35 protein-coding genes and 1 pseudogene are annotated in these 42566 nt (G+C 41.9%); 18 read left to right on the forward strand and 18 right to left on the reverse strand.

What is annotated here, in order from left to right:
• Nucleotides 1-113: 113 nt before the first annotated feature.
• Nucleotides 114-1028 (reverse strand): FecR family protein, encoded by a 915-nt coding sequence (locus BACFIN_RS02460; protein ID WP_007757393.1) that lies wholly within the window; start codon nt 1026-1028, stop codon nt 114-116.
• Between the two features lie 208 nt (nt 1029-1236).
• Here BACFIN_RS02460 and BACFIN_RS02455 point away from each other — a divergent pair, with 208 nt between their 5' ends.
• The 11 genes from BACFIN_RS02455 to BACFIN_RS02410 all read left to right on the forward strand — a co-directional run bounded on the left by BACFIN_RS02455 (nt 1237) and on the right by BACFIN_RS02410 (nt 10479).
• The gene (locus tag BACFIN_RS02455) at nt 1237-1794 is read left to right on the forward strand and encodes an RNA polymerase sigma-70 factor (RefSeq protein WP_022275026.1); all 558 of its coding nucleotides are present in this window, start codon (nt 1237-1239) and stop codon (nt 1792-1794) included.
• Nucleotides 1795-2489: 695 nt separating this feature from the next.
• Entirely contained in the window at nt 2490-2771 is a 282-nt protein-coding gene (locus BACFIN_RS02450; RefSeq protein ID WP_007757398.1) for a tetratricopeptide repeat protein, read from the forward strand.
• Between the two features lie 34 nt (nt 2772-2805).
• Nucleotides 2806-3033 (forward strand): 4Fe-4S dicluster domain-containing protein, encoded by a 228-nt coding sequence (locus BACFIN_RS02445; protein ID WP_004297419.1) that lies wholly within the window; start codon nt 2806-2808, stop codon nt 3031-3033.
• Nucleotides 3034-3044: 11 nt separating this feature from the next.
• Complete coding sequence (locus BACFIN_RS02440) at nt 3045-4127, forward strand: 3-methyl-2-oxobutanoate dehydrogenase subunit VorB (protein WP_007757399.1); 1083 nt, start codon at nt 3045-3047, stop codon at nt 4125-4127.
• Nucleotides 4128-4134: 7 nt separating this feature from the next.
• The gene (locus BACFIN_RS22425; RefSeq protein WP_007757400.1) at nt 4135-4311 is read left to right on the forward strand and encodes a hypothetical protein; all 177 of its coding nucleotides are present in this window, start codon (nt 4135-4137) and stop codon (nt 4309-4311) included.
• A gap of 12 nt (nt 4312-4323) precedes the next feature.
• On the forward strand, nt 4324-5088 hold the full coding sequence (locus BACFIN_RS02435; protein WP_007757401.1) for a thiamine pyrophosphate-dependent enzyme: 765 nt from the start codon (nt 4324-4326) through the stop codon (nt 5086-5088).
• Nucleotides 5089-5108: 20 nt separating this feature from the next.
• The gene (locus BACFIN_RS02430; protein WP_007757403.1) at nt 5109-5651 is read left to right on the forward strand and encodes a 2-oxoacid:acceptor oxidoreductase family protein; all 543 of its coding nucleotides are present in this window, start codon (nt 5109-5111) and stop codon (nt 5649-5651) included.
• A gap of 121 nt (nt 5652-5772) precedes the next feature.
• Nucleotides 5773-7815 carry a putative porin gene (locus BACFIN_RS02425; RefSeq protein WP_007757404.1) on the forward strand — a complete coding sequence of 681 codons (2043 nt, stop codon included), beginning with the start codon at nt 5773-5775 and terminating at the stop codon, nt 7813-7815.
• Between the two features lie 17 nt (nt 7816-7832).
• Complete coding sequence (locus BACFIN_RS02420; protein WP_032839922.1) at nt 7833-8672, forward strand: transporter substrate-binding domain-containing protein; 840 nt, start codon at nt 7833-7835, stop codon at nt 8670-8672.
• Nucleotides 8673-8983: 311 nt separating this feature from the next.
• Nucleotides 8984-9970, forward strand: a complete 987-nt coding sequence (locus BACFIN_RS02415) for a Gfo/Idh/MocA family protein (RefSeq protein WP_007757406.1) — start codon at nt 8984-8986, stop codon at nt 9968-9970.
• Nucleotides 9971-10008: 38 nt separating this feature from the next.
• Nucleotides 10009-10479, forward strand: a complete 471-nt coding sequence (locus tag BACFIN_RS02410; RefSeq protein WP_007757408.1) for a nucleoside deaminase — start codon at nt 10009-10011, stop codon at nt 10477-10479.
• Nucleotides 10480-10597: 118 nt separating this feature from the next.
• On the opposite strand, the gene BACFIN_RS02405 is transcribed toward BACFIN_RS02410, so the two are convergent.
• Nucleotides 10598-12250 (reverse strand): OmpP1/FadL family transporter, encoded by a 1653-nt coding sequence (locus BACFIN_RS02405; RefSeq protein ID WP_022275029.1) that lies wholly within the window; start codon nt 12248-12250, stop codon nt 10598-10600.
• A gap of 33 nt (nt 12251-12283) precedes the next feature.
• Entirely contained in the window at nt 12284-13597 is a 1314-nt protein-coding gene (locus tag BACFIN_RS02400; protein WP_032839923.1) for a hypothetical protein, read from the reverse strand.
• Nucleotides 13598-13751: 154 nt separating this feature from the next.
• On the opposite strand from BACFIN_RS02400, the gene prmA reads away from it, so the two are divergent.
• The gene (gene prmA, locus BACFIN_RS02395) at nt 13752-14600 is read left to right on the forward strand and encodes a 50S ribosomal protein L11 methyltransferase (protein WP_007757415.1); all 849 of its coding nucleotides are present in this window, start codon (nt 13752-13754) and stop codon (nt 14598-14600) included.
• A gap of 112 nt (nt 14601-14712) precedes the next feature.
• Here prmA and BACFIN_RS02390 read toward each other — a convergent pair whose 3' ends face one another.
• The 7 genes and pseudogenes from BACFIN_RS02390 to BACFIN_RS02360 all read right to left on the reverse strand — a co-directional run bounded on the left by BACFIN_RS02390 (nt 14713) and on the right by BACFIN_RS02360 (nt 24494).
• Entirely contained in the window at nt 14713-15219 is a 507-nt protein-coding gene (locus tag BACFIN_RS02390; protein ID WP_007757417.1) for a flavodoxin, read from the reverse strand.
• 12 nt (nt 15220-15231) lie between these two features.
• A pseudogene (locus BACFIN_RS21030) lies at nt 15232-15958 on the reverse strand (alpha-ketoacid dehydrogenase subunit beta); the annotation flags it as partial.
• Between the two features lie 102 nt (nt 15959-16060).
• A complete protein-coding gene (locus tag BACFIN_RS02380; protein WP_050761315.1) occupies nt 16061-16951 on the reverse strand; it encodes a glycoside hydrolase family 25 protein in 891 nt (296 codons plus the stop codon).
• Between the two features lie 109 nt (nt 16952-17060).
• Nucleotides 17061-18707 carry a diphosphate--fructose-6-phosphate 1-phosphotransferase gene (locus tag BACFIN_RS02375; RefSeq protein WP_007757428.1) on the reverse strand — a complete coding sequence of 549 codons (1647 nt, stop codon included), beginning with the start codon at nt 18705-18707 and terminating at the stop codon, nt 17061-17063.
• 106 nt (nt 18708-18813) lie between these two features.
• The gene (locus BACFIN_RS02370) at nt 18814-20193 is read right to left on the reverse strand and encodes an efflux transporter outer membrane subunit (protein ID WP_032839935.1); all 1380 of its coding nucleotides are present in this window, start codon (nt 20191-20193) and stop codon (nt 18814-18816) included.
• Nucleotides 20193-23297, reverse strand: coding sequence for an efflux RND transporter permease subunit (locus BACFIN_RS02365; RefSeq protein WP_007757434.1), 3105 nt, complete (start codon nt 23295-23297; stop codon nt 20193-20195). The genes BACFIN_RS02370 and BACFIN_RS02365 overlap by 1 nt, the downstream gene beginning before the upstream one ends.
• 3 nt (nt 23298-23300) lie before the next feature.
• Entirely contained in the window at nt 23301-24494 is a 1194-nt protein-coding gene (locus BACFIN_RS02360; RefSeq protein ID WP_007757435.1) for an efflux RND transporter periplasmic adaptor subunit, read from the reverse strand.
• Between the two features lie 260 nt (nt 24495-24754).
• Here BACFIN_RS02360 and BACFIN_RS02355 point away from each other — a divergent pair, with 260 nt between their 5' ends.
• Nucleotides 24755-26974: a patatin-like phospholipase family protein gene (locus tag BACFIN_RS02355; RefSeq protein ID WP_032839924.1), complete on the forward strand. Its 2220-nt coding sequence runs from the start codon at nt 24755-24757 to the stop codon at nt 26972-26974.
• Here BACFIN_RS02355 and BACFIN_RS02350 read toward each other — a convergent pair.
• From BACFIN_RS02350 to BACFIN_RS02315, 8 genes are all read right to left on the reverse strand, one after another.
• The gene (locus BACFIN_RS02350) at nt 26971-28080 is read right to left on the reverse strand and encodes an AMP-binding protein (protein ID WP_032839937.1); all 1110 of its coding nucleotides are present in this window, start codon (nt 28078-28080) and stop codon (nt 26971-26973) included. The genes BACFIN_RS02355 and BACFIN_RS02350 overlap by 4 nt on opposite strands.
• A complete protein-coding gene (locus tag BACFIN_RS02345) occupies nt 28080-29105 on the reverse strand; it encodes an o-succinylbenzoate synthase (protein ID WP_007757438.1) in 1026 nt (341 codons plus the stop codon). Before BACFIN_RS02345 ends, BACFIN_RS02350 begins: the two co-directional genes overlap by 1 nt.
• A 31-nt stretch (nt 29106-29136) precedes the next feature.
• Nucleotides 29137-29961 (reverse strand): 1,4-dihydroxy-2-naphthoyl-CoA synthase, encoded by an 825-nt coding sequence (menB, locus tag BACFIN_RS02340; RefSeq protein WP_007757439.1) that lies wholly within the window; start codon nt 29959-29961, stop codon nt 29137-29139.
• 3 nt (nt 29962-29964) lie between these two features.
• Nucleotides 29965-31632: a 2-succinyl-5-enolpyruvyl-6-hydroxy-3-cyclohexene-1-carboxylic-acid synthase gene (gene menD, locus BACFIN_RS02335; protein ID WP_007757440.1), complete on the reverse strand. Its 1668-nt coding sequence runs from the start codon at nt 31630-31632 to the stop codon at nt 29965-29967.
• A gap of 27 nt (nt 31633-31659) precedes the next feature.
• Nucleotides 31660-32781: an isochorismate synthase gene (locus BACFIN_RS02330; RefSeq protein ID WP_007757441.1), complete on the reverse strand. Its 1122-nt coding sequence runs from the start codon at nt 32779-32781 to the stop codon at nt 31660-31662.
• A complete protein-coding gene (locus tag BACFIN_RS02325) occupies nt 32778-34010 on the reverse strand; it encodes a Cof-type HAD-IIB family hydrolase (protein ID WP_007757444.1) in 1233 nt (410 codons plus the stop codon). Before BACFIN_RS02325 ends, BACFIN_RS02330 begins: the two co-directional genes overlap by 4 nt.
• Before the next feature lie 84 nt (nt 34011-34094).
• Nucleotides 34095-34457: a DUF488 domain-containing protein gene (locus tag BACFIN_RS02320; protein WP_007757445.1), complete on the reverse strand. Its 363-nt coding sequence runs from the start codon at nt 34455-34457 to the stop codon at nt 34095-34097.
• Between the two features lie 85 nt (nt 34458-34542).
• Nucleotides 34543-36297, reverse strand: coding sequence for a helix-turn-helix domain-containing protein (locus tag BACFIN_RS02315; RefSeq protein ID WP_081449108.1), 1755 nt, complete (start codon nt 36295-36297; stop codon nt 34543-34545).
• A gap of 1566 nt (nt 36298-37863) precedes the next feature.
• Between BACFIN_RS02315 and BACFIN_RS02310 the strand changes: the two genes are divergently transcribed.
• The 5 genes from BACFIN_RS02310 to BACFIN_RS02290 all read left to right on the forward strand — a co-directional run bounded on the left by BACFIN_RS02310 (nt 37864) and on the right by BACFIN_RS02290 (nt 42334).
• Nucleotides 37864-38436 (forward strand): helix-turn-helix transcriptional regulator, encoded by a 573-nt coding sequence (locus tag BACFIN_RS02310; protein WP_007757451.1) that lies wholly within the window; start codon nt 37864-37866, stop codon nt 38434-38436.
• 81 nt (nt 38437-38517) lie between these two features.
• Nucleotides 38518-40734, forward strand: coding sequence for a heavy metal translocating P-type ATPase (locus tag BACFIN_RS02305; protein ID WP_007757459.1), 2217 nt, complete (start codon nt 38518-38520; stop codon nt 40732-40734).
• A gap of 17 nt (nt 40735-40751) precedes the next feature.
• The gene (locus BACFIN_RS02300) at nt 40752-40964 is read left to right on the forward strand and encodes a heavy-metal-associated domain-containing protein (protein WP_007757460.1); all 213 of its coding nucleotides are present in this window, start codon (nt 40752-40754) and stop codon (nt 40962-40964) included.
• On the forward strand, nt 40961-41782 hold the full coding sequence (locus tag BACFIN_RS02295) for an MBL fold metallo-hydrolase (RefSeq protein ID WP_007757461.1): 822 nt from the start codon (nt 40961-40963) through the stop codon (nt 41780-41782). Before BACFIN_RS02300 ends, BACFIN_RS02295 begins: the two co-directional genes overlap by 4 nt.
• Before the next feature lie 42 nt (nt 41783-41824).
• Nucleotides 41825-42334 carry a nitroreductase family protein gene (locus BACFIN_RS02290; RefSeq protein WP_007757462.1) on the forward strand — a complete coding sequence of 170 codons (510 nt, stop codon included), beginning with the start codon at nt 41825-41827 and terminating at the stop codon, nt 42332-42334.
• The last annotated feature ends 232 nt before the right edge of the window (nt 42335-42566 follow it).

A 42566-nucleotide genomic window follows, 5' to 3' on the forward strand; every position in this document is an offset into this window, starting at 1 on the left:
CCCCATACCGTGAATCTGTTTTCTGAGGAAGACAGTTGTTGGCAGCAACTTTCTTCCTTTTTTCATCTTTAATGCGTGTATCTCATAGGCTATTCTATTTTTAAAGGTTACTACTAATACAAATCCACTATAATTTTTTTCTTTGTAAACGTATTATCAGCTTGTTGCTGAGATTCTTCAATTTTCCATTTCATTTTTGCAGATTTAGCCAAATAATCCAATATCTGCGACAAAGTCTCATCCCGGAAAGTAGCCCGATATCTATATTCTTTTTCACACCTATTATTATATTGAATATCCACATTGAAATGTCGTTCCAATCTCTTGAAGATTTCCTCTAACGGCGTATTTCTAAAAACTAACTTTCCATCTTTCCAAGCTATCTTTCCATAAACATCTACTTTATTCTTTACCGATTTCTGACTCTGTTTATCGTAAAGCAATTGTTCTCCGGGAGTCAAAACTATTGTTTCCCGATTGGGGGTTATCACATTTACTTTACCTTTCTCCAACACTGTTTCTACATAATCGTCATTTTCATAAGCGTTTACATTGAATTTTGTACCATAAACATAGACACTCAATCCATTCCGGGTATTTACATAAAAAGGACGTTCTTGATCTGCCTGTATCTCAAAATAGGCCTCCCCTTTCAGTTCTACACTCCGATTATCTTTTTTGAAGACCGTAGGATAACGTAAAGTCGTACCAGCATTCAGCCACACCACAGAACCATCCGGAAGCTCATAACGTATCACCGAACCGGTAGCAGCCGTAATTTCGGCATACTTTACTTCTTCTTCCGCTCCAGCAAAATATAAATATCCCAGAACCAAAGATGTCATTAAAAGAGGAATAGCCAATAATGCCGCATATCGCATCAACTGACTATAAACAGTCTTTTTTCTTTCTACCTTATTTATATCAAATATCGCTTTATGATAGGCCGCCAATGTATCGATGGACTCCATTTCTCTAATATCATCTCCCAATGCCTGTGCTTTGCGAAACAATGATTCCGGATTCATATTTTCTTTCAAAATCTTTATCTGTTAATTGCAATTATATTTATAATACAATCAAAGCTTCCCAAAAGGGACAGGAAAAACGGATTTTTTTTATTTTATTTCCAAATTTTCCATCAAAAGAATAAAAAAAGAAATAGAAAAATTAAGGTTTAGCGATTATCTTATTATATATTTGCAGCGAAATGAAAAACAACAGAATCTCAAAATAATGAAAATATCTTTTCAAAAACAGCCTAAAGAACAGACCTTCAAGCAACTTTATGAAGAGTTTTATGCTCCATTCGTCCTATATGCAAAAAGATTTATTGATGATAAAGAGACACGGGAAGATATTGTTTCGGATGTATTTACTTCACTATGGGATAAAATAGATTCTTTTGATTTTCAATCGGACACGGCATTGGGATATATCAAAATGTGTGTAAAAAACAGCTGCCTGAATTATCTGAAACATCAAGAGTATGAATGGAACTATGCAGAAGTTGTTCAAAAGAAAGCTCCCATTTACGAAGTGGAACCGGACAGCGTATATACCCTTGACGAATTATACAGAATGCTGTACGAAACACTGAATAAACTCCCGGAAAGTTATCGCACGGTATTTATAAAAAGTTTCTTTGAAGGAAAGACCCATACGGAAATTGCGGAAGAAATGAATCTTAGCGTGAAGTCCATCAATCGGTACAAACAAAAAACAATGGAGCTTATGCGAAATGAATTGAAAGATTATCTGCCCTTATTTCTGCTATTATTTGCAAAAATCTAATTCTTCATTGTTGTCCACCCTACAACTTACACACTTTTTCCTGTCTCAAATGCCCTTCACCTTTTCGCTGAAACGCTTTGTTTATCAATATTTGCGGGTGAAGAGCAGCTCTTTCACCTTCTCCTCACCCATACAATCCGATAATATACTAACTCTCTATGTTTCTATTATAGTAGAACTTACTTTTCAATCCAACTAAACTTACTTTTGTTACAACCTAACTTGCTTTCTACTACAAACAATCTATAAACGAAGGTTCCGTTTTTATAAATGAAGGCTTCGTTTATATAAACCAAACCTTTGTTTTCACAAACGAAGCCTTTGTTTATAGAACACGTCTAATGAAATACAACTTTGTCTATACTAACAAGGAGTTTCTCTAATAAGGCACACGAAGTTATCCATTAGTCTCCCAGCAGTCTATTGCCAATACAATAGACTAAAGCGACCGCATATTTGATTCGGATTCAAGGAAGGTGAAACAGCAGGTGAAAAGATTGCCCTTCACCCGCTAATTCCGATAAACAGGTCGATACAGAGAAAAGGTGAAGGTCTTTTTTTATTTCATTCATCCTTGTGAGCATAACAATATCCACAGGAAAGTCTTTTCCCAAATACAAATTTCCGGCTTCATTTGTCTCATTTACACAAATAAAAACTATCTTTGCGTTTCAGAATCCCGAAAGACAAAAGAAATGGAGCAAATAGAAAACCTAAAAGAGCTTATCAATCAGGGGGATGTGGACACAGCGATTGAGCAATTGAACCAACTTCTCCTAGACACTTCTGTCGAAAACGAGAAAGATATTCTTTACTATTTACGGGGAAATGCCTACCGGAAAAAAGGAGACTGGAAGCAAGCGCTGGACAATTACCAATACGCTATCGACCTTAATCCTGACAGCCCCGCCGTTCAGGCCCGGAAAATGGCGATAGATATTCTAAACTTCTATCACAAAGATATGTATAATCAATAACCGTACTCAAAGATAACGTAATAAAATAAAGATTATGGCAAAAATCAAAGGAGCAATCGTAGTCGACACAGAGCGTTGCAAAGGATGTAACCTATGCGTAGTGGCGTGTCCGCTTGATGTAATCGCCCTCAACAAAGAGGTAAACATGAAAGGCTATAACTATGCCTGGCAAGTGAAAGAAGATACCTGTAACGGATGCAGCTCGTGCGCAACAGTTTGTCCGGACGGATGTATCTCAGTGTATAAAGTAAAAGTAGAATAAAAGAAAAGAATATGGCAGAAGAAGTTGTATTAATGAAAGGAAACGAAGCCATCGCCCACGCAGCTATCCGTTGCGGTGCGGACGGATACTTCGGTTATCCTATTACTCCCCAATCGGAAGTGTTGGAAACACTTGCTGAACTGAAACCGTGGGAAACAACCGGCATGGTAGTACTCCAGGCAGAAAGTGAAGTGGCAGCTATCAATATGGTATATGGAGGCGCAGGCAGCGGAAAGATGGTAATGACATCGTCTTCAAGTCCGGGCGTCAGTCTGAAACAGGAAGGTATATCTTACATTGCAGGTGCCGAACTTCCTTGTCTGATTGTAAACGTGATGCGTGGCGGTCCCGGATTAGGAACCATCCAACCGAGTCAGGCCGACTATTTCCAGACTGTGAAGGGCGGTGGTCATGGCGACTACAAGCTAATCGCTCTTGCTCCGGCATCTGTACAGGAAATGGCAGATTTCGTGGCATTGGGATTCGAACTGGCTTTCAAATATCGTAATCCAGCCATTATTCTTGCTGACGGTGTGATCGGACAGATGATGGAAAAGGTTGTTCTTCCTGCACAAAAGCCACGCCGCACAGAAGCGGAAGTGATTGAGCAATGTCCGTGGGCTGCTACCGGAAAGGCTAAAGATCGCAAACCGAACATCATCACTTCTTTGGAACTGAAACCGGAAGCAATGGAAATCAACAACCTCCGCTTCCAGGCTAAGTATCGCCAAATCGAAGAAAACGAAGTACGTTTTGAAGAAATAAACTGTGAAGATGCAGAATATCTGATTATTGCTTTTGGCTCAATGGCACGTATCGGTCAGAAAGCCATGGAGCTGGCTCGTGAGAAAGGTATCAAGGTAGGTATCCTTCGTCCGATTACTTTGTGGCCGTTCCCTACAAAAGCCATTGCCGCTTATGCTGACAAAGTAAAAGGTATGCTTGTTACAGAGCTGAATGCCGGACAGATGATTGAAGATGTCCGCCTGGCTGTTAACGGTAAAATAAAGGTAGAGCATTTCGGACGTCTCGGCGGTATCGTCCCCGATCCGGATGAAATTGTAACTGCTTTGGAAGAAAAAATAATCAAATAACGAAACGATGAATCCCGATAAAATAAGAAACGTACTGAACATCCTTTTCATGATTCTGGCTGTTGCAGCCATTATCACCTATTTCGTTGTAGGAAAGGAAGATTTCAAAATGTTTATCTACGTATGCGGCGCGGCAATCTTTGTCAAGCTGATGGAGTTTTTTATACGGTTCACCAACAGATAAGGAGAAGAAGTTATGACTAAAGAAGAAATAATCAAACCCGAGAATCTGGTTTACAAAAAACCGACTCTGATGAACGACAACGCCATGCACTACTGTCCGGGCTGCAGTCACGGTGTGGTACACAAGCTCATTGCCGAAGTAATAGAGGAGATGGGTATGGAAGATAAAACGGTGGGAATCTCTCCGGTAGGATGTGCAGTTTTCGCCTATAACTATTTGGATATTGACTGGCAGGAAGCTGCACACGGACGTGCTCCTGCTGTGGCAACTGCTGTGAAGCGTCTGTGGCCGGATCGCCTCGTATTTACTTACCAGGGTGACGGTGATTTGGCTTGTATCGGTACAGCCGAAACTATACACGCTTTGAACCGTGGCGAAAACATCACGATTATCTTTATCAACAATGCCATTTACGGTATGACAGGCGGCCAGATGGCCCCGACTACACTAGTAGGTATGAAGAGCTCGACTTGTCCTTACGGACGTGACGTTGAACTTCACGGCTATCCATTGAAAATCACAGAAATCGCCGCCCAACTGGAAGGAACAGCTTACGTAAGCCGCCAGTCCGTACAATCGGTACCGGCCATCCGTAAAGCGAAGAAAGCTATTCGCAAGGCTTTCGAGAACTCAATGAACGGTAAAGGTTCCAACTTGGTAGAAATCGTTTCCACTTGTAGTTCCGGTTGGAAAATGACCCCGGAAAAAGCAAACAAATGGATGGAAGAACATATGTTCCCGTTCTATCCGCTGGGTGATTTAAAAGATAAAGAATAACGCTAAAAGTCAACAGAACAATGAAAGAAGAAATAATTATAGCAGGATTCGGTGGACAAGGCGTATTGTCTATGGGTAAGATTCTGGCTTATTCCGGTTTGATGGAAGGCAAGGAAGTGAGCTGGATGCCGGCATACGGTCCAGAACAACGGGGTGGTACTGCCAACGTTACAGTAATCGTTAGCGATGACAAGATATCTTCACCGATTCTTAGTAAATACGATGCCGCCATCATCTTGAACCAGCCTTCACTCGAAAAGTTTGAAAGTAAGGTGAAACCCGGTGGTATCTTGATTTATGACGGTTACGGAATAATCAACCCTCCTACCCGCAAAGACATCAAAGTATACCGTATTGACGCAATGGATGCAGCCAACGAAATGAACAACGCCAAAGCGTTCAACATGATCGTATTAGGCGGTCTGCTGAAACTTCGTCCGATTGTTACTTTAGAAAATGTCATCAAAGGCTTGAAAAAGACTTTGCCGGAACGCCACCACCACTTGATTCCTATGAACGAGGAAGCTATCAAGAAAGGCATGGAGCTTATCCGAGAAGTTTAATTAATGGATAGTGAACAATGGATAATTGATAATTATTAGCTACGTGTTGTACGTATGCAACATAATTTTCAATTATCCATTATCATTAAATCAATTAAAGTAAGTATCTTTGCCTCCAATTATGAGACGAATCTTACTATTATATATATTACTTACCGTTATAGGTCTGACAAGTGTTCATGCACAGTTCGACAATGGTCGCCAGGTAATTGACGAAAACGGCTATGACCAATACGGCAACCAGGTAGACCCTGCCATGATTCCGGACAAACTGGACAGTGCAAATGTTGAGATACAGGGATTGCCTCCTAAATTATATATGTGGCGTATCAAAAACCAGTTGGGCGACCGGACTATGATTCCGGCGGATACGGCATATCATCATTTCCAGAACACGAACCTGACTGACGGGCTGACCGGACATTACAATTATCTGGCCAATATGGGTTCTCCCCGTATGTCACGTATTTTCTTCGACCGTCGTGACCCTGAGCCAACTATTTTCATGGAGCCTTTCTCCAGTTTCTTTATCCGTCCTACGGAATTCAACTTTACGAACAGTAACGTACCTTATACCAATCTGACATATCACAAAGCCGGTAACAAGGTGAACGGGGAAGAACGTTTCAAATCATACTTCTCTGTCAATGTAAACAAACGTCTGGCTTTCGGCTTCAACATAGACTATCTGTACGGACGGGGATATTACAATAATCAAAGCACATCACATTTCAATGCAGCTTTTTTCGGTAGTTATATTGGCGACCGCTACCAAATGCAAGCCATATACAGCAATAACTATCTGAAAACAAACGAGAACGGAGGTATCGAAGATGACCGATATATCACTGCACCGGAGGAAATGGCACAAGGTCAAAGGGAGTATGAATCAACGAATATTCCTACCATACTAAGCGCTACGACCAACCGTAACCACGACTTTTACGTTTTTCTGACTCAACGCTATAACTTGGGATTCAAACGGGATATACCACAGGCTGAAAACGACACCATGCCCGCCAAACAGGAATTCGTTCCGGTCACCAGTTTTATACATACCGTTCAAGTGGAACGTGCACGGCATAGTTTCCATTCTGAAGATGACGTGAAAGATTACTATCAGAACACTTATTTAGAACCTGATAATCCATTAGTAAAAGACAGTACGACCTATATAGGAATCAAAAACACCGTAGGTATTGCTCTGTTGGAAGGGTTCAATAAATATGCCAAAGCCGGACTGACGGCATTTGCCTCTTATAAAATCAGCAAATATACACTGATGAACCTGGAAGGCATAGGTAATGACAAATACAATGAGAATGAGATATTCGTAGGAGGCGAATTGTCCAAACGTGAAGGTAATGTACTCCATTATCATGCCATCGGTGAAGTGGGACTGGGAGGAAAAGCAATCGGACAGTTCAATGTGAAAGGCGATATAGACCTGAACTTTCCTCTGTGGAAAGATACGGTCAGTCTTATAGCCCGTGGAGAGGTCAGCAATAAACTGGCTCCGTTCTATATGCGCCACTATCACTCCAAGCATTTCTGGTGGGACAATGATATGGACAAGGAGTTTCGCACCCGCATTGAAGGAGAGTTGAGCATTGCCCGTTGGAGGACAAAATTGAAAGCAGGAGTCGAGAATATAAAGAACTATACTTATTTCAATCAACAAGCATTGCCCGAACAAAAAAGCGGAAGTCTGCAAGTGTTGTCAGCAAGTCTTAATCAGGACTTCAAATTGGGTATCTTCCACTTGGACAATGAGGTGACCTGGCAGAAGTCCAGCGACCAGACCGTGCTTCCCTTGCCGGACCTCTCGCTATATCATAACTTTTATATGCAGTTCAAACTGGCAAAAAAAGTGCTCAGCGTACAATTAGGTGCCGATTTGAGATACTTTACCAAATACAATGCCCCTGCATATATGCCCGCCATTCAGAACTTCCATCTGCAACCGACAGACGACCAGGTAGAGATAGGCGGCTATCCTATTGTAAATGTTTACGCGAACTTACATTTAAAGCGTACACGTTTCTATGTAATGATGTATCACGTGAATCAAGGAATGAGCAGACCGAATTATTTCCTGTCTCCTCATTACCCTATCAACCCACGTGTGCTGAAATTCGGCCTTTCATGGAACTTCTATGATTGATAAAACTTCTGCAGCTTATGGTGACACGCCCCAAAATAAGATTGCTCAGATATCTGATACCTGTAATTATCGTACTGGCACTACTCTTCTGTTTCCGTCGATGCGACAATCAGCAAAAACAACCGCTTCCCCCACGCGACTATGCAGATATTATCAGAGAAGGTGTATTACGTGTAGCGACAGAGTACAATTCCATCAGTTTTTATGTAGACGGGGATACGGTTGCAGGGTTTAATTATGAACTGATACAGGCATTCGGCCGAGATAAAGGACTAAGAGTTGACATCAGCCCTTATATGAGTTTTGAGGATCGTCTGAGAGGATTGAGCGAGGACCGTTATGACGTAATAGCATACGGTATATTAGCAACCAGCAAATTGAAGGATTCCTTACTGCTCACCTCTCCCATCGTGCTCAACAAACAAGTGCTGGTACAACGGAAAGCAACCGGAGAAAACGATTCCCTCTACATACGCAGCCAGTTGGATTTAGCGCAAAAAACACTCCATGTTATAAAGGGTTCCCCGTCAATCTTGCGTATTCAGAACTTGGGAAATGAGATTGGAGATACCATTTATATAAAGGAAATAGAAAAATACGGCCCGGAACAATTGATTTCGCTTGTGGCACATGGAGACATCGACTATGCCGTATGTGATGAAAGTATCGCACAGGCTGCCGCTGATTCTTTGCCGCAAATAGATATCAATACGGCAATCAGTTTCACACAATTCTACTCATGGGCAGTCAGCAAACAATCACCTGTCTTACTCGACAGTTTGAATGCATGGCTGGATAGATTCCAGAAGGAAGAAGAATATCAAAAGATTTACAAGAAATACTATGATAAAAAATAACCTTATCAATCTACTTACTAAACGAAAACAATCCTATACTTTTTTCCCCATTGGCATATTGTCCTTCATCCCCGGGCTTATCTCTACTCACCTGCCTTTATACTGCAAATAGGATATGCTTTCACAAGAGCAAAGGTCCTATCCACCCGAAACGGAAAATCTATTCCATACAAACAACATCTCCATTTTAGCAAAATAGAGGCTTTATTTTCCAAATTCCTCCACCAAGTTAATAATCAATAAAGTTGCTCTTGACAAAAAATTGCTTTATCTTTGGAGTTTATTAGAATAAGCAAATAGGTAATTGTATTATGAGTGAAAAGATAATCAAGTGGGGATTCATCGGTTGCGGAGAAGTGACGAAAACTAAAAGCGGCCCTGCTTTCCAAAAAGTAGAACATTCGGAAGTAGTAGCCGTGATGAGCCGTGACGGTGCGAAAGCAAAAGCATACGCCAAAGAGAGAGGTATCAAGAGATGGTATGACGATGCACAAGAACTTATAGATGATCCGGAAGTGAATGCTATCTATATCGCTACTCCTCCCTCATCCCATGCTACATACGCCATCATGTCGATGAAAGCAGGTAAGCCTGCCTATATTGAGAAACCGATGGCCGTCACATACGAAGAATGTACGCGCATTAACCGCATATCCAAAGAAACGGGAGTTCCCTGTTTCGTTGCATACTACCGCCGTTATCTTCCCTACTTCCAGAAAGTAAAAGAATTGGTAGAAAACGGAACTATCGGTAACGTAATCAATGTACAGATCCGTTTTGCCCAACCGCCACGTGACTTGGATTATAACCGTGAAAATCTTCCCTGGCGTGTACAGGCTGACATTGCAGGCGGTGGTTATTTCTACGACCTTGCTCCGCATCAGATTGATTTATTACAGGATATGTTCGGATGTATCCTCGAAGCAAACGGCTACAAGAGCAATCGCGGCGGGCTTTATCCTGCCGAAGATACGTTGAGCGCTTGTTTCCAGTTCGATAACGGATTGGTAGGCAGTGGTTCCTGGTGCTTTGTAGCTCATGATTCAGCTCGCGAAGACCGTATAGAGATTATTGGGGACAAAGGAATGATTTGTTTTTCTGTCTTCACTTACGAACCTATCGGCCTGCACACAGAAAAAGGAAGGGAAGAAATCTGTATCGGCAACCCGGAACATGTACAGCAACCTCTTATCCAAGCGGTAGTAGACCATTTATTGGGAAAATCTATCTGTTCTTGCGACGGTGAAAGTGCGACACTGACCAACTGGGTAATGGATAAGATTCTTGGAAAGATATAATATAATCCTCATATTAAACTAACAATCTATTTTATACCATGACTAAAGAAGAATTGATGCGGAAAGCCATCGAGCTTTCAAAGGAGAATATCGAGAACGGTGGAGGTCCTTTCGGTGCTGTGATTGCCACTAAAGAGGGAGAGATAGTTGCCACCGGAGTAAATCGTGTCACCGCTTCCTGCGATCCTACCGCTCATGCCGAAGTAAGCGCCATACGCGCTGCCGCTGCAAAGCTTGGTACATTCAATCTTAGCGGCTATGAGATATATACTTCTTGCGAACCTTGCCCCATGTGTTTAGGTGCCATTTACTGGGCACGGTTGGACAAAATGTACTATGGCAACAATAAAACCGACGCAAAAAATATTGGCTTCGATGATTCCTTCATCTATGATGAACTGGAACTGAAACCGGAAGAGAGAAAACTTCCTTCTGAGATTTTATTGCACGAGGAAGCTATTTCCGCTTTCAAAGCATGGATGAACAAGGAGGATAAAATAGAGTATTAGACGGACAACCGTTCATACCGGACGACTAATAGAAATCCCCGGAAGTGCTGTAGACACTCAGCATTCCAGGGATTCTTTACACACAAAAGTTATTATTGAAATTGAAAACTGATCTGGTTTAGAAACGCATACCGACTGTAAAAAGGACTTGGCTACGGGTGTTGGTTACTTTCGTAGCGTCCGGTGAAGCTATTAAAACACCTTCATCATCCACAGTTACATTAATGAATGGATAAAAATCTTCCTTATAAGTAGAGAATTTATATGCCAGGTCAGCATAAAATGTAGAACCCCGATACCCAATACCTAACGTATAGTTACTCAGCGATTTACTATTAGCGAAATCCGTATCCGTTTGAATAGAATTTATTGCCAGGTCCTTATAAGCGTCTTTCTTAAATGCCGCCGAACTGTAGTTATAACCTGCACGAAAAGCAAACTGAGGTACCACTTTATATTCCAAACCTAGTCGAGCTGTATGCACGCCTTTCAACATAGGTGTCGTACTATTCTCCCATTCGAAAGCGGAAGCATATCCATCAGGATCTCTAAATTTTATTGAAGAGTAGTCTTGATACTCATATTCCGCTCCTAAAGCTAAACTATTACCTACCGTATATCCCAAACTTACATTATAAGTCCACGGAGTCTGAAAACGAAAGCGCTGAACCATATCATCTTTACCAGGCAAATAATCACGAGAATCTATATCACGATAGGTAATCTCATTGGCTACCGGATCCCAAATATCTGATTGCATAAAAACACTTGTCTTATAATCCAGACTATAAAAAACAGGTGTATGAATAGCCAAACCTATACGGAAAGGTGAATACTCGAAAGGACGAAGAATCGCTCCGAATTTAAAATCAAAACCTGATCCGGTAATTTTATTCCAACCTTGCAGTTTATATCCTGTTTCATTACCATAATCTTCATCATACGAGGTGTACTTATTATAATCAATGGAATAAGCCCCAATTGTTAGCCCCAGATAAAAACGGTCACTGAAATTAAAAGCGATATTAAAATCATATTGATCTATGCCACCACGTTCTTCCGAATGAAAGCGTGCGTATGGACTTACTCCATCCGGAACGATTGTATTATAATAATCATAATCATAAAACAGAGGCTTTCCCTCATTATTTACTACTTGATTACCTTCCTTATCTTTATACGGAAATTCATTCTGCGTAGTTGTAAGGCTCGGACTGATTACATACCCCTCATATCCCACAGCAGAAAGCCAACCTATATCATTAGTATCAAACGGATTTCCCCAATTTGATATTCCGTCAGACAGAGAAGCCATCAAGAAGGCCTGTGAATAATTACCAAGATCACCGTTCATTTCCATATTCTTATAGAAAGACTTTGCTTTATGATAGTTAAATCCAAAATTCACATAGCGTAAGGGAGTAGTGTTTCCGATCTTTGATGAAAATACAAATCCGATATTATCAAATGAAGCCCTGTTTTTATCCGAATTCCACTTACTGCCTAAATACTTGCTTTCACTTCCATAAGATGAGAAACCGAAAGAAGTCATTATATCACTGCTACGATAGAGCCCAATACCGGCCGGATTGGTCCCTATGGTAGAAATATCTCCACCAAGTGCCCCCATAGCACCTCCCATTCCGACAAACCGGGCAGTTCCATTTAAATCTTTTCCTGTCAGTTTAGCACCATCATAAACAGTCTGTGCTAATCCCGAAGCTGCAGAAACAAATAGTCCCAATACAGCTACCATAACTATTTTTTTCATACCTTTCATTCCATTTAATTAATACCCTTCGTTTTATCTTCTACCACCGCTACGAGAAGAACCTCCTCCGCCAGAAGATCTGCCGATTCCCCCACCGGAAGAATAGCTGCCGCGCGAACTACCACCTGAAGAGGCAGGTGAATAACTGCGGGAAGATGATGAACGAGAAGTTCCATAAGATGATGAACGACGGCTACTATTACCGTTAGAATAGTTGCTGCGTGGAGTGGAAGAACTACCGCGATTGTAAGTAGATGTTCTCGTTCCACTACTGCCACTTCTCACTCCAGAAGAACGGGAATAAGAAGAACCGGTTCCTGTTCCACTAGTCCGAGTACTACTTGGCCGAGAATAAATACTGCCACGACGTGATGAATTTCCCGTACGAGTACTTGAGCCATAACGCTCATCCGAAGAACGCGTACCTACCACGCGTCTTGTTGTGCTTGTTCCCCTGCCATAAGCTGATCCGGAGGTACGAGACGAGCTACCAGTTGACCGAACAGCAGAACCACCAGAACGAGTGGCGCTTGAACCATATCGACGTACAGTAGAAGAATTTCTGTAACTGCTTTGTCCATACGAACGACGGTTTGTATAAGTCGGACCAGTCCAACGGCCTCCACCGCCCCAGCCCCAGCTAGGACCGCCGTGCCAATGATGATGATGTCCCCAATATCCACCACCATACCAGCCACCCCAGTAGCCGCCATGCCAGCCGCCCCAATAGCCCGGATAATATCCCCAAGCATAATAAGGACGACTCCAGCCCCAACCATAGTTCCAGCCCCAGCCGTATGAGCCATAACGCCAATCCCACCAAAGTGGATTACTGAATGTCGGGAATGCGTAAGCATACATACCATCGGTATATATATTCCAGTCCCAAGAATTCGGTCCGTAGACTACATCCCAATATAACGGACTGCTGATACTGATAGCGAAACGCGGATTACGGAAACGGATGATGCGTTCGGCATATTCATAGTCGTCCTGCGTACCATTGAATTCACCGGTCACCCATTCCCCGTCCAAGTCCGGAGTAGATTTTTCCTTTATATATAAGGTATCATTATCCATTACGAATTCATTATTACGTGCATCGTAACGGCGGTTATATTCATCCACATCCCGTGTTCTCCCCCTACGGTCCTGAACCACAACTGTAGTTCCCGGCGAAGTATAGATGTTTGTCACCTGTTTCTTCGGTTCCTTCCTCACCGGAGTTTCTTTTTTCTCCTTTTTGTCTTTGGAAGGTACGAAGTAAAGGTCGTCATCAACGCTTTGTGCCATCAAGCCTATCGGGAGACACAAGGCAACTAGCAAGAAGTAAACAATCTTTTTCATATCATCTGGGTTTATGTAATTACTTAAACTTATTCACGTTACAAAGATAAGGAAGAGATTTATCGCCTTGGGGAGATTTTCCCCAAAGGATAGTAGGGATTTCCCTAAAATTGTGATTATCTTTGCACATTATTCACCAGCATTAGAAACAACTATGAAGTATTTTGAGTTCACTTTTCATACGAATCCGTCCACAGAGATTGTAAATGATGTATTAGCTGCCGTATTAGGCGAAACCGGTTTCGAGAGTTTTGTTGAAAATGAGAACGGATTAACCGCATATATCCAACAAACTTTATGTGACGAAACCTCCATAAAGAATGCAATCGCCGGATTTCCCCTATCCGATACGGAAATCACCTATACATATGCAGAAGCAGAAGACAAGGACTGGAACGAGGAATGGGAAAAGAATTTCTTTCAACCGATTATCATCGGTGACCGTTGTGTAATCCACAGCACATTTCATCAGGATATTCCTAAAGCAGAATACGATATCGTAATCAATCCGCAAATGGCTTTCGGCACAGGACATCACGAGACTACCAGCCTTATTATCGAAGAACTGTTGGATAGCGAGCTGAAAGATAAATCATTGCTGGATATGGGTTGTGGAACTTCTATTCTCGCCATCCTTGCACGAATGAAAGGCGCACATCCATGTACCGCTATCGACATAGACGAATGGTGTGTACGAAACTCTATCGAAAACATCGAATTGAACCACGTAGATAATATTGCCGTTTCTCAAGGAGATGCCTCTTCACTTTCCGGAAAAGGGCCGTTTGATGTAGTCATAGCTAATATTAACCGCAATATCCTACTGAATGATATAAAACAATATGTCACTTGTATGCATCCCGGAGCGGAACTATACATGAGCGGATTTTATGTGGATGACATCCCTGTTATCCGCGAAGAAGCGGAAAAAAACGGACTGACTTATATCCATCACAAAGAAAAGAATCGTTGGGCGGCAGTGAAATTCATTTATAAAGTTTAATACTATTACTCTGCCAACAGAAACAAAGAATACAGGGATAAAAATAGAGAGTGTCAAAACGCAGATTATTCATTATGACACCCTCATAATATATAATAGCTTATAAAAGGAGTTACGCAAACTCCTTTTTTACTTGTTCACACCAATCCTTGATTTTCTTTTTTGCCTGGTCCGACTGATTATCCAAGTCGATAACCAACCCACAACACAGATTGCCACGCAATGCTCTGGAACGCTCAAAAGTATATCCTTCCGAAGAAGTAAAGCCCACCAATGCCGCCCCGTCTTCTTCGAATACTTCTGCCAATAGCCCGATACCATCAGCAAAGTTTTCCGGATAGCGTACCTGATCTCCCAATCCAAAGATAGCGACCTTCTTTCCTTTCAAATCCATCGTTCTAAGCTCCGGCAACAGCTCGTCCCAATAAGTAGGCAACTCTCCGTCAAACCAAGTGGAGGCTCCGACAATAAAACAATCATAAGCAGCAAAATCGTTCTGCCAAGCCTGTTCTATCGGTACCACTTTTATATGACTTTCACCGAATTCTTTCTGTATTCTTTCCGCCACCCAACTCGTTTTCTCAGCTTTGGCAGCATAAAACAAACCTATCTTCTTCATAATCCATACTGTTTAATATTCTAATAACTTCCTGGCAGCTTTATAGATCTTAGCTTCATCCGGCAAAATCTCCTTTTCCAAAACAGGATTGAAACCGACGGGTGTAAAGGTAGAGCCGACACGTTGCACAGGTCCGTCCAAATAGCGAAACATCTCTCCACCTATCATTGCGGCAAGCTCCGCCCCAAAGCCGGAGAAAACTTTATCTTCATGTACAACCAACGCCTTACTCGTCTTTTTCACCGATTCGAATATCGTTTCCTTGTCCAAAGGAACCAAAGAACGGATATCTATAACCTCTACTTTCCGCCCCTTTTCTTTCTCCAACCGTTCCGCAGCATTCAGACAGAAATGCGTTGTATTTCCATACGTAATGATACTTAGATCTGTCCCTTCACGACGAATACGTGCCTTTCCGAAAGGAACTTCAAAATCTTCCGGTACGACTGCAGCAGCCTCAACGGAATTATACAATGCTTTCGGCTCAAGGAATAAAGTAAAGCCTTTGGAACGCATACAGGTACGGAGTAGCCCGGCTGCATCATCCGCAAAAGACGGACATACAATACGTGCTCCGGGCAAAGTGGTCAAAGCGCCTTCTATGTTTTGAGAATGATAAAGTCCTACGCCAATATTCATGCGTACATTCCACATATTGTTCGACAGCAGGCCAAAAATAATCGGCAAACTCCGCTCCTTCTATCACAACATGAATCTTTGGATCAAAGCGGCTCATTCCATCAATAATAGCTATATCAAAGTTCATAATCGTATATTTTTAATAATAATACGATTATAACAAATAAGAGAATAGATAAGTTGTTTGAAAAAGAAACAGCTGCTATTTTATTGTCAGCTTCTTGAGATCTTCCAATGTACCGTTGAAGACATTCAGATCCACCTCTTCTTCAATGCCGGGTACATTTCCCACATCCGTATGTTGCCAGAAATCCCATTTACCTTGATATTTCACAGAGTCCACATAATAGTGGGCAATCCAATAAGGATATGCGTTAAAGATAGAATCGTCCAGATAACGGGTTTTAAATTTATAAGAAGTATAAAGAATAGGTTTTACCCCATAATAAGCCTCCACACGGTCGAGCCAACGCTTGATACCTTGCTGCAATTCTGTCTTATTCTTTCTTCCGGTCATTTCTACATCAAGCACAGGGGGCAAATCTCCGGTATCCAATTTTACCGTACGAATAAAAAAGTCGGCTTGCTTCAAAGCATCTGTACTCGGAATATAAAAATGATAAGCTCCACGTATAAATCCATGATTACGCGCATTGGCAAAGTTTGCCGAGAAAGTAGTGTCACCATGATCGCCTCCTTCTGTCGCCTTCATAAAGACAAAATGCAAAGGAGTCACTGTCTCCTTGTTTTGCCGAAGTTTCTGCCAGTCTATTTTTCCCTGATAATGAGAAACATCAATTCCATGAACATCGTAGCCGTCAGGAATACAAACTCCATATTCTTTTAATCCGTGGCAAGGCTTCCAACGATAAGCATAAGGGCGGATAAAGAAATAATAGAAAGCAACAGAGAAACAACCCACAATCAGTACTGCCAGAATATTACGCAACCAGACAGGCATACCATGGCTCGTCTTCATCTGCACCCTTTTCGGAGCACGGGAAGATTTAGAAGAAGTAGTTCCCTTTTTTCGAGTGGCGGAAACTGTCTTTTTCTTTTGAACTGCAGCTATCGGATTATTACGTGACGACAAATGACTGGATGATTAAGGGTTAGTGAAAAACGATGAACGATAATCTGTCATACGACACCTACCGTCCATCGTTAATTAATTATTTACCGTTAACCGCTAACAGTTAAAATTATTTCTGTTGTTCCAACTGCAAAGTCTTTGTTGCCTGGTCGCAAACTTCCGTAGGACCAAAGTACTGAATCGGACCCGGATATACATAATCCGTTTCAATAGCCCAACGGTCACGTTGTGCGGCAAATGCTTTGAAAGGAGCACCATCCAGTTTTACCAATGCTTTCTGGATAACCGGTTTCATTTCACCGTGACGGCGTTCCATATTCATCATCATTGTGATAGGCACACCACCTGCAATCCATTCGGCAGCAGGAGCAGTGGTATTGCGTACAGAAGACATATAACCTGTCTTACCGTTAGCAATTAGCATAGAAGCTGTGTAACCCAAAGAATAGCAGTAATCCGCATCGAAGTTTGACGGAGCAGCGCAACGTCCTTCGTAACCGAAGAAGTGGTGCTGAGCAGCAAACTTACCTACATACTTACCTTCTTCTTTCCAAGCCGCCAACTTCGTAGCTACCATTTCAGACAACAGTTTTTCTGTTTCGATCAATGATACCTGAACGTTTCCGTGAGGGTCACGGTCCAAAGTCAACTGACGGGCAACACCTTCCGGCAGACTTGCATAGATAGCAGAGTTCTCCGGAGAAAGTTTGCGAATGATATAATCACGCTGGTGAGACTTTTTAATCTGAGCGAATTCTTCTGCGTTAGCAGCCAGGAAGTCATTCAGCTCAGCAATCAGACGTTTCATAGCCGGAATGAACTCAACCAAACCTTCAGGAATCAATACTGTACCGAAGTTATGTCCCTGGGCAGCACGTTCTGCCACCACTTTAGCGATGTATGTTACCACATCATCCAAAGACATATCCTTAGCTTCAACTTCTTCTGAAATGATACATACGTTCGGTTGTACCTGCAAAGCGCATTCAAGTGCAATGTGAGAAGCCGAACGACCCATCAATTTGATGAAGTGCCAGTATTTACGTGCAGAGTTACAGTCACGTTGGATGTTACCGATTACTTCAGCATAAGTTTTACAAGCTGTATCGAAACCGAAAGAAGTTTCAATCATATCGTTCTTCAAGTCACCGTCGATTGTTTTCGGGCAACCGATTACCTGTACACCATACTTCTTGGCGGCATAGTATTCAGCCAAAACACAAGCGTTTGTGTTAGAGTCGTCACCACCAATGATAACCAATGCTTTGATACCGAGTTTCTTGATAATCTCAAATCCTTTTTCAAACTGATCTTCCTTTTCCAATTTCGTACGACCGGAACCGATAATATCGAAACCACCAGTGTTACGATATTCATCGATGATGTCAGCAGTCAGCTCCATATAGTTATGGTCTACCAACCCACCGGGACCTAAGATGAAACCATACAATTTGTTTTCCGGATTCAGTTTCTTGATACCGTCAAACAAACCGGAAATCACATTGTGTCCACCGGGAGCTTGACCACCCGAAAGAATCACACCTACATTCATAGCAGGAAGAGCTACCGCTTCACCGGCTTCAAATGTAATCAACGGCATTCCGTACGTGTTGGGAAACAAAGCTTTGATAGCTTCCTGATCGGCTACAGATTCAGTAGCAGTACCTGCCACTGCTTTAACAGCTCCTGATGCCAATGCTTTTGGAAGTTTGGGCTGATAAGCAGCCCTTGCGATTTGCAATGCACTTTTAGTCATTTTCTCTATTTTTATTTAAAGGTGTTAGTAAGTTTCTTATCAAACTTGAAAAGCGTTGCAAATTTCGCACTTTTTTCCGAATTATGAAAATTCTTCTTTCTTTTGTTTAGGGATTTTGTTTCCAACCTCCACCTAAAGCCTTATAAAGTTGTACTACAGTTATCAATTCGTCGCGAATCGCATTACTCAAGCCAATCTGCGCATCGAAATATCCACGTTGCGCATCCAACACGTCCAGATAATTAATGACACCGTTAATGTATTGAAGCTGTGCAAGTTCCATATAGCTCTTCGCCGAACGTTCCAGATTCGCACGAAGCTCATATACCTCTTTTATCTTGTTGAAATTCACTATCGCATTACGTGTCTCTTTGAAAGCCTGCAATACAGACTTCTCATAATTGTGTACTTCAACTTCATAGGCCGCCTTTTTCGCTTTCAGTGCAGCACGGTTCTTTCCCCAGCCAAAAATTGGAGTCAATAAAGCCCCTTCCATAACCGCATAAGGAGATTTCAACAGTTCCGATAGAGACGTGCTTTCCGAGCCAAATCCTCCTGTCAGGGCAAGACGCGGAAACATATTCGTATAAGCCACCCCTACTTTAGCATTGGCTGCAATCAGCTTTTGTTCAGCCTGACGGATGTCGGGACGACGTTCCAATAAAGTGGACGGTAATCCGATAGGAAGCGTTTCCGGTGACTTAAACTCCTGAAGCAAACGTGAACGGGCAATCTTGTTTGGATATTCACCTGCCAGAAAAGCTATATCATTTTCTTTCAAGGAAATCTTCCGTTCCAAGTCCGGAACCAAAGTTGCCGTACGTGCCAATTCCACCTGCGACTGACGGTACGACGTCTCCGAAGTCAATCCTCCGGCAAAACGGATACGAGCCAAACGGACTCCTTCTTCACGGGCTTTCAAGGTTTGTTTTACGATATCCAATTCCGTATCCAAAGCCACCAACTCATAATATGCCTGTGCCACCTCCGCTACAATAGTCATTCGTAGTGCCCGTTGTGCCTCTACCGACTGTAAATACTCTGCAATGCTAGCCGAACGCGCCCAACGCAAATTTCCCCAAAGGTCAAGTTCCCAAGAGACTAGAAACTGCGCTTCAAAGGTATCCGACCTCTTAAAAGCCTCTCCTCCATGATTTTCGAGTTCACGCTCTGCCGTCACTTTCCCTTTTATATCAGGAAGCAATGCTGCCGTAGAAATCCTCTTCTGTGCAGCCATCTCTTTCACACGGGCAGCAGCTATCAGCATATCCTTATTATGATCCAATGCCCGTTCTATCAAGCTTCTCAATGTAGAATCCGTATAAATATCTTTCCAGTCCTGATCACCAAAGCTAACTGAGTCCTGATGTTGAGCCAAACTGTCGGGTAGATGAAGATCGGGACGGACATAACTTTTTCCTACCTTGCAGGAAGTCAATATTCCTACAAATAACAATATGACAATATATAGTTTCTTTCGTTTCATCATTTCTTCTGTTTTAAGAGTTTAGACTTCGTCTTATATACCATCACAAAGAAAAACGGTACAAGAATGATACCGAATACAATAGCAAATATCATTCCGAAAAAGACACCTGTACCGATTGCCTGCCGACTTGCCGAACCGGGTCCGCTAGCCAAAACCATTGGAAGCATACCGAGCACAAACGCGAGCGAAGTCATCAAGATCGGACGGAAACGTAAACGGGCCGCATAAATAGCCGACTGCACCAAGTCTTCTCCCTTGTCAACCTGCACTTTAGCAAATTCAACAATCAAAATTGCATTCTTGGCGGCAAGCCCCACCAACATGACCAGACCGATCTGAAAATACACATCGTTCTCCAATCCGCATACCCATACCCCAAGATAAGCACCCAAAGCGGCAACGGGCAAAGAAAGCAATACGGCAATAGGTACTGTCCAGCTTTCATATTGCGCAGCAAGAAAGAGAAATACGAAAAGGAATACCAATGCCATCACCATGCCTGTCTGACCTCCGGCCTGTTTTTCTTGGTAAGAAAGTCCGCTCCATTCCAAACCTATATTGTCTGGAAGATGTTCACGAGCAATCTGTTCCATGATCTCCATCGCTTGTCCGGAACTGTATCCTTGCGCAGCTGCCCCACGAATGACTGCCGTAGTAAACATATTGAAGCGTTTGATACTACCTGGCCCTGTGGTATAAGAAGCGTTCCCTAAAGATGTTAACGGTATCATAGCTCCATTAGAGGCCTTGACGAAGAATAGATTGATATTATCCTTATGCTCACGGTAAGGAGCTTCCGCCTGAATGTATACCTTATATATACGGTTGAACATATTGAAATCATTTACGTATACTGAACCGGTATAGGCTTTCATGGTAGAAAATACATCAGCCAAAGGTACACCGAGCATTTTCACTTTGTCCCGGTCTACATCAAAATAGAGCTGCGGTATCTCCGATTGCAAAGAAGAAGACAAACCCGTCAATGCCTTATTTTTAGAAGCGTAATACATTAATGTATCCGCCGCATCCACCAGATTGTCAAAAGTGGCTTCCCCACGAGCTTCCAACTGCATTTCAAAGCCTCCCGAAGTACCTAAACCCGGTATCACCGGCGGAGTGGAAAGATAGACTTTGCATTCCGGATATTCCTCAAGATGTCTCTCCACTGTATCCATAATCTTTTCGATACTTGTGTTCTTGCGCTCTTCCCAAGGTTTCAGTATAACCGTCAACTCGGTACGTCCTTGATTACTGCCTACACGCGGACTGCTTCCCGTCACATTCTGAATATATTCTATGTATGGATTCTTTTCCAGATAAGCAATAGCACGATCGGTCACTATGCGCGTACGTTCCAAAGTTGCTCCCTCCGGCAATTCCAATTCAATCTTGAAGTAACCCTGGTCCTCTACGGGCAAAAAACTAGTCGGAATAATACGATGAACCAACATTATGGCTATCAACACCATACCGAAAGCGCTCAACACCCGGCGAGGATGCTTGATAGTCCGGGTAACGGCAGCTACATATTTATTACCGCCAATACCTAGCCATTCATTGATTTTCCTGAAAACAATATTTTTCTTCTTCCCACTATCCGGTTTTAAGATCAGAGAACACATGACCGGACTCAATGTCAAAGCTACAACCGTGGAAATGAGCACGGATACTACAATCGTCACTGTAAACTGACGATATAACTGTCCTGTAATTCCGCTCAAGAAACTGACAGGCACGAACACGGCAGCCAATACCAATGAAGTGGCAATCAAGGCGCTTGCCAGTCCGTTCATCGCTTTTTTAGTAGCTTCATAAGGACTCAGCTTTTCCGTTTCCATAATATGCTCTACTCCTTCCACCACTACAATTGCATCGTCCACCACAATACCGATGGCAAGAATCAATCCGAGCAAAGTCAAGATATTCAAAGAGAAACCAAAGATCAACATAAAGCCGAAAGTTCCGATCAATGAAATAGGTACCGCCACTACAGGAATCAACGTCGCACGCCAGCTCTGTAAAGAAAGATATACTACCAACACCACCAGTACTAAAGCCTCAAATAAGGTTTTATATACTTCATGGATAGATTCTGAAATATAGGTTGTCATATCAAACGGAATCTCGTAGCTCAACCCTTCCGGGAAGTTCTTGCTAATTTCCGCCATCGCTTCCTTCACTCTTTCAGCCACCTCCATCGCATTGGCACCCGGCAACATATAGATGCCAAGCACAGCGGCATTCTCACCGTTGATACCACTCTCTGTATTGTAGGAAGAAGCCTCCAAAGAAACACGTGCCACATCCCTCAACCGAATGATGGAACCGTTTGCATTGGCACGCACCACAATATCCTCAAACTGCCCAACCGTAGAAAGACGTCCTTGAGTTGTAATAGGAATCGTTATATCCAATCCCTGTACCGGTTGTTGCCCTAGCACACCTGCCGCAGATTCACGGTTCTGATCTTTCAAGGCATTTTGCAAGTCTTGCACGGTCAGACCGAAATTCGCCAATTTATCAGGCTGTGCCCATATCTGCATTGCATAATAACGGCTACCAATATTTGAGACACGTCCCACTCCCGGAATACGGCGAATCACATCAAGCACATTGATGGTAGCAAAGTTACTCAGATAAATTTCGTCAAACTTCGGATCAGTGGAAGTCAGACAGAGTGTCATCAACTGGCTGGGAGCCTGCTTTTCTACCGAAATACCATTCTGGATCACCTCTGTCGGCAAACGGGATTCCGCCAGTTTCACACGATTCTGAATTTCGACTGCCGCCAAATCCGGATCAGCAGAAACATCAAATGTAACCGTTGCCGAAAAACCTCCGGAATTAGAACTGTTCGACTCCATATAAAGCATTCCCGGCGTACCATTGATCTCCTGCTCAATCGGAGTAGCTACTGCCTGAGATACGGTAAGCGCACTCGCACCCGGATAAGAAGCACTGATCTTCACCACCGGAGGAGTGATCTGCGGATATTGATCAACCGGAAGCATTGTCAGACCGATAATACCGACAATCACAATCACGATAGAGATTACAGCCGAAAAAACCGGCCTATCTATAAAAAACGTAACTTTCATCGCCTATTCTCCTTTTGTGTTATCCTTCGTTTCCATCTCCTGCTGACTTACCCGCACTTTCATTCCCGGCGTCAACTTATGGAAACCTTCCACTACAACAATTTCTCCTGCTGCCAGTCCTCTTTCCACCACTACATTATTCCCTACTTCCGGTCCTAATTCAATAAAACGTTTCTCTACCGTATTATCCTTACGCATGGTATAAATATATGCTCCTCCTTTTTCAATGGTAACCGCTTTCATCGGAACAACGAGTGCACCTTCACGAACATCCAACAATAGTTTGACCTTAGTAAACTGTCCCGGCAACAAGACTTGTTTCGGATTCGGCATTTCGGCACGGACGGAAAAAGTTCCCGTCTGAGGATCGACCTGCGGTTCGGCAAAATCTACATATCCTTTATATGGATAAACGGTATTATCCGCCAGCGTAATAGTGATATTGGGTTGCCAGGAACGGGTAGAGTCCTGTTGTCCCAAATTAATATTTCTTTCTTTACTTTTCAGATAATCGAGTGCCGTCATACTAAAATCCACCAATACTGTGTCACTTTTCACAATGGTAGCAAGCAATGACTTTCCACCGGGACCGACCAACGTACCTAAATCCACGTTTCTTTCACTGATATGTCCCGACAGAGGAGAACGGACAATAGTATAACCCAATTCCAATTCCGCCTGTGCCAAGTCTGCTTCGCTCATAGCCACCGTTGCTTCGGCACTTTCAAAAGCAGCTTCCGCATTATCCAAATCCAACTGACTTGCAGCGTTTTGTTCAAACAACGGACGGATACGCTTTAAATCACGTTCCGCTTTCAAAGCCTGCGCCTCATCTTTCTTCAACTGCGCTCTCGCCTTGTCCGCTTTGGCACGATACTGATCCTGATTGATTACAAATAAAACCTGATTCTTATTTACATACGTACCTTCGGCAAAAAGCATATTCTCCAAATAACCTTCCACACGCGCACGTACTTCGACAAACTGTTGGGCACGGATACGCCCGACATATTCCCCGTATATTTCCACATCATCTTTAACTACCGGTTCCACAATGACTGTCGGCATTTCCGGCTCAACCTTCTGAGGCCGGGTTAGTATCCAATACGCCCCCAACACAATTACCACACAAATTATAGCAGCAATGTTTCTCTTTCTTCTCAGTTTCAACTCATGTTTCGAAAAGAATAATCTCATATCGAATCTTATTATTAAATTTAACTTATGCTTGTTCTATCTTCCTCTCAAGCAAATAGTATGCCAAAATCATTACATTTATTATTCACTGTCTATCAACTCATTATACTTTGTCATGCTAAATGCGGAAATGTAGAATTTATCGGAAATATGTAGAAATAATCCACAATTCCGACTTTTGGAACATTTTTTTCCATTTCCCAATTCAACAACTAAACAAAATATACCCTACATTTGTAGTATATATAAACACCTGTCTGATGAAAAAACAAATACTTTCAACATTGGTTTTATTAACCTGCTTAATATTTCCTTTTTCTTTGCATTCTCAAGAGCAACAACGCAAAAAAGTAGGAGTAGTCCTGAGCGGCGGAGGTGCCAAAGGTATGGCTCATATCAAAGCCTTGAAAGTGATTGAGGAGGCCGGAATTCCTATTGATTATATAGCCGGGACCAGTATGGGAGCCATCGTAGGAGGGCTTTACGCCATAGGCTACACACCTGAGCAGTTGGACAGCATGGTGCGAAAGCAAAATTGGACATTCTTGTTGAGCGACCGGGTAAAACGGAGTTCCATGTCACTAACGGAGCGTGAACGTTCCGAAAGGTTTATTGTTTCCATCCCTTTTACAAAAACACCCAAAGACGCAGCTTCAGGAGGAATCGTAAAAGGGCAGAATCTAGCCAATCTATTCTCGGATTTGACAATGGGGTATCATGACTCCATCAACTTTAATAAACTGCCCATTCCCTTTGCCTGTGTGGCAGCCAATGTAGTGAACGGAGAACCTATTGTATTCCATGACGGAATACTCTCCACCGCCATGCGTGCCAGTATGGCCATTCCCGGGGTATTTACTCCGGTACGGAAAGACAGTATGGTATTAGTGGACGGCGGAATCGTAAACAATTATCCGGCAGATGTAGTGAAAGCTATGGGGGCGGATATTATTATCGGAGTAGATGTGCAGAATGCTTTAAAAAAGGCAGACAAGCTGAACAGTGCACCCGATATTCTGGGACAGATTGTCGACCTTACCTGCCAGTCCAATCATGAGAAAAATGTAGATATCACAGATACCTATATCCGTGTGAATGTGGAAGGATATTCCTCCGCCAGCTTTACTCCGACCGCCATTGACAGTTTGATGCGAAGGGGTGAAGAGGCGGCAAGATCGCAATGGGAATCCCTGCTTGCCTTAAAAAAGAGAATAGGGATACCGGAAGATTATAAGCCCAAGCAGCATGGCCCCTACTCTTCCCTCTCCAATGTGCGCACCATTTACGTCACAGATATTTCTTTCTCCGGAGTAGAGACTGACGACAAAAAATGGTTAATGAAGAAATGTAACTTAAAAGAAAACAGTAACATTACGACGCAGCAAATAGAACAGGCCTTAGACCTGTTACGCGGTAGCCAGTCTTACTCTAGTGCCAGTTATACACTGACAGATACTCCCGAAGGCTACCATCTCAACTTCCTGTTGCAAGAGAAATATGAAAGAAGAATCAATCTGGGTATCCGCTTCGATTCGGAAGAGATTGCCTCTCTGTTGCTTAATGCCACTGCAGACCTCAAGACTCATATTCCTTCCCGCCTATCCCTCACCGGACGGTTGGGTAAGCGATATGCCGCACGCATCGACTATACACTCGAACCCATGCAGCAGCGTAATTTCAACTTCTCATATATGTTCCAATACAACGACATCAACATCTACGAGAAGGGAAACCGTGCCTACAATACAACCTATAAATATCACTTAGCCGAATTCGGCTTCTCGGATGTATGGTACAAAAACTTCCGTTTCGGGCTCGGACTCCGTTTTGAATACTACAAATACAAAGATTTCCTGTTTAAACAACCGGAACTGATTGATTTGAAAGTAGAATCGGAACATTTTCTGAGTTATTTTGCCCAAATACATTACAACACATACGATAAAGGATATTTCCCCGCCAAAGGCAGCGACTTTAAGGCTGCCTATTCCCTCTACACGGATAATATGGCGCAATATAACGAACACGCTCCTTTCTCTGCATTGAGTGCTTCATGGGCAAGTGTTCTTCCCATCACCCGCCGCTTCTCCGTCATTCCTTCCATCTATGGACGTATCCTGATCGGGAGAAACTTTCCCTATCCTCTGCAAAATGCAATCGGAGGTGAAGTTCCCGGCTTCTATATACCTCAGCAATTACCATTTGCCGGAGTCAACAATATAGAACTGATGGATAATGCAATTATGATTGCGTCTTTAAAATTAAGACAACGGATGGGAGCCATCCATTACCTCATCCTGACCGGAAACTACGGACTGACGGACAGTCATTTTTTCAAAATATTAAAAGGCAAGCAATTGTTCGGTATCAGTGCCGGTTATGGAATGGACAGCGTCTTCGGGCCATTGGAAATCTCATTGGGCTACTCCAACCAGACGGATAAAGCAAGTTGTTTTGTGAATCTAGGGTATTACTTTTAACAGGATGAATCATTCAGAAGTTGTAGCAGGCGCTGTGCCAAAATACGACAATCCGCACGATTGACTTTTCCATTTCCCGTTTGCGGAATACAATCCGCTACCAGAATGTGCTTGGGACGATAATATGGTTCCAATATCGTTTGTATTCCTTTTTCCATCTCTTGTATATCCGGCTGTTCCGCCAGCAATAAAACCACAGCCTGCCCCAAGCGCTTGTCCGGAACAGAGGTAATAACAAACGGTATCGGAATCAACAGGCGAAGTTTTTTTTCTATTTCTTCCGCTTGAATTTTAATTCCCCCGCTATTTATCACATTATCTTTCCGTCCCAGAATAGAAAAACTTCCATCGGGATGGATACGTGCAATGTCATTGGTTTGCAGAATATCAGCGCAAACCAAAGGTGCTTCAATCACTAAAGTATTTTCTGGAGACAAAGACAAATGCACCGAAGAGAAAGGATGATAGTGTTCGGAAGCCGCAGGACCGTTCAGACGGCGAAGAGCGATATGGGATAAAGTTTCAGTCATCCCGTAAGTAGAATAGACAGCTCCCGGAAGAAATTGAATGTCCGCTTCCAGTCTGGCATCAACCGCTCCCCCGCCTATTATCAAAATATCCGTTTGCTTCAACCGTTCCTTTTCTTCAAGAACCTGAAGAGTATTATAAACTTGTAGCGGAACCATTGCCGCAAACTTCAACGGTTCGTGTATATCGGACAATGGATGACCGGAAGCAGGACGCACAATCAAATTCAAACCTGCAACTAAAGAGCGCACCACTACCATCATTGCTCCGATATAACGGAGGTTCATACATAACAAGGCCGTATCTCCCGCCTGCAAATTCAGGTATTCACAAGTCAGACGCGCACTCTGCATCATTTGTTCTTTACGTACCATTAATTTTTTCGGCATACCGGTAGACCCGGATGTATGAACCGCAAGTAAAGGGGAATCGTTGAACCACTCCTGTAGAAAAAGGAATAAATCCCATATGGCGGAAGGATAGTTTTCTACTCCCCGCACCATACATCTGCGTATATCATCAGGTGTATATTCCTTTCCTTCTAGCAGCAAGCGTTGCTTTTGTCGATTGAATACCATCATCTGTCAAACCACAAACAATCTTTTCTTATTTCAAGCGGCATTTCTACGTTATCAGTAAAAAGCAATCCTGTCCCTAATCCCTGAGGCAACGGATTGTCGAAAGTAGCGCACCATTGTGCAATGGCGTTCAGACCGATATTAGACTCCAAAGCAGATGTAATCCACCAACTGATACGCTGACGTTCGGCCTCCGCAATCCATTCGTTTCCACCACTTATTCCACCATGCAACGAAGGTTTGAGGATGATATACTGCGGTCGAATGGCAGAAAGCAGTTTCCGTTTCTCTACCAGAGTATTACACCCTATCAACTCTTCATCCAAAGCTATCGGCAAAGGAGACTCGGAGGTAAGACGCGCCATCTCCTCCCATTGTCCGGCACGGATAGGCTGCTCAATGGAATGCAAATCCAATTCAGACAACCGTTTCAGTTTCTCCATAGCGTCAGCCGGAGCAAAAGCCCCATTCGCATCTACACGGAGCTCAATCTCATTGGAAGAAAAGTGCGCACGGATATGACGGAGCAGAGCCAATTCTTCTTCAAAGTTGATCGCACCGATTTTGAGTTTGATACAACGGAAACCTACATTCATTTTCGTTTCTATCTGCGCCAGCATTTTATTGAAGTCGCCCATCCAGATAAGGCCGTTAATAGGAATCCCTGTTTCTCCGCGAGAGAAAGCGGTATCCCACAAAGCCCAATCTCCCGTATGATAGTGACGGATGGCAGTTTCAAGTCCGAAAAGGATAGAAGGATACTTACGCAAAGCGCCCACATCCAATCTCCCATTTTGCTTTTCCACTTCCCGACAGGCTGCTCCTAATATATCTTCATAATCGGGAAGATCGTCACAGCTCAGTGCAGGCAGAGGAGCACACTCCCCTATTCCCACCCGACCGGGAAATTCGGAAGAGGTAAAATGGAGATACCACACTTTCCGGGTGGAGTATGTACCTCGCGAAGTTCCTGCCGACTGCTTGAAATGGAGCAATCGGGGAATGATCTTAATCTTGCAATCCATTGAATATAAATAATATATCAAAGTATCATTTTTAGGGGAACTTCGGATATTGCTTGAAGTTCGGTTTACGCTTTTCCAAAAAGGCATTCTTTCCTTCCTGAGCCTCATCCGTCAGATAATAAAGCAATGTCGCATCTCCCGCCAGTTCCTGAATTCCGGCCTGACCGTCCAATTCGGCATTCAGTCCTGCCTTAATCATACGCAAAGCCAACGGACTAAGCAACATCATCTCTTCTGCCCATTGCACATATTCGTCTTCCAATTGTTCCAAAGGAACTACTTTATTGACCAGTCCCATATCCAACGCTTCCTGCGCATTGTATTTCCGGCAGAGGAACCAGATTTCCCTGGCTTTCTTCTGACCTACCACACGTGCCAGATAAGAAGCACCGAATCCGGCATCAAAACTTCCCACACGAGGTCCCGTCTGACCGAAAATAGCATTCTCGGAAGCTATAGACAAATCACATACCACATGAAGCACGTGCCCGCCACCAATCGCAAATCCGTTCACGGCAGCAATCACCGGCTTCGGGATACTGCGTATCTGCTTTTGCACCTCCAGTACACTCAAGCGGGGAACCCCGTCTTTTCCGATATATCCGCCACGTCCTTTCACATTCTGGTCACCTCCCGAACAGAAAGCCTTATCACCTGCACCGGTAATAACAATCACATCAATATCCGCTTCCTCGCGACAAATGCGTAGCGCATCACTCATTTCAGCAGTAGTAGTCGGAGTAAACGCATTCCGATAGCGTTCACGGTTAATCGTGATACGGGCAATTCCATTATAATAATCAAAAAGAATATCATCGTATTCTCTGATCGTAGTCCACTCTCTTTGTGTTGACATAACCTATTTTTCTTTTATTTGATAATAATAATTCTTCAACATACGCGCATCCTTGTTTTTGTTGGTAAACACCTCCAACAACACAGGTTGTTCCATCTCTTCGGGCTGAGTAAAAATTTTCATTGCCTCCGCCAGTTCATCCCCATCTTCAACTTTCATATAGAGAAATCCGCGCTCTTCCGCCCAGCCTTTGGCGGAAGTCTTATGAACGGCTGCGATAAACTTATGGGATGTGCCCGACATATCCAATCCCGGCAATGTATGAAAAATTTCTCCTCCGCCATTATTCAACAAAAGGATACGCAGGTTGGGACGAACATTGACATTCCACAAAGCATTCATATCATAGAAGAAACTCAAATCCCCGATAGCGATAAAATTCAGTTTATCGGAAGCTGCCGCATAACCGACCGCTGTAGACAAAGACCCTTCAATACCACTCGTACCCCTATTACAGCAAACTTCAATAGTTGAAGGTATCGAATAAAGCTGGGCATAACGAACTACCGAACTATTTGCCAAGTGCAATGCGCACGACTCTGGCAAAGCTTTCACCAATGCACCGACAACCGACATTTCGGAATAAGCAAAGTCCGGTTCAGGAATAGTGTTGCAATAATTCTCCCACACACGGGGATATCCGGGCACACGATTATCCAGCAAACTTGCTATCTTCTCCAGAAACTCAAACGGGTCCATTTCAATCACGGTAGTCAACGAACCGTATAAATCGACCACCTCACCATCCGGCGACACATGCCAATGTTCTTTAGGCGGGTGTTGGCGGAGAAATTTCTTCAGTCGTTTGGAAACAATATGCCCCCCATAAGTAATCAGCAATTCGGGAACCATCTGTTCCATCTTATCTTCCGGAACAGCATAAAGTGCCGCATCGAAATTCTTGACCGGAATGCCAGGTATGGTCTGATTGCCTATATGCTCCGTCAACCAGGCAAAATGTCTGTATAATAGTTTGGTATGCCGTTTCTCAAACAAATAAATAAGATTCATCTGCCCGACAATGACCATCCGCTTCTGGTATTTATTCATCCGTTCAACCAGACCGTTATAATCACGGTCATAAACATTCAATCCCTGATAACGGGTGATAACACGCACTTCCGGCAATTTGTCCACTGTAAACTGAAACAGCGGTTCGGAAACAGGCACATTGATATGTACCGGTCCTTTCCCATGATGATGTGTCTCCAATAAAGCCTCATTAACCAGACGATTACAATACCATTCGTCTTCCTCTGTATGAATCTCGGGAAGATTCACGGACTTCTTGACCAACGTCCGGAATACATCAGGCTGCGGCAAAGTCTGTCCGTCCATCTGCCCGATCCAGGCAGCGGGACGATCCGCAGAAATGACAACCAAAGGAACATTCTGATAAAAAGCTTCCGCAACAGCCGGGTGAAGATTCAGCAACGCCGTACCGGAAGTACAGCAGATTGCAGCAGGTTTGCCACCATTCAACGTAAGCCCGATAGCAAAATAACCCGCACTCCGTTCATCAGTCATCGCATAACAGGTAAAGCCCGGATGATTGGACAAAGTATGCACAATAGGCGCGTTACGGCTACCGGGACACAACACAACCTTAGTAATGCCGTGCGCCTCAAGCAACGCAACCAGTTGGAGTATGTTTTTCTTGTCTGTATACATGATGATTAGTGATTAGCTTGTTAATGATTAGTAATTAGCGATAATGGAGGTGGAAGTAATCAGACGTTTCATTGTCTGCAACTTTTTTTCCGTTTCCAGCCATTCATCATTCAGCTCCGAAGAGGCCAATAGTCCGCCACCGGCATAAAGAGTCAGTCGTTCATCCTCGATATGCATACAACGTAAATTCACATATAAATCAGTCCTTCCATTCGGATCCAGCCATCCGATAAAACCGGAATAATAACGACGGTCATACCCTTCGTTTTCCAATATAAAGCGATAGGCCTCTTCCTTTGGCAAACCACACACCGCAGGCGTCGGATGCAACACTTTCAGGAGATCTCCCAAACCATTATTATCTCTCAAAGAGAAATGAAAATCTGTTTTCAAATGTGACAAAGCTCCGGCGTATGCAGGATAAGGTCCGCTTTCAGTAGAATGGATGCCCAAAGAAAGAAGTCGGCTACGGATATAAGCAGTTACGTAATCCTGCTCTTTCCTGTTTTTTTCATCCCATACTTGCGGCAATTTGCCATCCTGCAAAGGCTGTGTTCCGGCCAGTGCAACCGTATTCCATTCATCTTTCTCACCCGATAAAATAATTTCGGGAGTACTTCCCAACCAAATGCCGGTCTGGGGAGTGTAACATAGGTATATATATGAATGAATATAACGCTTGCAGGCCGCACGAAATACGGATGAAAGAGAAAAGTCCGCCCCCTTATCCATCGTAATACGCCGGGAAAGTACCAACTTGTCAAAAGTCCCGTCACGTAAGGCATTGATAAATGCTTGAAAACAGTCGGCATACTCCTTCGTGTAAGAGGTCTGAAAATTTTCTTGCTCTTGTATTTGCAAAGAAGCCTCATATTCTTCCTCCGTATCATCGTCAAGAGAAAGGGATTGCCCCCAGCCATCAGATTGTATCAGTACAACCGGACACATCTCACTCACCCGAAAGGGAGCGATAACAAATCCTTTCTGTCCGTTCAACTCTTGCAAATCGTATATCAAACGGATCTCCTCCTCCGCCTGTGTCAACAGACGGGGAAGTTTCTCTCCGGGAATACGGTATACCACAAAAGGTCGCTTTTGCCGGATAAGCGCATCAATAACTGTCAGATTACTTATTTCTTCGTCAATCATCTTTTTTTCATAACACTGTTGACTACCCGTACGGAAGACACCAGTTTGTTTGTTGAAGTAAAGACATCCACATTCCATACATGAGATGAGCGTCCTTTGTGTACAATGGTTCCCACTGCCCGCACGGTATCTCCTTCGTGGGCGGAAGATATATGATTTCCGCTGACCTGCATTCCCACTACTATTTCATCAGGCTGGCAAAGAATCATAGAACCCAGTCCTGCAACCGTTTCAGCCAATGCAAGCGTAGCACCGCCATGTAGAATGCCGAAAGGCTGGCGAGTACGGTGATCGACAGGCATTGTCGCCTCTACTCTGTCCTCAGACGCATACGTATATTGGATACCCAGATTTCCCATCAATGCGTGACGCGCCTGCGCATTCAGTTGGTCTAACGGAATTTCCGCCGCACGGACTTCGGCTATGATTGCTTTTTCAACGGCAAGGGCTACCCCGTCTTCTTCATTCGACGCTGTCACATAATCGGCACACGCTTTCACCGAGTCTTGAGAATGCCCCATAGCTATTCCCAACCCCGCTAACTGAATCATAGTCACATCGCATACACCGTCACCAATAGCAATGACCTCATCACGTGTCAGGTTCAACGCTTCCAACAAAGCTCCCAAAGTATTCGCCTTGTCGATAGCACACGGAACGACCTCAAGGAAATAGGGTTCGGAACGGAAAACATCCAATGCTCCGTTCAGCCGTCTTTTCCAATGATCTTCCAAACCGACAAGTGCTTCTTCATCATCACTGACAAGCATACATTTGCAAGGAGCAAAGTCAATGGCTGAGGAGAATTCTTCTTCCTTTATCACCCGCAAATTATTCAATTCGGCTTCATCCCGGATATGTTTATTCTCGGAAGAATCGGTTATAATGGTGTCATCGTGGTACGTGAACAGCGCAAATCCATTCTTACGGGCTTTCTTTTCCAGATAAGGCAGCATTTCCGGATTTATGCGACGTTCAAACAGAATCTCTCCGTTCTGTGCATTGATAATCTGACAACCATTATAGGAAAGGATAAAACCTCCGTAATTTCCAAGTTCAAGAGATTTTGCCAACGGCAGCAAACCATAGGTCGGCCTGCCGGAAGCCAAAACAATACGTACTCCCATCTGTTGAATCTTCAACAAAGCGGCCAGCGTACGTTTACTAATTTCTTTCGCATCATTCAGTAGTGTTCCGTCTACATCCAAGACCAATAATTTATACTTCATGGCTACACGATTTTGATTTAGATTACAAAGGTAGGAAATTGAGTGAACGACAGAAAGCGTAAGCAGATAAAAATTACTTTAATTTCACTCTTTCAAACGCATTTCCAGATAATCGCGGAGTATTCGGGCATGATTATATACAGGTTCTTTAGAAGCGTAAATGAGTGTTACTACCGGACGCGGCTTGATAAGGGCCAGAAAATCGGTCGCTGCCAGAGAAGCATCCAGCTCTTTCTGATACAGTACGACGAAGTCATTCCAGTGTCCCGGTATATCATCGTGAAACCATTTACGCAAAGCAGCGGATGGAGTGATATCTTTTGCCCAATAATCATATCTCAACCATTCCTTTTTTATTCCGCGCGGCCATAATTTGTCAACCAATACCCTATATCCGTCTGCCTCCGAAAAGTCTTCGTATACTCGCTTTATCCTAACCTGTATCATGATTATTTATATTGATTACTTATTAGAATAAACCGATAAGGCTGGAAATTGTTTAACCATACAAGAACATTGTACGACCTAATTCTTAAAGAGATTCTTGCGCTTTCTTAAACTCGTACGGAGTCATGCCCGTCTTTTTCTTGAAAAGATTATATAATATCGGGGTACTGTTGAATCCGACTTCATCAGCTATGGCACGTATCGTATAATTAGGATGCAGTTTTAATAATTTAATTGCATAATCTATACGCAAATCATTGATGTATCCATTAAAATTAGTACCGGTACATTCTTTTATCATTCGGGCAAAACGTGCGTTATTCAAATGCACGAGTTGTGCCAAATCTTCTCTCGACAATTCTGAAGAAAGATATAACTGGTCTTGAACAACAATACGGTTCAGTTCAATAAATATTTTTTTATTCTCTTCTTCTTCCCCGCTCGCTTTGCCGGTTTCATCAGATATCTCCTCTTGGTCGCCAAACAAAATACTTTCATCTTCTATATCTTGTGAGATCATAAGCTGTTCATCAATATCCAATGACTGACTGTCTTTCTTCCTGGCCAATCTCTCGTTTATAAACTTAGCAAGGATTTTATTCTTATATCTGATAATATGGTTGAAACGCCACATACGCCATAATACAAACAAAGTCAACAGTGTAATACACGTCAAAAAGGTCAATGTTATGTTTCTGACTTTTAATTGGAATGCTTGTTTGGCTATATAGTCCTCTTTTTCAGAAGTATCATACATCGTATTCAACTCTAATGCCGCATTCTCTTTATCCCTGTTATTAATACTATCCGTTATAGCTATAATAGCTCCTTGCAAAATTGCCGCTTCCTTATAGTTTCCCATCCCCATATAGGCTTGCACTTCCCTTTCAAGCACATTCATATATTGCGCATTGATAGTATCTTGCTGCTTCCTCATCAGTTCTTTAAACTCCTGACTGTTGTCAATCACCTGCTTGTAATGCTTGGAAGCCAGCAAATAAGGAATTGAATACATTTTTCCATCAGGTGTACGAGAGTATTCAGTCGATTGATACATCGCAAAGTACTTTTCAGCCTGCCCATATTTCTTTTCCATATAGCAATTATATGCCCATTTAGAGTACAGATAACCATATTGCATATCAACCAATCCTTTCGGAACATCAGGTAAAGTTTCCAATTTTTTTATCTGCTTTTCACGTTCCAAAGCCATAACAGATGCATCCTCATACAAAGAGTCAGTCATTAAATAACTCATTTTCCCTCCATAGAAAGAAGAGAGCATTCCTATCTCTTTTACGCCTTTTCTCCCTTTCAACAAATCGATAGCAGAATCAAAATAATCATACGCTTTATCTTTAAATGATAACATACGGTTATTCTCTCCAATGCAGTATAGCAACCGGGCTTCGGACACGCGGTCCTCCAACCTTTTTGATTGGGCAATCCCGTCAAGCGCATAATTCATACTCTCGTTATATTTACTCATCAAGAAAGATAATTCCGCCAAATAAACAGTCATTTTCAATAAGTGTTCAGGGTCCTTTTGATATACGGAATCAAGCACATAAGATTTTCTTGCATATACATAAGCAAGCTTATTCATAAACAAATTGCGATATGACAGGCTACGTAACTCGTCTATAACTCGTAAAGGCATAGACTTTTTATTCTCCGCTACATCTAAAAGTTTCAAAGCACATTTCGGCTTCTCAATATAAATACTTCTTATATATTCAGTAGTTATGGAATCTGCATTTGTGGCCTCATCAGCCATTAAAATTTGGTTATGCACAAATAAAAGAATACATATACATACACCAAGTCGTATATACCTCATAGCGTCTACCATCATTTTATCCGTCAAAGGTAATTCTTATTATTAAAAAGTCAAGAAAGTATTTTGTTTCACAAGGTAAAAATAAGAAACATTAGCATTTTATTATTCAAGCAATGTAAACAACGCTTTATATACAGTAATGCAAACAATGCCTTTCCTTCCCAATAAGTTGCAATCTTCCGTCCCCTTCACCTTTTTTCTGTATCTCCCGTCGTTAGGGTATTAGCGGGTGAAGGGGAACACTTTCACCCGGCTTTCACAGTTCCTATGTGTATCATTTTGTTTCAGTTACATCTTAATTTTAAAAAACTATTGGAAGTATCTACCCGCTTTTACCCGGCAAGTCTGGCTTATTTCTTGAACAAACGTGACTCTAACGCCTATATTTTTCATTTATCATTAAAATGATAAGATATTATCACTATTGTGATAAGTAAGTATCATAAATATGATAAATTCTTATCACAGTAATGATAAGTATAATACATCAAGAGAAAATCTAGCTGCTTTTTGGACTATAATATTGCTATGTATACTTGCTGAAAGAGCATCCCTTCACCTGCTAACACCCATGAATAGGAGATAGCAGTGAAAAGGTGAAGGCTATTTTAATAAAACGGTATAGACACTATTTAAGAGCATATACGGAAATCGATGTTAAATAATAACAATAGCCAATTCTAATCCAGAATCAAATTAAGAAAAAGAATTACTTCAAACAATTGTTATCTATAAAATACTTGTATAAAAGAAAGAATAAATATGAATAGGAGATAATAGTTTCATCCGTATTGGGAACACCGCTTCTGCAACGTACAGAAACCTAAAGGATCATCAACAATGCCAATATGGTGTATATAAATCTTGTTTACAACTTCTCATTCGGAAAGTCCAAGTCAGGCGTGAAACTGAAGATGCAGAATAAAGATAAAGATTCAGGAATACTGAATAGATACTGATTTACTCTTCAAAAAATATCCAATATAGTCCATAAAGATTTCATAAGATATAGATTTCTTTATGGACTTTATCGTTATATAAATCTTAATTTATACAAAAACACCCGGCTTTACATTATAGGGTGTAAAACTGGATATTTATTTTGCAATTTGCTGATTTTCAGCGTTTATTGCGGAGAGACAGGGTAATGAACCTATCTCCTTATGTCGCTTTAATTCAACTCTTTATCAATACGTCAATGCCTTAGGGGGTACAATTTAGGTTTCAAAAAAGACGTTTGTTTGTCGTCCTTTGGCTGTTCATTGTCTGCCTAAAACTTCGGTTCAAAGATACTGCTTCTTTTTGAATTACGCAAATGTCTGAATATAAATGTTTCAGCTTAGGTGTAAGGTGCAAGCTATATATATAGATATATACTTGCACCTTACACCTAATTCAGATTACTCAACTTTGCAATTAGGTTGCACTACCCAATTCGTAAATTTGCAAAAATAAAGAAACAATAAACGCTATCAATAAATTGCAAGCCTTAAATATTGAGAATATTCAGAGCTTGCCAAACGATAAGCAGTGTATTGTCATTAACTTTGCAGAAACGATGGATATATGATGAAAAGCAATACTATTCACATTAAGAATATGGTTTGTAACCGTTGCATTATGGTTGTTACAGAAGCACTGAAAAGAATGGGGTTTATTCCACTTAGTGTTGAACTGGGGACAGCTATTTTGCAAGAACCGATAAATGCAGAGGAACGTGCAACCATAAAGCCTGTTCTTGAAGCATACGGATTTGAGTTGATAGATGATAAACGGATGCGAATTATTGAACAAATAAAAGTTGCGGTGATTGAATTAGTGCATTATAATGATAATTCGTCCAAGACAAACCTGTCTGATTATCTTACGAATAAGTGCCATCACGATTACAGTTTCCTTAGCAAGTTGTTTTCCGAAGTGAATGGCATAAGTATAGAAAGATACTACATCATTCAGAAAATAGAACGTATAAAGGAACTGTTGGTGTATGATGAATTATCCATTAGCGAAATTGCCGATAAGCTTAATTACTCAAGCGCAGCACATTTAAGTACACAATTCCGTAATATGACTGGCATTTCTCCAAGCCAGTTCAAGCGTTTAAAAGGACATAAGTTGAAACCTTTGGATGAAGTCTGAAAGATATAAGTCATATCCATAATTATGTAAGAGCCGGAAGATAAAAGCATCCTACCTTTGCAGCATATAAAAATCATCAATATGAGAAAAGGTATGAACATAAAAAATACATATCCGGTTTTGGGTATGAGTTGCGCTTCATGTGCGGCTCGTGTGGATAAAACATTAAATGGTTTGCCGGGAGTATATCAGGCAACAGTGAATTATGCGACTGCGGTAGCACAGGTAGAATATAATCCGGAAGTATGTTCCGATGCAACACTACAATCTGCCGTACAAGATGCAGGATATGATTTACTGGTTGATACCGGTGAAGACACTGCCGATAAAGCGGAAGAAATTCGCTTGACAAGATACCGGAAGATAAAAAGGCGTACAGTGGCAGCCCTGCTATTATCTCTCCCAATTATGGTTATCAGTATGTTTTTTGAAGATATATCCTCTTTAAAATATGTACTTTGGATTCTCGCCACGCCCGTGGTTTTCGGTTTGGGACGTGAATTTTATATCAATGCGTGGCGGCAATTAAAGCATGGCACTTCGAATATGGACACCCTTGTAGCTGTTAGTACCGGAATAGCCTATACATTCAGTGTTTTTAATCTGTTGTTTCCTGTTTTTTGGTTGTCAAGAGGGATTGAACCGCATATTTATTTTGAAGCGGCAAGTGTTATCATTGCATTTATCTTATTGGGACGATTACTCGAAGAGCGTGCGAAACAGAACACTTCAACTGCCATAAAAAAATTAATCGGGCTGCAACCTAAGACGGTAACTATTATCGTGGATTCTGATGAACGTACCGTTCCGATAACAGCCGTACAAAAAGGTGATACAATTCTTGTTAAACCCGGAGAACGCATTGCAGTAGATGGCGTGGTTGTTACAGGAGAATCATACGTGGATGAAAGTATGTTGAATGGCGAGCCTGTTCCCATGCACAAGCAATCCGGCGAAAAGGTATTTGCCGGAACCATCAATCAAAAGGGGACATTCCGGTTTATTGCCGATAAAATAGGTTCTGACACGATGCTGGCACAAATCATCCGCATGGTGCAGGATGCGCAAGGCAGCAAAGCTCCCGTTCAAAAGTTAGTGGATAGAATAGCCCGATTCTTTGTCCCGGCTATTATTAGTATTTCAATTATAGCTTTTGTTGCATGGATATTTTTAGCACCAACGAACGGCTTCACCAATGGATTATTGGCAATGGTCACTGTATTGATAATTGCCTGCCCTTGTGCATTAGGCTTGGCTACTCCCACTGCCATTATGGTAGGCATTGGAAAAGGGGCTGAAAAAGGGATTTTAATTAAAGATGCCCAAAGCTTGGAGATTGCACAAAAGATAGATACTATAATTCTTGATAAAACAGGGACTATCACAGCAGGGCATCCCATAGTCGTCGAAAGCCTATGGGAAAACGGCTTTGAACATAGCCGAAAAATACTGTACAGTTTAGAGAAACTATCGGAACATCCTCTTTCGGATGCCGTAGTCAATACTTTGCAGAATGAAAAAGAGATTTCCATTGATAAGTTTGAAAACGTTCCGGGGAAAGGTGTAAAAGGTGTAGTAGGCAGTCAGACTTATTACGCAGGCAACCTGTCATTATTGAATGATAACCATATTACGATAGCCAGTCATTTGCAGGAATTGGCAAACAAATGGACACAGGAAGCTAAAACATTGGTATGGTTTGCTGATTCCACACAAGCTATTGCAGCTATAGCCCTTACCGATGAAATTAAACAAACTTCGGCACAAGCCATATCACAACTACAGGAAATGGGTGTTGAAGTGTATATGCTGACAGGAGATAATGCAATTTCAGCACAAGCCATATCTCGAAAGGTAGGAATAAACCATTATAAAGCCGGAGTGTTGCCGAATGAGAAATCTCAATTCATAAAAGAATTGCAAGCCAATGGGAAAAAAGTAGGCATGGTGGGTGACGGAATTAATGATAGTGCGGCTTTAGCACAAGCGGATTTAAGCATAGCAATGGGGCAAGGCAGTGATATTGCTGTAGATACGGCAATGACGACCATACTCTCATCCGATTTACTGAAAATACCGGAAACCATCCGGCTGTCGCAATTGACGATAAAAACAATTTATCAGAATTTGTTTTGGGCGTTTATTTATAACCTGATTGGTATTCCCATTGCGGCAGGCATATTTTATTCAGTAAACGGATTCCTTTTAAATCCGATGTGGGCAAGTGCAGCTATGGCATTCAGTTCTGTATCTGTGGTGTTAAACAGCTTGCGTTTAAAAAGAAAAAGAATAGAATAACTTAATAATCAATTAAAATGGGAACAATGACTTTTAAAACAAATGCCAAATGTATGGGCTGTCTTGCTAAAATAGAAGAAATATTACAAGGTAAAATGAACAGAGAAGAGTGGAATTTGGATTTATCCGATTCTAATCGTCCCCTGACTGTAATGTCCGATAAGTTGGCAGCAGGTGAAATAGTAGAACTGATAAGCAAAGCTGGTTTCAAAATAGAACAAATGAAATGAAAGTAATAGCACTGGTTGAAAATACAAGCATATCCAAAGACTATAAAAGTAAACACGGACTATGCTTGTATATTGAAACAAAGAAGCATAAATTACTATTTGATTTAGGCTCAAATAGTTTGTTTTTAGAAAATGCAGTCAAATTAGGTGTGGATATTACGGATATTGATTCTGTGATTATTTCTCACGGGCACAATGACCATGGGGGAGCTTTGAAGTATTTTTTAGAAAATAATGCCAAAGCGAACATTTACATTAGTCGATACGCTTTTGAGGAGTATTATGCTAATTTCTTAGGTATGAAGTGGAACGTTGGTCTCGATAGAAAATTAAAAGACCATCCAAGAATTATTCTTATCGAGGATGAGTATGTAATAGATGAGGAATTACAAATATTTTCCAATATAAAGGAACATCTTTATTTACCTACAGCAAACAACAGTCTATTCGTCAAACAAAATGGGACGTATGAGCATGATACGTTTAAGCATGAACAATATTTGATTATAACCGAGAGCAATTATAAAACTTTATTCAGTGGTTGCGCTCACAATGGAATAGTCAATATTCTAAATAGAGCCGAAGACATTGCAAAACAGGAAATGAAATATTGCATATCAGGTTTTCATCTTTATGACCCATTAAAGAAAAGAACCGAAAACATAAACCTAATTAAAGATATTGCAAATACGTTTTTATGCCGAAATACAACATTTTATACTTGCCATTGTACTGGTGAAGAAGCCTATGGAATATTGAAAGGTATTGCTGACGAAAAAATAAATTATATCAGTACAGGACAAATAATACAGTTATAAGACATAGCGATTTATTTTTTAACTCAATTAATATTATACATCATGGTTTTTTTAGAATTAACAAAAAAGCGTTATTCCGTAAGAAGCTATACTTCCCAAGAAGTAGAGAAAGAAAAGTTGGATTATATTTTTGAATGCGCCCGGTATGCACCGTCTGCCGTAAACAAACAGCCGTGGCAATTTATAGTGATAAACAGTGAATTGCAGAAACAAAAGCTGCAAAAGGTTTATCCTGCCAAATGGTTTGTGGAAGCCCCCTTATATATCATTGTATGTGCTAATGATTCGGTTGCATGGACACGTCAGTATGATAATAAAAATCATGCAGATATTGATGCTGCCATCACTGCGGAACATATCTGTTTGGCGGCAGCGGAACAAGGGTTAGGAACTTGTTGGGTTTGCAATTTCGATATAGATGAATGCAAACATAGTTTGGGATTATCTGCTAATATTCATCCGGTTGCAATAATTCCTATAGGTTATCCAGTGGATTCCAAGCACAATCCAACAGCCCGCAAAAGCATTGATGAGATAGTAACTATATTATAACGTCATCATGCCATAGAAAGAGAGAAACAGGGAAATTACGGCACTGTCCACAATTTTGTGTAAATAGAAAACTTCAGGATTCGGGTTTTATACTTGAATCCTGTTTTCAAATATAGTAATAAATTGGTTAAATATCAATGCCCAATTCCAAATAGGTTGGTACCATTTCTTTTCGATTTCGTTAATGGCCAGATAGACAGATTTTTTCAGTGCATCATCATTTGGAAATGAT

Source organism: Bacteroides finegoldii DSM 17565, from assembly GCF_000156195.1.
Classification (GTDB): domain Bacteria; phylum Bacteroidota; class Bacteroidia; order Bacteroidales; family Bacteroidaceae; genus Bacteroides; species Bacteroides finegoldii.

What these genes read in the sequence shown, in the direction of transcription:
- BACFIN_RS02420 (WP_032839922.1), top strand. Translation starts at nt 7,833, where the DNA reads ATGGTGACACGCCCCAAAATAAGATTGCTCAGATATCTGATACCTGTA.
- BACFIN_RS02425 (WP_007757404.1), top strand. Translation starts at nt 5,773, where the DNA reads ATGAGACGAATCTTACTATTATATATATTACTTACCGTTATAGGTCTG.
- BACFIN_RS02375 (WP_007757428.1), bottom strand. Translation starts at nt 18,707, where the DNA reads ATGACTAAAAGTGCATTGCAAATCGCAAGGGCTGCTTATCAGCCCAAA.
- BACFIN_RS02315 (WP_081449108.1), bottom strand. Translation starts at nt 36,297, where the DNA reads ATGAGGTATATACGACTTGGTGTATGTATATGTATTCTTTTATTTGTG.
- prmA (WP_007757415.1), top strand. Translation starts at nt 13,752, where the DNA reads ATGAAGTATTTTGAGTTCACTTTTCATACGAATCCGTCCACAGAGATT.
- BACFIN_RS02450 (WP_007757398.1), top strand. Translation starts at nt 2,490, where the DNA reads ATGGAGCAAATAGAAAACCTAAAAGAGCTTATCAATCAGGGGGATGTG.
- menB (WP_007757439.1), bottom strand. Translation starts at nt 29,961, where the DNA reads ATGTCAACACAAAGAGAGTGGACTACGATCAGAGAATACGATGATATT.
- BACFIN_RS02390 (WP_007757417.1), bottom strand. Translation starts at nt 15,219, where the DNA reads ATGAAGAAGATAGGTTTGTTTTATGCTGCCAAAGCTGAGAAAACGAGT.
- BACFIN_RS02370 (WP_032839935.1), bottom strand. Translation starts at nt 20,193, where the DNA reads ATGAAACGAAAGAAACTATATATTGTCATATTGTTATTTGTAGGAATA.
- BACFIN_RS02430 (WP_007757403.1), top strand. Translation starts at nt 5,109, where the DNA reads ATGAAAGAAGAAATAATTATAGCAGGATTCGGTGGACAAGGCGTATTG.
- BACFIN_RS02320 (WP_007757445.1), bottom strand. Translation starts at nt 34,457, where the DNA reads ATGATACAGGTTAGGATAAAGCGAGTATACGAAGACTTTTCGGAGGCA.
- BACFIN_RS22425 (WP_007757400.1), top strand. Translation starts at nt 4,135, where the DNA reads ATGAATCCCGATAAAATAAGAAACGTACTGAACATCCTTTTCATGATT.
- BACFIN_RS02440 (WP_007757399.1), top strand. Translation starts at nt 3,045, where the DNA reads ATGGCAGAAGAAGTTGTATTAATGAAAGGAAACGAAGCCATCGCCCAC.
- BACFIN_RS02360 (WP_007757435.1), bottom strand. Translation starts at nt 24,494, where the DNA reads ATGAGATTATTCTTTTCGAAACATGAGTTGAAACTGAGAAGAAAGAGA.
- BACFIN_RS02455 (WP_022275026.1), top strand. Translation starts at nt 1,237, where the DNA reads ATGAAAATATCTTTTCAAAAACAGCCTAAAGAACAGACCTTCAAGCAA.
- BACFIN_RS02460 (WP_007757393.1), bottom strand. Translation starts at nt 1,028, where the DNA reads ATGAATCCGGAATCATTGTTTCGCAAAGCACAGGCATTGGGAGATGAT.
- BACFIN_RS02415 (WP_007757406.1), top strand. Translation starts at nt 8,984, where the DNA reads ATGAGTGAAAAGATAATCAAGTGGGGATTCATCGGTTGCGGAGAAGTG.
- BACFIN_RS02410 (WP_007757408.1), top strand. Translation starts at nt 10,009, where the DNA reads ATGACTAAAGAAGAATTGATGCGGAAAGCCATCGAGCTTTCAAAGGAG.
- BACFIN_RS02350 (WP_032839937.1), bottom strand. Translation starts at nt 28,080, where the DNA reads ATGGTATTCAATCGACAAAAGCAACGCTTGCTGCTAGAAGGAAAGGAA.
- BACFIN_RS02400 (WP_032839923.1), bottom strand. Translation starts at nt 13,597, where the DNA reads ATGAAAAAGATTGTTTACTTCTTGCTAGTTGCCTTGTGTCTCCCGATA.
- BACFIN_RS02310 (WP_007757451.1), top strand. Translation starts at nt 37,864, where the DNA reads ATGATGAAAAGCAATACTATTCACATTAAGAATATGGTTTGTAACCGT.
- BACFIN_RS02330 (WP_007757441.1), bottom strand. Translation starts at nt 32,781, where the DNA reads ATGATTGACGAAGAAATAAGTAATCTGACAGTTATTGATGCGCTTATC.
- BACFIN_RS02290 (WP_007757462.1), top strand. Translation starts at nt 41,825, where the DNA reads ATGGTTTTTTTAGAATTAACAAAAAAGCGTTATTCCGTAAGAAGCTAT.
- BACFIN_RS02295 (WP_007757461.1), top strand. Translation starts at nt 40,961, where the DNA reads ATGAAAGTAATAGCACTGGTTGAAAATACAAGCATATCCAAAGACTAT.
- BACFIN_RS02355 (WP_032839924.1), top strand. Translation starts at nt 24,755, where the DNA reads ATGAAAAAACAAATACTTTCAACATTGGTTTTATTAACCTGCTTAATA.
- BACFIN_RS02445 (WP_004297419.1), top strand. Translation starts at nt 2,806, where the DNA reads ATGGCAAAAATCAAAGGAGCAATCGTAGTCGACACAGAGCGTTGCAAA.
- BACFIN_RS02300 (WP_007757460.1), top strand. Translation starts at nt 40,752, where the DNA reads ATGGGAACAATGACTTTTAAAACAAATGCCAAATGTATGGGCTGTCTT.
- BACFIN_RS02365 (WP_007757434.1), bottom strand. Translation starts at nt 23,297, where the DNA reads ATGAAAGTTACGTTTTTTATAGATAGGCCGGTTTTTTCGGCTGTAATC.
- BACFIN_RS02345 (WP_007757438.1), bottom strand. Translation starts at nt 29,105, where the DNA reads ATGGATTGCAAGATTAAGATCATTCCCCGATTGCTCCATTTCAAGCAG.
- BACFIN_RS02435 (WP_007757401.1), top strand. Translation starts at nt 4,324, where the DNA reads ATGACTAAAGAAGAAATAATCAAACCCGAGAATCTGGTTTACAAAAAA.
- BACFIN_RS02325 (WP_007757444.1), bottom strand. Translation starts at nt 34,010, where the DNA reads ATGAAGTATAAATTATTGGTCTTGGATGTAGACGGAACACTACTGAAT.
- menD (WP_007757440.1), bottom strand. Translation starts at nt 31,632, where the DNA reads ATGTATACAGACAAGAAAAACATACTCCAACTGGTTGCGTTGCTTGAG.
- BACFIN_RS02305 (WP_007757459.1), top strand. Translation starts at nt 38,518, where the DNA reads ATGAGAAAAGGTATGAACATAAAAAATACATATCCGGTTTTGGGTATG.
- BACFIN_RS02405 (WP_022275029.1), bottom strand. Translation starts at nt 12,250, where the DNA reads ATGAAAAAAATAGTTATGGTAGCTGTATTGGGACTATTTGTTTCTGCA.